Genomic DNA, 57,671 nt, shown 5'->3' on the forward strand with positions numbered 1-57,671 from the left:
TACCACTTGTTATATTGGCACTTGCAACCGCTACCGGTAATTCGTTGGCACTGTTGCCTATTATTTCTATCGCCGAAAGCTTAGGCTCGTTCACACCGTCAGATCCCTGTGCATCAAAGTTCATGTTCAATACACCATCGGTGATGGTCACAGGGAACGTTCTTGTCGTTACCGTCTGTGTACCTACCGTTGCGTTTATATCAAAATCGTCAAGCACGGTCGCCCCTTCTATAACAACGTCGAATACACGTCTGTTGGCCCCACCAAGGGTACTGCCGCCAGTGGCGCCCCAATAGATCTCGGCAAAATGTAACGTTATCTCATAATTACCGTTGGCCAATGGAATAGTATAACCAAAGGTCGGTGGAGATGCACTGCGCTCCGTCCTATATAAAGGCGGTACCTGAGCAGACGCGTTCGTGAACGACTTACCGCCGACCGAATACTGGTCAGCAACATAGTCCTCGCCCTGGTACACCAAGGCAGGTCCACCCGCATTGATACGTAGAGCGAAATTATTGACAATTGGTTCCTTAGCCTCTATTTCACTTGATACACTATTCGTTAAACTTTCTGAATCAGTAACGGTTAATTTTACGGTAAAGAAACCAGGTGCATCATAAGTGTGATTTACAATCTCCTCCGTTGATGTTGTACCATCTCCAAAATCCCACAAATAGCTAATACTACCTTCCAAATCACTTGAATCACTGGCGCTAAAGTTAAACTCCAATGAATTAACACCGGCAACAGGCGTAATTGTAGCCGATGCAATTGGTGCTGTATTTAGTGGCGCCGATACCGTAATGGTTTTCGTAGCACTATCGAATAAACCTTCAGTGTCTGTAACTGTTAATACAACAGTATATTGACCTGCCGAAGTGAAAGTATAACTTGGGTTAATTTCTGTTGATGTTCCTAATCCGTCACCGAAATTCCAATTATAATTTAGACTTCCCGGATTCTCATCACTAGAATTAGCTCCAGTAAATTCAACGAACAATGCTGCCTGACCTGATTCTATAGTAGACTCTAAAACTGCAACTGGTGCTTGATTTTCTGCCGCAATCGTTAAACTAACAGTAGCTGTTGCGGTTAATCCTGATTCGTCTTCTATAATATACATAAAACTATCGGCACCTACATAATCTAAATTTGGTGTATATAGTACCGCCAAACCACCTTCTTGAATTACAGCTTGCCCATTTAAAGGAGTGTCTATTGAAGTAATTGTAAAGGCTTGATCGTTTGGTTCAGAATCATTAGTTAACAATTCATCCAATAGTGTCTCCACATTTTGAAAAAGTGTTACTTCATCATCTTGTGCAACTGGAGGTAAATTGATAAGTATATTCAAAGATGTAGTGGTCTGTAAACCATTTAAATCTATTGCAGAAACAACAACCTCAACGCTTACAGGTGCATCTATAGCTGGTGTTCCAGAAAGAATTCCGCTCAGGGCATCAATTTTCACCCAACTAGGCAAGTTACCTTGTGCGTTAGACACTGAGTATGTTAAAATGTTACCTGGATAACCAGAATCAAAAGATTCAGAAATATCGAGTGAAAATTCTTCACCTACATTAACAAATAGATTTTCTATTGGCAATGAAGTAGGCACACCTTCAGGACGGATATTTATGAAATAGAACGTATTATCATTCCAATCACAATTTGCGGAGCCAGCTCCGCAACCATCTGCTATAAAGTCCATTACGGCTATATATTCATTAGGTATAACATCTCCGTTCTTATCAATCACCTTGTATAACCTAAGACCCAATAATTCTTGACCTGTAGAACTGGTTCTTCCAGATGTATTTTGACCTGAAACATCGATTCTAAAAGGCGTATCAATTAAGGTCGCAGTATCAAAATTAATAGTATTTCCTTTTTTAGGTAGTAAGGTTTGATACCAATTAGCATCGTGTGAGAAATTAATTCCTCCTACAACATTTCCATCATTCTCGCCAATAAACTTTGCCCCATTAGAACCAGGACCTCCATGTAAAGCGGATAACTGAATTCCAATTACCGGTTTAGTAGGATCTGCCTGAACAAAATTACTGGACAAAATCATATCACCCTCATAACCTGCATCAATATTCTCAGGATTTGGAAAATTCGAACTTGGATTTGTTGTGGGACTAGGTACTACATTACCATCGTCATTTACAAAACTCAACATACTAGTTTGAAAACCAAAGGCATCAAAAACTTGTTGCGCATTAATCTCATCACCCCCTTCTGGTTGAGGTGAATAGGCACCATGTAACGTAGCCATATTTTCTATGGCATTATCGGCATTGGAGACAATTTCAATATTCTCAACGAAAATTCCATTATTAGTAGTACTTGTACCTCCAATAAAAGTAACATCAACATCAACATAACTATCAACTGGTATTGAAAAATCAGGCCCAGCTATTTGCATACCGGTAGCATCAAACAATTCAAAGGAATAATCATTATCATCAGAGACGATAACTTCATCCACTATAAGTACACCTGTACCTGTATTGTTTAATCGCATGACATTTGAGTCATGAACCAATGCCGCACCAGGATTTCCTAGTCGATGAAAGGTATAATAATCATCTGCAGGGAATCCTCTGTCCGTTCCTGGTACTTTGGTCATATTTTCAATGGCCAACAATGCTCCCGTTGCAGGATCTATTGTAAATTCATAAGTTTTATCGGAGCTATTGGCGTTATTATCAATGGCCGTTACCAGTAACGTATGAACACCTTCACCAACTACGTTAATCGGTGTGGTATAATTTACCAGAGTGTTGCCATCTAAACTATATTCCAAGCTTGCAATACCACCACTGCCACTCTCGTCGGTTGCAGATAAAGAAACCTCAACAGACCCACGATATGTATTCGGCGCACTTGAATTACCTTCAAAGCTGGCTACAATTGTTGGTGGAAGAATAGAAATATCCACTGGTGCCAATCTTATATAGCTCACCTTGGCGTTATCCCCATTTGGATTGAGCCCTAAACGTAAGATGCCGTCGGTTACTTCAACCAGTGAAGTGGACTCAAAAGGTTGATAATCAACTTGAGCAATCACACCTTCATTATAGTCTACTAAAGTGATACCATTTACATCTAAAACATGATTACTATCTGTATAATCAGGATCACCCGCAACCATTATATTCACAGAATATGTTCCGTTCGGAATATTTAAAAGCCAATCACGAGTTGGGAAACTTGCCGGAGTGTTATGTCCAATTATAGTAAAGGTTTTTACTAATACATCATCATTTGCCCCTGTATTCCTGTTTCTTGCATTCGCACCTGCATCAGCCGGTGTTGAAGTACCCGGTAGTACCCAACCATAGGTTAGATCGCCCAAGCTTGTATTTTGAATACCGTACGATAACCCAATATCGTCTATATACCCTATCGGAGAAACCTCTAAATCATCTGGATCCTGAAAGTTAAATTGATAGGTATAAACCAATTCATTGGTAATATTCAAATTGATCAGTATACTAGCCTCTTCATAATTTGGAGCAGTCGCCGTAATCGTTGCTTGGTAAGTACCTCTACTTAAATTAGAGATATCAACGCCTATATCAAATGGTGAATTTATATCGAACGAATTTGGTAATACAACCCAATTTTCACTGCTAAGCATTGTTATTTCTTGTGCAGTAATACCTCCATTTCTTGAAATTGAAAGTTGTTGGGATTGAACATCCAATTGATTTAGTGAAGCTACAAAGTCAAGATTTGATTTGTTAAAATTCAATGCCAATATACCATCTTCATAAGGAATCACATTATCTATTATAAACATATAATCTTGATAATCGCCATTTGATGCATCTTCAAATGCAACTAGGTAACTGTTCTCAATTATAGCACCCGATCTATCTTTATTAGGATAAATTCTTGTTCTATGGGCAACTTCTGTATTTATTGCATCTTCCGTATAATTGGTTCTATTGAACACATTAGATTCTACATATATTCCAAATACTGATCCTAAAGGATCAAAAACTGAGGCGCCATCTGAAATATCAGGATACAAGGTTTGGGCCTCTGGTAGCGTTCCATCCAAAATTCCGACTTCATTGGTAAGGATGCTACCATCATTTGTATACCAGCCAAAGGGGATTGTCTCTGCTGGCGAATAACGGCCAACTGGAATTATATTAACAGGTGCATCAGATGCCTTTACCCATCTTTCCACCTCAACTTCATCACCAACCGGATTTGGGTTAGTTCCATTCGAAAGGTTTGTCCATCCTACGTTGATTCCAATACCCAACGCATTAACGACATCTTGTAGAGGTGGTTCGTTTCCTCCTTCAAATCCTGATTTCTTTAATCCAAAAAGACCAATAGAGAAACTAGGGTTGGTACTATCATCACTTTGTACAACTAAACTTGCATCTTGATACCCAAGATTATTTCCATTGATATCCGGTGCGTAAGTAACCGTATAGGTTATACTTTCCCCTACTTCAATGCTCGCTACACCAGATGGTTGTACCTCATTAAATTGATCGGCAAAAGCACCCTCAATAGCAACCGATGAAATATTAAGAACTTCTGTTCCCGTATTACTTACCACTACCGATTTAGTTTCAGTTGTTGGACTTTGACCATTAGTAGTTATCTCAAAGACCAATTCATTGGGATCGGCCGCAATTTTTGGTAAACCACCAAAGGGTCTAATATTTCTAGCTATAACAACAACATCTTGATAGTCAAAACCAGAAATATGTTCTTCGGTTGCGATAATATAGGCGTTACTTTCACCAGGTAATTCATATACCCTTACATGATGTGGTATGGCTCCAGTAAATGTATTAAGTACATCTTCGCTGTACAATTGTCTATTATTAAAAGCCGGCCATCTACTGTAGAAGCCAAAAGTTCCAAGACCAGGGTCAAATTCAGTTGATCCTGTTATAGGTGCATTTAACGTTTGCCCATTGCTAGTTGGTGAATTGGAAATTGTAAATAGCTCATTGGTATTTATAGCATTTCCGCTTTCGTAATATCCAAAGGCAACTACAGGGTTACTGGTAGTAGGACCGTACACACTTAATAACTCTAAAGTTATTGGCGCATCTGTAGCTCTTTCAAATTTCTGAGACGAAATCTCGTCTCCCAACAAATCGTTATAGGCAGTCCCATTTGGCAGATCAAGTACATTTGTTGCTGGGTTGGTATCACCTACATTAATGACTCCATTACCTAGTTGGGTATCTAATACCCATTGTAAAGAAGGTTCATTTGCTCCTCCTGTTCCAGCTTTTCCTAAACCGGTCAATGCAATAACTACAGCCTCTGCACCTGTCCCTGAAATAGTCAACTCCGCATACTTAGGACCATTAGATGTTGGAGTAAATAAGACATTGAAAGATCCCGAAGATTGGGTATCAATACTTGAGGGCAGACCTGTAAATGAAAACTGATTACTGTTTACTCCTGTTATTTCAGCGGTAATACCGGATAATACGGCATTTCCTAAATTTGATATGATGATTTCTTCATTATAGTTACTTGAATTTGAAATCGCATCTCCAATTATTTCCTCCGTATTCAATACAATCAATGGTGTAGGAATGGCTTGATTACTTGGTTTCAATAGCACAATTTCATTACGAGCAAAGTCAGACACATAAATATTTCCGTTAGTAACATCCTCAACTAAATCTAAAGGGTCAGAAAAGCCACTAAAGCCAGGTATTCCTGTTTTAGCAGTTAGAATATCACCATTAGGCCCGTCTGGAACCAAGGCAATGATATCACTACCTCCACTGTACCGTACAACCAATATTGCTCCTTTTAAATTACCATTTTCTGCATTACTCTTATACTCAATAACACCATTTGGTGATTTGTTCAATTCAAAATCGAATGCTGCACCACGATAATTAATATCTGCTTGAACTCCATCATATACACCATTGTTAACATCAGCATCTCCACGGTTCAATACAAATTGACCAAGTAAAGGGTTGGGATGTCCATAAAAACCTAAATCTGTATTAGGGTCTATTCGGAACAACCAATCTTTTTGAACATTATTACTGTTTGAAGCCTGTATTACAGGAAATAATGATGGATTACTATGATCGTAAAAAGTACCGTCGGGTCTTCTAGTTCCATTAATCGATGCTGGGGCATTACTACCACCTGCTGTACCGTTGGTTGGAATATATAACTGTCCATTACTATGCCATACCAAATCATATGCATTACGAATACCTGTGGCAAATAAAGTTAATGGGGCATTTACATAAAAAGGATTATAGGTTCCATCGTCTGTGAATGTTTGACCATCTTCAATATACGTACCTACAGTAGAAGTTAAAGTCGGCGAATTTAAATTCACTGAATTTATTGCCGCTGGATCCATTGTTGTTTTCACATTCAATGGCCAATTTTGTTCTGGCAATTTGTCTAAATCAAGTCTAAGGTTGGCCGCTGATAAAAGTCTTTCCCTTCTATTTCCCCAAGCATTATCTGGTGCTCCTGCAGCACTATTACTTCCTTGGTTAAAATAGATTACTCTTGGCTCACCTGGCTTGAACGCCATACTATTGGTTAAATGATCCTTTTTAGATCTTGGCAATTGGGTCAATATCAAATCATGATTTTCAAGATTAGGACCTGTAAGCCTAGATAGATTACCGTCCCATGCAGGTGCTCCATTCAAGCCACCCGAATCATGGGTTAGGTACGCTATTAAATTAGATGCGGTAGCATTAGGGTCAAAAACTAGCCCAACCGAGGTTCTATTTGCATAATTACCTTGAGACGGACTCTTCCAATTATTCAGCGTTTCCTTGTTACTTAAAGTACCGTCTGTTTCAATGGTCCACCTATGGATATCACCACTGATGACCAAGCCATATAATTTATTATCTGGACCTATTGTAAGTGTAGAGTATTGAGCCCCATTGGCAACAGCACCCGAATTGGTAAAGGATACATTGTCCAAATCCGTAGTTGGACCGCCCCCACCAGAACTGCCGGTTGTAAATGTAGATTCGTAATAGTCAAAAGCTACCCCGGTATTATCTAAAACTCCATCAATAATGAACGTATAGATTGTATTTGGCTCCAAGGGTAAATTTGGGTCCAAATTAATGGCATCACCCCCTCCTGTTCCGTTTACGCCGGCCGCCAATGGGGTTGAACTTCCATTTTTGATTAATTTTACCGTAGTATTTGTAATAGTAGCATTATCCACACCAGAATTACCTATACCGTCAAAGTTTGGAAGGAATAAATTATTGGCAGAAATGTTCACGCCGGTTGAAACATTAATTGACCCATTAGTTGGGGTTGAACTAACCACTCTTGGTATTTGACTGCCACCATTAGCAGAAACAATTCGAATAGAATTAATTTTTGTATTGAAACCTCCTGTTGCATCAACGGTTAATTTACCATCAGAAACCAAGACTGTCGCAAACCCAGAAGTAAATCTTGTTGAAGCGCCAGCAACCCCAGTTGGGACGTAATTACTTACAAGACTAGTTCCTTCAACGTTAATGGTATGCAAAGGCGTTGTACCTGGACTATCAACGTCAGGATCACCTACACCTACAGTAACATTATATTGGCCATTGGGCACTTCTATTTCCCAAATACCTTCTTCAGACTCACCATTTGCACCACCTACATCACCATATTGCATATGCATTAAAGTGAATACTCGTAAATCATCATCATTATTTACGATATAATTTCTAATTCTACCATTTCGGGTTAGGTCTAATTCTACTGTACCATCCGTATTCATCCAGCCATAAATAAGGCCATTTCCTTTATCCCCATAGCCTAGACCATAGTCACGAACATAACCCGTTGGAGGTGCCGTGGCCCCATCAGAGAAATTAACATTTACCGCAAAGTCATTGTTTTCTTCAGTTATCTCTAACGAAATAACCAACTCGCCGTTTATATATCCCGCATCTGGCTGGTCTATAGCATATAAAGTAGTACTATAAGAACCTATCGGTAAATTAGCAGCTATACCTATTTCTAATGAACCTAAAGTAGGGTTTGAAGGTAAGACTAACCAATTGGCATCAGGGTCAGGAGATAAAATAACTACAGGGTTTCCTGTATTGGTAGATAATGTCACTGTTTTTGAAGTAATTAGACTTCCCACTGCTCCATTAAAGTTCAAAGAACTAACATCAAAACTTAATTGAGGTAATTCAGGTTCTGCCGTTATTTCAAATCGTTTGAAAATAGTACTGTAAGATTGATCTTCAGCAGCATTTCTATGTGAAGCAAAAATACCTGCAAAACCTAACAATGCATTGGAATCTGCTAGATTATACGAAGTGCCTGAAAAATAATTTGTCGGCACAGCTAGCGAACTACCTCCACCATCTGAAACTAACACCTCGGTTGCATCATTAATGGCATAATATGCACTTACCGTATTACTTAATGGGTCTAGTTCTAAGCGCAGACTCAATTCATCACCTGGATTAGATGGAATATTTGCTGTGTTAATTTCCAAATAGGCCGTAGCTGCCGTGGTATTATCCATATTCTCTACCTGCAACTGAATCTTTCTAGAGGCATCACCGGTTTTGAATACAACAAGTTTAATGATATGGTCCTCATCCAGTCCATACCATAATCCCGATTGTTGAGCACTATTACCGGCGCTTAACGAAAAATCTGGAATTAATAAGGATGTTGAAATATTAAAAATTACCCCAGGTACGTCAATACCTATCCCTAATGCATTCATTTGAGAGTTTGTGTTGGCACTGTTTGGGGTACCCTGACTAGAAAGCTGACTATAAAATAATCCTTTTGTACTTGTTACAGTAAGGCCATCAATACTTTGAGAAATTAAACTAGCTGCATAACCAGGTACATTGACATCTGCAATAGCATCGTCACCAGCAAGTCTTGCACTAGGCTCCAAAACCATGGTGAAACCTGACTTTGAAAGATTACCGTTATCCGAAGAGAAATCAATAGCCAATGGAATGCTTTGCTCAATCTGATCACAGTCTAAAGTACTTAAAGGACTACAGAATAACTCTGTTTCATTAATTTCTTCTGTTACTACCTGAGTATAATCTGTACTTAAACGAACAGGACCAATCTTACCGTTATTCGCCGTACTGGTAGAGCTGATAAATATTCTTGCCAACTTTGGTGTACCTGATGCCGTTTGAGAAGCGGAAGCATCTATCCAAGTATTATCTCCTTCGGCTAAAGTTGGTGTAATAGTGTACTGATAACTAATAGTGCTGGCACCATCCCATACCCCTTTTACAACAAATTGCAATAATTGGTCGGGGGCTATGGCTGTTTGTCCCATATTGGACCCTGAACCTGCGAGGCCTAAACGTGCAACAAAACCACCGTAATTCCCAATAATTTGTCGAACCCATCCGGCGCCGGCTACTCCCCCGTCATCATCAACACGAATAGCTACCCGAATTCTATTTCCATCACTTGCACCTAATTGTGTTACTTTAAAATAAGTCCCATAATAAAACGGCACATTAGCTTCTAAAGAAACAGGAGCGTCTATTAGTTTTTGGAAATCATGTACTGCAATAGCACTCGCACTGTTTATTTCCAAAGAATGTGTTGTATTTGGAGTAAGTCCTTCTTCAAGTACTGGTATTCCTGCCAATCCCTCATCTCCAGATTGCTTAAGCCAGTCTCCATTTGATAGGGCAACTAAGTCTCCTGTGGAAGGAGTAAAGACATCAAAGTCTTCGATAAAGGCGAAATCTACTATAGGCGGAACAACTATATCTTCTTCCACGTTTATCGTCATATCCGCACTGGTCGCATCTATCCCGTCGCTTACCTCTACCGTAAGCGTATATTGTGGCGTTACCGCATAATCTAGTAAGCTCACTGTGGTAATCTCTCCGGAATCCGGATCAATCGCGAAGTCCCCGTTCCCTGCGGTAATGGCATAGGTAAGGTCGGCTACATCCGTATCCGCATCCGTAGCTACAACCGTACCTACTGCATCCCCGATCGCAGCTAACTCTGAAACCTCAAAAGTTTGCGCCGATACTACCGGGGGTTGTGCGACAGTCGAAGCTGCTTCTACACTAAAGTCTTCAAAGGTTGCGGTAAACTGGCTACCTGCTCTATGTGTTGCAAAAATACCTGCAAAGGAAACATTGTCCTGACCCCCAGCCACATTGATATCACGTCCGATAAAATAATTAGCTGGAAGCGATAAAGTTCCTAAAGAAGTTCTGGCTCCAGTTCCTATAGTATAAAAAGCCTCTACCGTAAAGGCTGTTGGATCGATCACCATCTCCAAAACAACATCCGCTCCAGAGGCGCCTACATTGGCATCTTGAAGCTGATCCGTTGTATTGTTTTCCGAAATACCGGCTCGTTCCGCACGGAGTTCTACATTATCGTTGTTGACATTTAGCTTGACAAAGTTATCCTCATCAAAACCATACCAGATACCGGCTTGAGCAGAATTTGCACCGGTAGTTATACCTAAGAGGGTAGTTTTTATGGTAATAGTCTCCGATAAATTATCCAAACCAACTCCTAGTGTATTGATTTGATTGTTATTGTTATTACTAGCCGGAGGATTTAAATATGCAATCCCTCCTTGTGATAAAATTGCCAATGTTCCTCCACCTAAAGTAAGTAAGGATGGCTCATACCCATTTAGTCGTGCATCAGAAATAGCAATATCTCCAGCTCTTCTCGCCTCCGAATTTTCTAAAACCGCCGTGAAGCCTGTCCCGGAAGTGTTCGTATCAAATATCGTATTGGGTACCGCTGTAGAAAAATCTAAGTTTACCGGTAAAGTCACCACTACTTCTTCACATGGAAGAATACTTAAAGGATTACATACATCGGTAAGATCTATGGTCATATCCGCACTGGTCGCATCTATCCCGTCGCTTACCTCTACCGTAAGCGTATATTGTGGCGTTACCGCATAATCTAGTAAGCTCACTGTGGTAATCTCTCCGGAATCCGGATCAATCGCGAAGTCCCCGTTCCCTGAGGTAATAGCATAGGTAAGGTCGGCCACATCCGTATCCGCATCCGTAGCCACAACCGTACCTACTACATCCCCGATCGCAGCTAACTCTGAAACCTCAAAAGTTTGCGCCAATACTACTGGGGGTTGTGCGGCTATAACTTCTTCCGTAATGGTTACAGTCCATTCTTGTTCTGTAGTTTCATCTTCTGCCGTTACCGTGTAGGTAGCCAATCCATCGTCTAAATCAGCATTAGTCCCAGAAACTGGATCTATGGTTGCACCATCGGATAGGTTAATCGTGGGAGATAGCGTGGTTAAAACAGTGCCATTGGCTACTTCTATGCTTATTTCATGGTTTGTGGCATCGATAATCGCGTCACCTGTTTGTTCTACCAATACAAAAGACAGTATGTCCGTTTGATCACTCTGAGCAACTTGAAGTATCTCAATAGCCTGTACTATACCATTGTTTATAGATGCTAAAAAGTCGATATTAAGTTCCTCATCGGTAACTTCCACATCAAAACTCAATATGGCCAGTCCACCTTTTCCATAAGTAGCAAACAAATCCAAATTATCAATTAAAACATCGCCTTCAAAGGAAACGTCAAATATTCTGGTGTTTGCCGCTGTTTGGAAATTCTCTACCATATGTACGGCCACCGTATAGGTGCCATTGGCGATAGGAAAATTATAACTAAACTCGGGACCATATCTTCTAGGATAATACAAATCCTCATGTCCTCCCGGAACAGTATATGGCATATAAGATGTATTAGATACCGTTGTAGGCTGTGTTTCTACCAAGTAAGAAACATCTTCTGCCTGATACAAGTCTGCATCCTTTGTATATTCTGCACCAGCCACGTTCATTCGGAAAGGAGATGCTATAGGTACAATTGGCGCTTCTATCACCGTAAGATCGGCATCCAGGATAGCAGGAGTAAATCCTGCTGCTGTGGCTATTATTCTGGTATTTCTGGTATCTGCTGCAGCTAAGGTACTGGCATCAATCCCAAAGTTAAATTCTCCAGGAATATTTGTCGCTGGAAGACTTAACCAGTCGTTGAAGTTATCGGCAGTCGTGTTAACCGGATCATCTTCTATATTTAAAGCAATTGCCGTGGCTCCATCTCCAGAAAGGTTACTTAAAAAAGTAGCTGCTTCTCCGGCTGCTAAACTAGGACTGGCAGAATTGGGTGTAAAAGCCAATACCCCGTTTACGGGAGTTCCTGTACTTTCTGTTACTTCTATATGCGTGATCTTTGAATTAAAACCTCCTAAACCATTCATGGTTAAAGTACCATCGGTAACCTGTACAATCATAGTGGCTACTCTGGTCTCTGTACTATTGGGACGGAAGGCTGGTATAATTGTATAGCCTTCCAAGGTAGCGGTATGACGACTGTCTACATTCCCAGACCCCTTATCTCCCAAGCCTAAAGTAACCTCATAAATACCATTAGGAATTTCCAATTCCCAAAACAATTCGTTCTTTCTAGGTTGAGTATCTCCCCATCCAGCAATATTATCTCCTTGAAAATGCACCAGGGTACCTTCCAGTTTTTCTTGATTGGAAGCGGCGGCATATCCACCCCCTAAACGGTTTCTTCCAACTCCCCCATCACCCGAAACGTCTATCGGAGTTCCGTTGGATAATAATTTCCAGCCATAGCTCCCTTCCACAGGAGAAGCTGGAAAAGCCAGACCATAATCTACCAGATAACCCGCCGGTGCTTCTGTGCTGGCATCCTGGAAGTTTACATGCGCTTCAAAACCAATGGTAGGTACTACACTTTCTGCTATCCCAAAACTATCATAGGCAATTACCATAGAACCGCCTGTAGCCCTTCTTGTAGAAGTCATGATCCCAGCATAGGTTAATTCATCCGTTGCTCCATTAGCATCATGATCCACTCCTACTAAGAATTTAGCCGGCGCCGTAAGGAAATCTGTTGCGCCAGTTACCTGTATTTCTGCAGCTCCATCTAGAGAATAATACCCTGTAACGGAATTATCCGAAGGGTCTACGGAAATTCTAAAACTAATTGAAGTCACGCCACTAGTATTAAAATTGCTCGTATTAAGTTCGGCAATAGATAAATTAGTCGTGTTCCCTGTACCATCCCCTTGCTCTATGGCTAGCTGTATTTTTTGTTGGGTTGCATTACTTTTAACCAATACCAACTTAGCAAAATTATTCTCATTCAGACCAAACCAAATCCCCGTTTGCTGCGAACCACTATCAGGTGTCGTACCTGCAAAATTAGGTTGTGCTATAGTCGCTGTAATATCAATAACATTGGTGGAGGTGACAAAACCTACTCCTAAGGCATTCATTTGTGAATTAGTAAATGTACTTTGAGGTGATCCCGAAAGCTGACTAAAATTAATTCCATTGGTTGCTGTTACATTTAAAGCACCCCCAGAGAAATCCAAATTCGCGCTAATAAGTCCTAGAACATTGTCATCGTTTATTGCCTCGTCTGCCGTTAAAGGGGATGAAGGTGGATCTACCATGGTAAATCCCGTATTTAGTATGCCGCCATCCGTTCCATTAAAATTTAGCTGAATTGGAAGTGAGGTTACTATTTCATCGCAATCTACAGAACTAATTGGTGAACAAGGTGATTGGCCAATGCTAGTTAGATAGGAAAAAGCAAAAACAATCAGTAGGGTAATTTTTCTCATAGTACTTTAAATTTATGGATTGGTAGATAAGCTTTTATTTGGTTTTTGTTTGAAACAAGAAAACCTTGAAAATAGCAAAATCGCCTACTTTCAAGGTTTAGATATAAGTGATAAAAATGAACTACAGGTAAAAAAAATAATTTAAAAACCTGAGCCTTATATTGGTAAATTTTAATCATTCAGTAATATGGTTTTTACAAACCATAACTTACATAGGTTAATTTAAATTCGTAAGTGGGGTACGAAATAAATAACATCTTTGAAGGGGGAAATTTTAAACTTGAAAATCTAAAATCACAAAAAATATATTAATGACAAGGGTATGCATATAAGTTCGAAAAAAGGTGTCATGGTTTTTTATTACGGTAAAACGATTTTATTGATCGACAAAGGGTAGAATTTTATTGATCGATTAATTAAATCTTAATTGTAAACGATTAAATAGTATAATTCCAGTAAGAATTAAAATATTAAACTTGCCTTATTGTATTAGAAAAAAAGATGGAATTCCAAAATTATAAACAACCGATAAACCTTTGTTTTAAAATCAATAAAAAAATTAAATCGATCATCTTAACCTATTAATTAAATGACTTTGTATTTCCTCTTTATGAGAGGATGTTCTAGGTTTTATTTTTAATGATAAACAAAAAGTACTTCTAATCGATATAAAAAAAATTAATACTATAAAGGTAGAGACAAAGTAAACCTAATAAAGTTGAGGATTTTATTATTCAAGCAGCATTTATAAGTGCTTCCCTTCTACCCCTTCGTAAAAATCATGGTATTTTTTAAAATCTGCTTCTTGATCACCTGTAGGAATTAAAGGTTCAGAAATCTTTACTTCTTTTTTTCCATAATCAAATGCCACAAGCACAATAGGAACATTTGCCGTTTTCGCAATAAAATAAAAACCAGTCTTCCATCGCTCTACTTTTTTTCTTGTGCCTTCGGGAGATAATGCCAATCTAAACTTTTTCCGTTCGTTAAAAATTTGAGCTGTTGCCTTTACCGTATCATTGGTTTTTGTGCGATCTATGGGCGCACCACCTGTCCACCTAAAGAACCAACCGAAGGGTGAATCAAATAAACTTTTCTTACCGATATAGTTTATTTCTTCATTCCATACTTCTCGTACTAACAATCCTAAAAGAAAATCCCACCAACTCGTATGTGGCACTACTATAGCCACAAATTTATTCAAATGTGAAGGAAATTCTCCATTAAGTTTCCAACCAAGGATTTTGAAATAAATAAATTTTGCTATTTTCTGCATGATATGAATGTTCCGAATATATAGTAAGCTAATTGGGTAAATCTATTTAAGCTAGACTAAATTAAATCTTTTGATAAATAGCTTTTAGCTTTTTGACCGTTACTAACGACTTCCAATTTTTTCCTAAGGCATTTTCCCATAATGGTTCCATACCCATGGCGACAGATATCATTGTATCCATTTCAGATTCTGACAATTTAGTACAAACGCCTGTTGGTAATACAATTTGATGCTTTGAAAGCATTTTATTAAATAATACAACACCCTGAGGATAAAACTCTTCGAGATATTGAAAAACAAGGCAATTACCCAAACCGTGCTTAATTCCTAATACATATCCTAAACCATAACTCATTGCATGGGCCACACCTACTTGAGAATAGGCTATACTCATACCGCCATGCCAAGATGCCATCATAAGTTTTTCTCTACTATCAGACTCTGATATATCCTCAAGAAATACTTCTTTACAGAGCTCTAAAGATTTCTCCCCATAACTTTTACTGAAGGCATTTAAAAATGTTCCATTAAGTGATTCAATACAATGAATAAAACAATCCATACCTGTATAAAACCACTGTTCTTTTGGCACTCCTTTTGTTAATTCTGGGTCTAAAACAACTTGGTCAAATGTGGTAAAATCTGAATTTATACCTAATTTTTTTTCTGGACCCAAAAGCACCGTTGTTCTAGAAACTTCAGCACCCGTGCCACTAATTGTAGGTATACCGACATGGTAAATTGATTGCTTATGTACCAAGTCCCAACCTTGATATTCTGAAGCACTCCCCTTATTAGTTAACATGATAGCAACCGCTTTGGACAAGTCTAATAAAGTACCGCCCCCTATACCAATAATACCTGAAGGCAATTCAGTAAACTTCTCTCGGATCATACTGACCAAAGCATCTACTTGATTTGTTTTTGGCTCTTCCTCCGCTGAAATTAAAATGATTTGATCACAGAATATACTTGGAATTCGATTAATAAGCTCATTTCCTTCAAAAACATCATCTACCAAATATATCATGGGAGCTTCTGAATGCTTCCGTTTTGGCATTAAAATATCTCCGAGGGTATTGAAACTACCCTTACCATAGACCACTCTAGGTACCATCGGAAAATTTCGATATTCCTGCGAAGCTTTAGTTGGTATATTCTTCAATGCTATTTCTTTTTTTACTTCCATTAGTATTAAACATATTCCAGAATATCGGTCAAGGTAGAAATTGTCATGTAACCGTTATTCTCAATTGGTTCTTTTACTTCTTCATGTTCCCAAGTAGTATGAAAAGGTACATGTATGGCACGTGCTCCTATTTCTACCAAAGGCAACACATCAGATTTTAAAGAATTACCAATCATTAAAAACTCACTTGGCGATATCTGCAAATGCTCAAGTAAATCACTATAATTTTTCTCCTTTTTATCACTCAACACTTCAACATGATGAAAATACTCAGAAAGTCCGGATCTTTCTAATTTACGTTCTTGATCTAACAGGTCTCCTTTGGTTAAAACTATTAGTCGATATTTATCTTTCAAACTCTTCAAAACCTCTTCAACGCCATTTAATAACTCTACAGGCTTTGAAATCATCTCCTTTCCTAAATCTAACAAAGCGCCTATTGTTTTAGAAGAAACCTCATTATTTGATAGATCTAGGGCACATTCTATCATAGATAACATAAAACCCTTTATTCCATAGCCATACAAATCAAGATTTTTTATCTCTGTCCTAAATAACTCTTGGTCAATTTTATTCTTGGTCTCGTATTTTTCCAATAAATCTGCAAACTTATTCTCGGTGTCCCGAAAATAAGTTTCATTCACCCATAACGTATCATCGGCATCGAAACCAATAACATGTATTCCTTCAAAATTTATTTCCATGCGGCCTGTGCTTTTTTTAAATCTTCTGGTGTATCTATTTCAATTCCTTGAACATTAGTTTCTACCATTTTAATCTTCTTCCCATATTCTAAATAACGTATGGCTTCAATTTTTTCGGTTGCTTCTAATTGTAGCATTGGTAATCGTTGAAAATCCATCAAAGCACTTTTTCTAAATGCATATATTCCTTTATGCTTAAAATAGGTTGTGTTTGCGTTTTTGGCTCTGGGATAAGGTATTGGTGACCTCGAAAAATATAACGCGAAATTTCTATTATCAACTATAACTTTTACCGTATTTGGATTATTAATCTCTTCTTCATCGGTAATCTTAACCATTAGAGAGGCTAAATCGATTTCTTTATGAACATCACTTTCGAATACCTTTAATACACCTTCTAAACTTTCACGATCTGTAAAAGGTTCATCACCCTGTACATTTACAATAATATCAACATCCATTTGAATTACCGCCTCGGCAATACGATCACTACCACAATCATGTTCTGTTTTACTCATTATGGCCAAACCACCTTCTTTAACTATAGTATCATATATGATTTCACTATCGGTTACTACATAAACCTCATCGAATAATTTGGTTTGTATTGCAGCTTGATAGGTTCGTAAAATGACCGGTTTACCAGCCAAATCTTGCATTAATTTTGCAGGAAATCTCGACGCCGCATATCGGGCAGGAATCATTGCTATTATTTTCAACTAAATCTATTTTATGTTTTTGTTCTTGGACGAATGCTTCTATAAATCCTGAAAATTATTACCAAGATAATGATGACCAGTATCGCAGCCAATATCGGCGCAAAAATAGATGCTGCTGTTACTACCATCGCTGTACCTGTTTCGATAGTTGCATAGACAGGATTTGCCAAACCACCGGTTGTAGCGGTTGACGCCAATCTACCGGTTGCTCCTGCTCCTTTTATTGCGGTTGCCGTTCCACCACCAGCAATTATTGCTAATGACCATGTTATTACGGGATCTAAATCGGCAACAGTTGATACCATTACAGCAGTACCTGCTATGGCAGCTAAGGGTACTGCAATACTGTCTAATAAATTATCGAACCAAGGAATAAAATAAGCGAATATTTCTAATAAAGTGGCTAGACCTAAAGTTAGTACTGCCACCAAACTTCCTATCCACTGCCAATTTTCGTTTAAGTCCCAAACTCCAAAATAGGATGCTAAGCTCAATGCAAATAAGGGTAAAAAAACCCTAAATCCTACTGAAGCGGCTAATCCTATTCCTAAAAAAATACTTAAAATTGTTTCGGTTGCCATGCTATGATCTAAGTATAGATACAATAATTTCTTATATCCATAATCACTAAAATAATCTTTTATTAATCAACAAAAAAATCGTCTTTAAAGCCGATAAGATACAATTTGTTCTTTGCTCTGGTTACAGCTGTATATAACCATCGCAAATATTCTTTATCAATACCATTTGGCAGGTAGGGCTGTTCAACGAAAACCGTATTCCATTGACCTCCTTGCGATTTATGACAGGTGATAGCATATGAAAATTTAACTTGAAGTCCGTTAAAATATTTATTGTTCTTTACACCTAAGAATTTTTTATACTTAGAACTCTCATGAGCAAAGTCTTTCATAACTTCTTGGTAAAGCCTATTACCATCTTCATAAGATAATGAAGGTGACTCTGCCGCAATAGTATCTAATAATAAAACAGTTTCGAAAGGAGCCATATTTGGATAATCTACCATTTTAACTTTTACCTCTGCGAATTTAAAAGTGTAGATTTCTTTAATATCAAAAATTTCTAAAACTTCAATAATATCCCCATTGGCAATAAAGCCAGCTTCAGAACTTGGCTTAAGCCAATAATAATTATTCTTGACAACCATCATGAAATCGCCTACAGCTATATCATTTTCCAAGAATAATATTCTTTCTCGTATGTTCTGATTATATAGATTCGCTCTTTTATTAGACCTTACTATAAAAGCTGTTTCTTCTTTACCGTTCTCTGAATAAGAACTATCGATGGCTTCCTGTATCTCATTTCCATCAATTAATCTAACAATGTCTGTAAATGGGCTTACATCAAACTTAAAGTCATCGAAGAAATCTCCTTGCAATTGTTCTCTTAATAAAGTTGCATTGGCTAAAATCCCTGAATCGCCAGCTTGCCTTACTACCTCATTTAATTCTAATTGAATTACTTCCTTATTATAATTCAATGAAAGCTTATCAGCATCTAATGCCGGACTCAATACTAAATGTACAGGTGGTAATTGTGCTGTATCACCTATCAATAACAACTTACATTTATGGCCAGAATAAACGAACATCATTAAATCATCTAATAATGACCCATTTTCAAACAGTTTGGAATCGGCTGCTGTATCTGGTATCATTGATGCTTCATCTACAATAAACAAAGTATCTCTATGTTTGTTCGGCGCTAATACGAATTGTACTCCGCCTCCACTTTGCTTTTTTGGAAAATATATTTTTCGGTGGATGGTAAATGCTTGGGTATTTGAGTAATTAGACATTACTTTAGCTGCTCTACCAGTAGGAGCCATTAACACAGCTTTCTTCTGAACTTTCCAAAGACTATTCACCAAAGTACCTATTAATGTAGTCTTTCCTGTACCAGCATAACCTTTTAACAAAAAAACTTCATCTTTTATTGAAGACAATGTAAACTCTGCTAATTTTTGCAAAGCGACTGATTGTGTGGCAGTTGGCGTATGTGGAAATTTAGTTTCCAGTAAACTATAAAATGATGCGGGAGTTGTTGATTTCATGAGCCCTCAAAGATAAAGATGATTTTTAGGTCAAAAACTTTTACGATTAAAAAAAAATTGTAGATTTGTGAAGACCACTAAATTAAAATAACACATACAAAATGAAGACCATTATACAAATTGTACTTTGGGTTGGGTGTATCGCTTTAGGATACCTAATTTATAACTCCATCACTGGACCAATTAAGTTTAAAGAAGTAAAACAAGAGCGTTATTCTCAAGTAATAGCTAAATTAAAAGACATTCGAAATTCTCAAGATGCCTACAAAACTGTGAATGGCAAATACGCAAATGACTTTAATAGTCTTATTCGTTTTATCGATACCGGTAAATATGTAATTACCCAACAAAGAGATTCTTCTTTCATGGAATTCGATAAAGCATATGGTATCGATTTATTAAAAGAAGTAAAAATCATTGACACATTAGGATTCGTTTCTGTAAAAGATTCTCTATTCAAAAAAGATTCTAGATATAAAACTCTAATGGATGTACCTACTGCTCCAAATGGCGAAAAGTTCGAAATGAAAGCTGCTTTTGTTGATAAAAGTGGTTATAGAGCTCCTGTATTTGAAGCTAAGGTTGATAAAAATGTAATACTTTATGATCAGCCAAAAGATTTATTGGCACGTGAAAACGCAGCTTTAAGTGTTGAAGAAGTTAATGGACCATCGATTAGAGTTGGTTCTTTAGACGAAGTAAGTACCAGTGGTAACTGGCCTCCTATCTATGACAAGAAAAACGATCAATAACGCTTTAGATATAGCGGATAAAAATTTTAAGAAATTGTCCATTCAGGTTAGCTTGAATGGACTTTCTTTTTGTGTAACAGATACTGTTTTACAAAAATTACTATTTTCCGATAGTGTCGATTTCATAGAAGAAAAAAATCCCATGGTGGTTTTAGATGAATTGAAAAAAAAATTTCAAGAACATCAGCTTAACACAATGAAATTTGATGAAGTAGTTATTGTTCATCGAAATACTCTATTTGGTTTAGTGCCAAAATCATTATTCAACGCAGATCATCTTTTAGAATATCTTAAATTCAATGCTAAGGTTTTAGCTACAGATGTACTTTCTTACGATATTGTTGAAAACCATGAATTGGTTAATGTCTATGTACCTTACATGAACATTAATAATTATATCTATGAGCTTTTTGGAGAGTTTACCTATATGCACAACGGCACAGTTCTTTTGCAGTCATTAATGAATAACCAGACGCAAAATAATGAAACTATATGTTATGTTTACGTAAATAAGAATCAGTTAGATATTACTGTTCTTGACCAACGTAAATTACTACTTTACAATAGCTTTCTCTATGACACAAAGGAAGACTTTGCTTATTATCTTCTATTTGTTTTGGAACAGCTTGAATTAGACCCAAAAACCGCAGTGGTTAAACTTTTTGGATCTATTGAAGAAGATGACCCTATATTTCAATTATGTTTTTCCTATATTAAGAATATTAGCATCTTCGCGCCGTCTTCACCTCAACTAATAAAATTAGGTGAACCTGAATCGAAATCGATAGATTTCACCTTAATCAATACCATATAATGCGCATCATTTCAGGAAAACATAAAGGACGTAATTTACAAGCTCCAAAGAAATTACCCGTTAGGCCCACAAAAGATATGGCCAAAGAAAGCTTATTTAACATATTGAATAACAGTTATTATTTCCCAGATTTAAAAGTGTTAGACCTTTTTGCAGGCACGGGTAATATCAGTTATGAATTCGCATCCAGAGGCGTAAATGATATTCTAGCTATTGATGCTCACGCAGGCTGTATCGAGTTCATCGATAAGACAGTTTCGCTTTTAGATATGAACATTCGTACTTTAAAAAGCGATGTTTTCACCTTTTTGGAACGTAATAAAGAACAATTCGATATCATATTCGCTGACCCATTCTATGATATGGAACTTTCGGATTTTAAAATAATACCGCAATTAGTTTTTGAAAACGGAGTCTTATCAGAAGACGGAGTATTAATTATTGAGCATTCTAATCGTACTAGTTTGGCCGACTTACCTCATTACAAAAATTCTCGAAAATACGGTGGTAGTGTATTTAGCTTTTTTGAAAAATAATTTCAAATCAAAATTATAAAAAAGCAGGCCATAAGCCGGATTCTGTATACTGAAAAAATTCAGAATTCCTTATCATTTATCTAGGCCAGGGGTTACCCCAAGGCTCTAACCGCCTACCCTTCGGCTTGAGCGTGCAGCCCTTAAACACCGATTTACATGACGTTTCACCGTATAGAGTTTACCTGATTTCACTACAGCCGAACTGTACTTGCTTTCTGTTGCACTTGTCCTCACTTTTCAGCGGACGGGCGTTACCCGCTATACTGCACTATGGTGTCCGGACTTTCCTCGTTTTCTACTCGAAGCTTCGAGAGAATCCGCGATAAGGTGGCCTGCTTTGCGCAAAAGTACTATAATTGTTGATAACTAAGGATGATCTCTATTCTTAATTCACTTTAGAATTCACTGCTATATTTATATTTGTAAAAGCTTAAAACGTAGTAGTATTTTGGAACCATTTATCGTATCGGCACGTAAGTATAGACCACAGACCTTTAAGGATGTTGTGGGACAACAAGCGATAACCAATACGCTACAAAATGCAATTGACCAAAATCATTTGGCACAAGCACTACTTTTCTGCGGCCCAAGAGGTGTTGGTAAAACTACTTGTGCCCGTATTTTGGCAAAACAGATAAATTCTGATGGTACCGAACGTGAAGATGAAGATTTTGCATTCAATATTTTTGAATTGGATGCCGCATCAAATAACTCTGTTGACGACATACGAAATCTTATAGATCAAGTACGTATACCACCACAAGTAGGTAAATACAAAGTTTACATAATAGATGAGGTACATATGCTATCTCAATCTGCATTTAACGCTTTTCTTAAAACATTAGAAGAACCACCTAAACATGCCATTTTTATTCTTGCTACTACAGAAAAGCATAAGATAATACCAACCATACTTTCTAGATGTCAAATATTTGATTTCAAGAGAATTACCGTTAAAGACGCTGCTGAATATCTAAAGTATATAGCAGAAAATCAAGGTATTAACGCTGAAGAAGATGCTTTACACATTATAGCCCAAAAGGCCGATGGAGCAATGCGAGATGCTTTATCTATTTTCGATAGAGTAGTTAGCTTTTCTGGTGCTGAACTTACACGAAAAGCAGTTACCGAAAATCTTAATGTTCTAGATTATGATACATATTTTGAAGCTACAGATTTAATACTGGAACATAATATTCCAAATTTGCTTTTGCTTTTCAATAAGACTTTATCGCTGGGGTTTGACGGACACCATTTCATATCTGGACTTGCCTCGCATTTTAGGGATTTAATGGTATGCCAACATCCAGACACTATAATTTTACTAGAAGTAGGTGAAGCGGCTCAACAATTATATAGAGACCAAAGTAAAAGAACGTCTCCTTCCTTTTTACTTCAAGGTCTGGAAATTGCTAATGACTGTGATTTAAAATACAAAACAAGTAAAAATCAACGCTTGTTAGTTGAACTAACTCTTATGAAACTTGCCTCTATCGATTTTGATGGAGAAAAAAAAAATCCTGAATCAGTAGCGCTTCATAATAAAACCATAGATTTTATTGCCCCCGCTTCCTTTTACAAGCAGTTACCGAAACCATTACAAAAAGAACCGGCAGCAAAAACTGCTATTCAGAGCCCTACACCTATTGAGAAAACGAGTTCAGAAATTTCTAAACCCGTCTCAACTCCAGTCATTGAATCTTCTGTAAATAAAACTAAGACTGAAGAAATTCCTCTGGTTGTAGAAAAAACAAAAGAAATCACCGAAGAACCTGCACAGAATAAAATTAAAATAAATTTACCCCATAAACGTGTTTCAGGTCTATCCATTTCAAGTCTTAATGCGAAAAAACAGCATGAGCTAAACAAAATCGAAGTTGTTATTGACGAAAACAACTTACCAAAAGACGCTTTCACACAAGAAGAATTACGTAAACATTGGGCCGAATTTGTTGAAAGCATAGACCAAAAAGGACAAAAAATTCTAGCTTCGAACTTAAATACCGACATTCCTAAGTTAAAAGAAGATTTTAAGATTCATATTGAGCTTCCTAACGGAACTATGAAAAAGGAAATTGAGCGCGAACAGTTTGAGCTTATGGAGTATTTACGCGCTAAACTGAACAATCATTTTATTCAATTAGATATTAGCGTAAATGAAGCAACTGCCAAAAAATTTGCTTTTACCCCCGAAGAAAAATATGAAAAACTTAGAGAGAAAAATCCAGTAATCGATTTGCTTAGAACAGAATTCGATTTAGATTTATAACTTTCTTTTTATACGAAAACCAAAGACGAGCATCACTATTGAAATTATCAATAGACCGAATGCTTCCCTGCCCAATTCCACTATTTCTATATCCCCATCATTTAAATCAAATCCTTGAAAGTCTGAAGGGTATAGATATAAAAACCCAATTAAAGCTAGAACTCCTAGCACTAAAGGAAGTATATATCCTATTTTGTTTAATGCAAACAAGAAAGAAATAGTAGCGGCAATTCCGTAGATAATAATCCAATATAAAGAATCTGGATCATTGTATTGCAAAGCCGCACCCACGGTAAAAAGAATGGCAAATAAGTACCCCAGTATCTTAAATAATAGATTCATTAGAATTTAGTTTAACAAGTGATCTTCAATAAGATCACGTACCTGAATAGCAGTAATCGTGTTCTCATTAATCGCATCTGTATAGTTGCTAATAAAAATAGGATAATCCTCCTTATCCTCTGTCAAACGACCATGCGAGCCTTTTATTAATGAGGCATCAATAGGAATTATATTCATCACTGTTCTAAAGCCAAGTTTCTTCTTCAACAGCTTACCAACCACCTTAGCCATCACTAATTTATCTTTTGGGTCAGTCAACATTTCAACAGGATCATAACCCGGTTTCTTATGTATGTCTACCATTCTAGCATAATCAGGCGCTTTGGCATCGTCTAACCAGAAATAATATGTGAACCAAGAATCTTTATCAGCCATCACCACAATATCACCACATCTCTCATGGTTAATATGGTGCTTTTTCAAGTCTTCACCAAAAAGTACTTTTTCCACACCTTCAATAGGTTTAAGCAACCTTACAAGTTTTTTAATAGTACCGGAATCTTTGCAATATATATGAGCGATTTGATGGTCTGCTACTGCAAAAGCATCACTTTCACCAGCATCTAAAAGCTCTAGACCACGTTCTTCCCGTATGGCGATATACCCTTCTTTTCGTAATATTCTATTCAGATGAATAGGCTTATTTACATTTGTAATTCCGTATTCAGAAAGCAGTATTATCCGAGCATCTAAAGCTTCATAATGGTTTACCAAACCTTTTACAACATTATCTATCTCTAACAGATCTTTAGAAATAATGGTAAAATCAAGACCATACCGTTGCAAATTATAATCTAAATGCGGTAAATAAATAAGCGTAAGATCCGGATTATGTTTTTTATCAGTCAAAAGTGCAGCATCTGCAATCCATTTTGAAGAATTTATGGTTGTTTTAGGACCCCAAAATTCAAATAATGGAAAAGTACCTAAGGCATCTTGCATTTCGTCTCGTAAATTGGCAGGATACGAATAGACATCAGGAATCTTTCTTCCATCGGCTAAATAGTTTGGTCTTGGGGTAATACTGTAATCAACATTAGAATACATATTGTACCACCAAAAATGATTTGCACACGTAAAATTCGGATGTTTCTCTTTTAAATCATCCCAAAGTTTTGGCTGTTGCACCAATTTGTTAGATTGCCGCCAAAATTTAACTTCGCATTCATCTTTAAAATACCACCCATTACCAACAATACCATGTTCTGAAGGCCACTTACCTGTTACATAAGTAGACTGAACAGCACATGTGACAGCTGGCAAAATAGGCTCTATATATGACGTTTTGCCTTTCTCTAAAAATGATTTTATAAACGGAGTATGCTCTCCTATTAATCGTTTGGTCAACCCCACAACATTAATAACAACTGTCTTTTTCATATTACAAGCGTGATTTTAACCATTCAATTTCGCGGATAATAGATACAGATAAATCTTGTTTTAAATCTGCTGGAAGCACATCCCACGTATATGTTTCAATCTCTAAGTGTTCAGAGACAGGATTTGATTTTATATACTTAATCGTTTTTAAAATATGGTCTTGGGTAGAAAATAAAGCCCCATACTTTTCTAAAAAAATGGGTACATGATAATGAGCGCGAAGTTCTTGACGAGCTGCCTTACCCTCTAAAACTATAGGTAAATCACTAAACGTTTTAACCACTCCGTTTATCTTTTCAGTAACCTGATGTAGATATGTTGGTTCATTAAATTTAGACAGCTCGTTCCATATAAGTTCATCATCTTTACCTTTGAATACAATCTTCAATGCTGCGCTAACTTGAATTTTACCTACTCGAATATTTTGCTCTTTAAACTTTACAAACGTATCATTAGGTTCTTCAAAGGCCAGTGAAAAATGGCAAATATCATAACAAACGGTTATATATTTTTTGATAAGTGCTTCAGCTTCTAAAGCACCCAAGCCCAATCTACTCTCAAAAAAATTAATTCCTAATGGCACTAAGTATTTTGAAAAAAAATGTAAAACCTCATCACTATTCTCTAAAAGCCCATCTGGTTCCGGTTCAATATCCAAATGCATGTATTTTCCGGTAGTATTCTCTAATTCAAACAAATGTTCAGCAACTTGAAGCATATGCTTTGCACCTACTTCAAATGCTTTTTTAACTTCCTCTTCTGTTTTATGCCAATGTTTATATGTTATAGGGGATGTTGAAATACCGCCATTTAATCCTTTTGGCAACAATTCTGAAAGTTGCTGAAATAAACGTTTGGTATATGTAAGCCTATCATTAGTAGTCCAATCTGGCGCATGCACCATATCTTTAACTCGTTCATCATGAAAATTTCCATAAGGAAATCCGTTCATGGTAAACACATAAAGATTATTATCTGCCAACCAGCATTTAAAATCGGACATATTTGAGCCTTGTTCCAATTCTTCGCTTGCTTTATTGGACAAGCGAAGACCAAGACCAAAAGACTGATTCGATGAGACCTCTTTTTTTATACCCGGAACGTGTTTTTGAATACTTTCGAACGTACTTTTCCAATCTTGACCAGGATGAATATTGGTACAATATGTTAAGTGTAACTTCTCTTTTAATTGCATCGACTTTAGTTTAACGCAAATTGATGATTCAACTTACCAATAGCCTCAGCCATAACCTTCATATCAATTGTATGTACGTCATGTTTGACTCCTAGTCCAGAAATAAGGGTAATTGTCAATTGACCACCCAAATGCTCTCTAAACTCCTCTATTCCATTCATTAAAGTCTCAATTTCACTACTAGTGTTTACAGGAAGCGAAAGATCAAAACCAATTTCAACCATTACATTTAATATATGATGCAAATCGCTTTCTGTAATTAAACCAATTAATTGAGCATAGGTTACATCAAGAGCAATACCTTTCGCTACCGCTTCACCATGTCTTAATTCATAATTAGTCATGAACTCCATTTTATGGGCTGCCCAATGGCCAAAATCTAAAGGTCTAGAAGAACCTGACTCGAAAGGGTCTCCACCTTGAGCGATATGGTGCATATGCATTTCCGCACACTTATAAATCACATATTGCATTGGCTCCATTTCCCTATTCTTCAAGGCACTGGCATGATTCGCTATATATTGAAAAAACTCTTCATCCTTTATCAAGGCTACTTTAATCGCTTCTGAAATACCAGAAATCCAATCGCGTTGCTCTAACGTTTCTAAGAAATCACTATCGTTAATTATAGCATATGGAGGAGCAAAAGTTCCTAAGAAATTCTTTTTCTTAAACGCATTAACACTATTCTTGACCCCAACTGCTGAATCATTTTGTGATAAAACCGTCGTTGGAATTCGTATTAACTTAACCCCTCTATGTGCAATAGCGGCAGCATAACCAACCATATCAATTACTGCACCACCACCAATGACCACAACAAATGAATGTCTACAAATTTTATTCTCATTTATGGCTTTCAAAACAGTTTCAATAGCCGTATCACTATTTTTAACTTGCTCACCGCCCTGAACTACTATAGTATCTGTATACTTTAAGTTATCCTTATTGCTATCACAATATGACTTTATTTGATGAATTAATTTCGGATGATGATTTTTTACACCATCATCTAAAACAAACAGTAGTTTTACTGGTTCGAATTCTTTATAGTCGGAAATTAATTTTGCGAATAGCGGATTCTCTAAAGCAAAAAGCCCAGAAGTAAAATACAATTGATAATCATATTGAACTTTAAATGATTGTTTTATAGGTTGTAATTGCATATAAATTTAGGTTACGGCAAATAATTTAGACAACAGTATAGATAAGGGTAATAACAAAAGTACTGCCAATGCTAAGTACCAACTAGAAAAGCCAGCTACCCAACACGCGTTCATAACCACAAGTGATAATACACCAGAAATAACAGCCTTCTTTATATTTTTCGGCGAATTATCTTTGTAGGCTTTAAACAAGGGTGAAAAAATTAAAAAGCCAAACAAAAGTAAAAATGGAGTTAACAATAAAATTTTATCTGTCTGTTGCATTACTATAAACGTAATTGTTGTGATAACTATTGCATATAAAACACTAGCCCAAACAATATGTTTTTTATTGTCACCATGTACTTCTCCCCTGCTAATTAATGTAATTGCAAAAATGTAGATTACAGGCACAAGTGCTATATACCAATTTGAAAGTTCTGAGACTATCGACATTCCTAAAAGAAGATTCAAACCCCTGCAGATGCCCATATTCAAAGGCCCCGAAAATGCGAATTGTTTAAAATAAGCGTCATAAGTCAAAATCGTTATAGTTAGTATAATGGAAATTATACCTGCTAACCAATTACAATTAAATGCCAAGCTAATTCCTAGCACCATCAAAATGATTCCAAAATATACCGCTTCACGTTTGGGAACCAAACCACTTGGTATAGCTCTTTCTGGACGTTCAATAGCATCCAACTCTGCATCAAAGACATCATTAAATACAACTCCGCCAGCGTATAAGGCTATTGATGAAAAAACCAATAATACTACACTAATCGAATTTTCCCTTAAAAAACTAATAACCTCAATATTCTCAAGAAAAAGAGTAATTGCAACGCCAGCCAAAATATCTGAAGCAGCAGTTGGCAAATTTGCGGGTCTTGCCAAACGAGCAAAACCCATTAACTTTTCTTTCATTTTAAGTAATTTGATCCTCGTCGATTCTTGGAGTCTGCCCTCTTAAAACACTATTATCATTAAATAGCTGTGATTGATTTATACTATCTGGCTGTAACCAATGCGCCTCTTTCATCTTACCATTCTTACTAAATGCATCTAAAGCGTTTTGGTAGCAAGTCTTTCTAACATCTTCCATAGAAATACCTCTTTTCAACATTAAAGAAGCAGTTTTAGGAACTGCCAATGGATCACTTACACCCCAGTCTGCAGAACTATCAACTATGATATTTGAGCTACCAAATTTTCTAACAACCTCTACCATACGTTCATTACCCATTTTTGTTTTAGGGTAAATTGTAAATGCTGCAATGAAACCACGATCAAGAACATCCTTTACGGTTTCTTCATTGTTATGATCAATAATTACATTAGCTGGATCTAAACCATGCTCCAAACAAACCTCCATGCTTTTAATCGTACCTGCTCTCTTATCGCGGTGCGGCGTGTGAACTTGTACGGTCATATCTAACGCTTTAGCCATTTCCAATTGTATTCTAAAGAACTTGTCTTCAGCTGGCGTTTGATCGTCATATCCTATCTCCCCAATGGCAACAACATTCTCTTTATGAACATACAAAGGCAATAATTCAATTACTTGTTCTGCAAGTGCTTCATTATTTGCCTCTTTTGAATTAAGACCGATTGTACAATAATGTTTAATGCCGAATTGACTAGCTCTAAATGGCTCCCAACCAACAAGGCTACTGTAATAATCTTGAAAAGAACCTACCTGGGTTCTAGGTTGGCCTAACCAAAAAGAAGGCTCTATAATAGCCACTACACCCGCAGCAGCCATTGCTTCATAATCATCTGTTGTTCTTGACGACATGTGTACATGCGGGTCAATAATCATCATTTTTTCATCCATACTATTATTGTTTAAGCGTATTCCAATTTATTTGCCCATCAGCAATCTTGTGTCGTAATTCTGGGAAGCTATTCAAAAGGGCATTTGCTTTTTCATTACCTGAGTGATAACAACACAATGCACCTGCTTTATTTTCAATTGAATCTTCACTAGTCAGTAGCCTATTCATATCCTTCAAAAGTTCTTCGTTAAGAAACTTTGATACGGGCCTCCAAAAAACAGGATCTATTTTTCTTGATGCCGCCCATCGTTCATGGGCATAATCTGAAATAATTCTCGTTAAGTCTGCATTGGCTCGTTCATCTACAGATTCTATTAGTGTAAGATTACGCTCCATAAATGCCGCCTTTAAATACATTTGATTCCACTGTTGATCATTAAAATATCTTGCAGGATAAGGATTATTTAACGATATGGCATCAAAAATAATTGCAATATTAGTACGTAGGGCTTCAACAGCAGTTTGCTTATATGCCTCAGGGTTAGGTAATAAAACTAAATATTTTAAAAAAGTTTCTAGCTCACCAGTATCGGCCACTTGAATAATATTGGCAACCTTAGGTGTATAGAATTCTTCATCTTGTCCAAGAATTTCGGACAAAAGATATATTCTTGCTACTTGAAGCAAATTTGCCCTATGAGCCTTGAAATAGATGGAACAATCATCAACTACATTTTCAAACGAAATAGGCTTCAAAGAATCAAATTTCATATTCAAGAGACTGTAGGTCATAAACAAATCTTTAGAAGATTTGTTTTCTGCCATCTTACTGATTTTATCTCTTAACCAAGCCACACTTTCTGGAGCTCCATATTTGAGTAGGATATTTTGAATTTGTTCTTGATTGTTCATTTTATGATCTAAGATTGACTTTACTTCAAAAATAATTATTATTAATTAGTTAGTTGTCAAAGCTGGTTGTTAATAATTGGTGAAGTCTATAAAATCTTTCTAATTTTGAATAAAAGATTATTATGTTAGGCTTAAAACTTCCTACTGACCCAAGATGGGTAAATATTGTAGAAAAGAATATTGATGAAATATTAACTGATCATGCGTATTGTGAGCAAAAAGCTGCAAGTACTGCAATATCACTAATTGTATCTTTTCCAGAATATACCGAATTAATAGAAGAAATGGTCGCTTTGTCTAGGGAAGAAATGGGCCACTTTAAAATGGTGCATGACCTTATTTTAAAAAGGGGTAATACCTTAGGTAGAGATAGGAAAGATGAATATGTAGTTGAACTATTGAAGTTCTTCCCAAAAGGAGGTAGCCGAACCACTCAACTAGTTCATAGGTTGTTATATGCCGCACTTATAGAAGCTCGTAGCTGTGAGCGTTTTAGACTTTTATCTGAAGAATTGGAAGATAAAAAATTAGCCGACTTCTATCATAAATTAATGATTAGTGAAGCCGGCCATTATACCATGTTTTTAAAATTCGCCCGTAAATATGGAGAACTAGAAGAAGTCAACGAAAAATGGAATAACCTGTTGGAATATGAAGCTAAAATCATGAAAGACCTTAGTAAAAAAGAGTCAATCCACGGGTAATAGCTAAGTTATTTTTTCTTTACATCTTTTGCATAATATTCATAAGTGGCAAATTGTGACCTTATTCTAGGCACAGTAGTTTTTCTGTAAGCATTATCTTGTTTTTCATTAAAAACACGAGCCTTCATATTATCTTTCCAGCATATTTCGAAGGTATCCATTAATTCTTTTTTAATATCCTCATCATAGATAGGACATCCTACTTCGACCCTATAATCTAAATTTCGAGTCATCCAATCTGCAGAGGATATATATATTTTAGGATTGCCCCCATTAGCGAACGCAAATAACCTAGTATGCTCCAAAAATTTGTCTACAATGCTTATCGCTTCAATGTTTTCGCTCATGCCCTTAATTCCTGGAACTAAGCAACATATCCCTCTTATGATCAACTGGATCTTCACCCCTGCTCTGCTCGCTTCATAAAGTTTATCAACCATCTTATACGATGTGAAACTGTTCATCTTTATCTTAATATAAGCTTCTTTCCCTAAAATGGCATTTGCTATCTCTACATCTATTAATTTCATAAATGCATTCTTGGTATAATGCGGTGAAACGATAAGATGTTTGTATTTATTTATTTTATATGTAGTTTCAAAAAAGTCGAACACCTTGTTCAACTCCTTTAAAATTGGATCATATGCTGTAAATAAAGTATAATCCGTATAAATTCTTGCTGTAGATTCATTGAAGTTGCCTGTGCTAATGAATCCGTAGCGTTTTATTTCATGACCTTCTTCTCTTTCTATCAAACAAATTTTACTGTGTACCTTAAGACCAGGTACACCAAAAATTAACTTAACACCTTCTGCTTGAAGTTGTTCTGCATACTCAATATTCGCCTGTTCATCAAACCGAGCTTGGAGCTCTATCTGTACGGTAACTTGTTTACCATTCTTAACCGCATTAATCAGTGATGCTGCCACTTGAGAATTACTTGCTAGTCTATATACCGTTATTTTGATGGTACGTACTTTAGGGTCAAGAGCTGCTTCTCGTAAAAACTTTAATATATAAGTGAAGGTATGGTAAGGGGTATATTGCATGTAATCTTTTTTTGCAATACTTTCTAATATACTACCTTCTACACTAAGACCTTTTACTGGTAAGGGGGTTATTTTATCATATAATAAATCTTTTCTGCCAAGACTAGGAAAGCCCATGTAATCTCTACGATTATGATACCTACCGCCAGGTATAACACTATCGGTATCTTCGATGTTCATTTTTTCCTTAAGAAAAGCCAAGGTATCTCTACCTATACTTTTATCATACACAAAACGAACTGGATCACCAATTTTTCGGTGCTCTACACTCGAAGATATCTTCTCGATAAAACTCTTACTTAAATCATTATCCATGTCAAGCTCTGCATCTCTTGTAATCTTGATCATATGAGCCGAAATCGATTCATACTCGAACATAGTAAAAATGTTATCTAAACAATATCTTATTAAATCATCTAGAATGATTATAAAACTTTTATCACCTTCATCTGGCAACACTACAAAACGATCAATACCTTTAGGAATTTCAATTAATGCATATCGTTTTTCCTTTTTGCTATGGTCACTTTTAATAACCATTTTAACTGCTAAATAGGCTGCGGTATCTTTTAAGGTTGGAAAACGAGTAAGCTCATTTAGGATTATTGTCATTAGCTGCGGACTTACCTCATTTAAGAAATAATCTTTCGCAAATTCTTTCTGACTATCGTTTAATTCAGTTTCCTTTAAAATAAAAATATTCTTGCCCTCTAGTTCATGCTCTATTTTCTTAAGAATAGCTAAACTCTTTGTTTGTTGCTCAATTACAATATTTGTGATTTCCTCTAGTAAATCTTTAGCTTTCTCTCCACCTAAAACACTCTTACCATTTCGACCGGCTTCAACAATACGTTTTACAGTAGCATATCGAACTTTAAAGAATTCATCTAAATTATTAGAGAAAATCCCTAAAAAACGAAGTCTTTCAATTAACGGTACGTTCTTATCAGCGCTTTCTTGCAATACGCGTTCGTTGAACCAAAGCCAACTAATTTCTCTATTTACGTACTGGTTATTATTTTTTACCATGCTTTTAATTCCTTTGGAAAAATGGTTAGTATTGTTGAGCCCTGTGTAATACTGGACCATGAATTTTCTTTAAACTGTAATTGCACGAAACCACTAGTAGGTACATTGTCAATATGCTTGTTTCCTAATGCGTTCGCAATATATGTGAAAGCATGATTATGCCCAAAAATGAGGGCATTATCTAAAGAATCATCTAAGCTCTTTATAAAATCGACAACCTTATCGCCTGAAAAATCATATAAATCTGAATCCACAGAAAAGCGTTTCAATGGATAGTTTAATGTCCTTAAAAAAATCATACTCGTATGAAATGCTCTATTTGCAGGACTTGAAAATACATAATCTATTTTCAAATTTTTACTAGCAAATTCGGTAGCTACTAATTGGGCATCAGTAATGCCTCTCTGCAACAAAGCTCTATCTTGATCACTAACATTTAGTTCCCAAGAGGATTTACCATGGCGCATTAAAAATAAATTCTTCATATAGACTTTATAAAATTAAGGTGCCAAACGCTCCATTTTCCAATCAAAATCATCTGTTAACGTATACCGTATTCGATCATGCAACCTATTAGGTCTTCCTTGCCAAAACTCTATAGACACGGGTCTAACAAGGTAACCACCCCAATGATTTGGTCGTTCTATCTCCTTACCTCTATATTCCTTCTCTAGCTGAGCTAGTTTAGATTCTAATACTGTTCTACTCTCAATTACAGAACTTTGGTCAGACACCAATGCTCCCAATTTGCTACCGTCTGGGCGTGATTCGAAATAGCCATCAGAAAGGTTTTTGGCTAATTTCTCTGCTGTACCTTTTATAATAATTTGTCGCTCTAAATTCGACCAAAAAAAGGAAATACATATTTTAGGATTTTCTGCAATTGCCAAACCCTTCTCACTATTATAATTTGTATAAAAAATAAAACCTTCGTGAGTATATTTTTTAAGAAGTACCACTCTACTTTTCGGAAAACCATCTAGACCCACTGTGGAAACTGTCATAGCATTAGGTTCATCAACACTATCCGACTTTTCAACTTCATAAAACCAAGTTTGAAAGAGCTGTAGAGGATTGTCAGAAATACTATCTTCCATCAAAGCACTTTTCTCGTACGATTTTCTATAATTACTTAAATCTTTCTGCATCATTTTCACGTTAAAAACAAGATAAACAAAGTTCTAAAAAGAAAGGAAAATATGTTCCATTAAATCAGATTAAAAAGCACTAAAAATCAAATGCACGACCATCGTCAGCAAGCAAAACGTTAGAAAAAATAGTGGTGGCTTCTTCCTTGAAAAGCTCAATAGATTTATAGCGAGTAGAATAATGCCCTAACACTAAGGTTTTTACATTTGCAGCTTTAGCTGTTTTAGCAGCTTGTAATGCAGTAGAATGTTTTGTTTTCGTAGCCAATTCTGATTCTGATTCTAAAAAAGTAGATTCATGATAAAGAACATCTACTCCTTTTAATTGTTCTGATAAATTGGTGTCATATACCGTATCACTACAAAATGCATATGATTTTGGTTTAGGAGGATCAAAAGTCAATTCTTTGTTCCGTATCGTTTCACCGTTATCTAAAGTAATATCCTTTCCATTTTTAATATTCTGATAATAGGCTTTATCAATTCCGTAGTTCTGAGCAGCATCAATATTCAGTTTTCTTTTACCCTCTTTCTCCTTGAACAAAAAACCATTTGTATAAATTCGATGATTTAAAGGAATAGTAGTTACAGAAATTTTTTTGTCCTCAAATACTAGTTCTGGTTCTTTACTTATTAGTTCATGAAATAATAAAGGATAATTGGTCCAAGAATCTCCTAATTTCAAAAGAAGGGTTATCACTTCTTTAATTCCTTTTGGCCCGTAAACATGTAATTCTTTTTCCCGCCCTAACAAGCGCATGGTTGATATTAACCCTGGTAGTCCGAAAAAATGATCTCCGTGAAGGTGGGAAATAAAAATATAATTTATTCTTGAAAATTTTACTTTACGCCTTCGCAACTCTACTTGAGTACCTTCACCACAATCGATAAGAATAATATGATTATTAATTTCTAATACTTGGGCCGTTGGGTTAGTTAAGGTTCTTGGAGTTGCCGCGTAACAGCCTAGTATGGTAAGGCGCATAAATCAGTATGATAATAAATTCTATTAAATATTTAAGCTAGTTATATTACAATCCTAAATCACGTTCTATTTCTTCCATTTCAACAATATCTCTTGCTTCTTGTATAGAAGGAACTATATTAATTTCATCTGGAACATCGTCATATGAAACTTTGTCGGAAACTATAACAAATGATTTCCCGTTTTTTTTATGCCTTTTAGCTAATTCTAAGAACGAAATAACATTATATGGAGACAGTTTTGAAAAGCCTAATAAATCTAAGACCAAATTATCATTCTTCAATTTAGCATACTCCTTTTCTAAATTTTCCAAAAACAATTCAATAGAAATTTTCTCCTGAGAGATTACAATCAACGATTCTTCTGTATTAAAAATCATATCACTTTATTTTAGATGCCAATAAATATATAACCGCCATTCGAATGGCCACACCATTTTCAACTTGATTCAAAATTATGGATTGTTTTGAATCTGCAACATCACTAGTAATTTCCACACCCCTATTAATTGGGCCTGGGTGCATAATTACAATTTCTTTATCTAGACTATCCAGCAATTTTTTGTTTACTCCAAACTGTTGAGTATACTCTCGTGTTGTTGGAAAATAGCTGATATCGAGCCTCTCGTTCTGTATGCGTAACATATTAGCTACGTCGCACCACTCCAGGGCTTTTCTTAAATTAGTTTCTACACCTACACCTAAAGAATCTATATACTTCGGCAATAGGGTTTTAGGACCACACACTTTAACATTTGCTCCTTGTAACTTCAAGGCGAAAATATTTGAAAGTGCAACTCTAGAATGAAGAATATCACCCACGATAACTACATTTTTACCAGCAACATCTCCTAATTTTTCTCGAATTGAATATGAATCCAATAAGGCTTGAGTTGGATGCTCATGTGCACCATCACCAGCATTTACAATGGAAGCTTTAACATGTTTTGATAGAAATATACCGGCTCCAGGATTGGGATGTCGCATTACTACCATATCTACTTTCATAGATAGAATATTGTTAACGGTATCAATTAGTGTTTCCCCTTTCGTTACCGAAGATTGACTTGCAGAAAAATTTAGCACATCTGCTGACAATCTCTTCTCAGCAAGTTCAAATGATAACTTTGTTCTAGTACTATTCTCAAAAAAAATGTTAGCTATAGTAATATCGCGAAGTGAAGGAACCTTTTTAATTGACCGATTAATAACTTCTTTAAAATGATCGGCTGTCTCAAAAATAAGTTGAATATCAGCTTCCTTTAGATATTTGATTCCTAGTAAGTGTTTGACACTCAGTTCGCTCATTTTCTTATCTATTTACTAAATATATGATATCTTCTCCATCATTTTCTTTCCACATTACCTTTACCTTTTCGTCATTAATAGCATCTACCTGGCGACCTCTATAGTTGGGCTGAATAGGTAAATGTCTACTAAACCTTCGGTCAATTAAGCATAATAACTCAACATCTTTAGGTCTACCAAATGACTGCAGAGCAGTTAAAGCAGCATTAATACTTCTACCAGTATAAAGTACATCGTCAATTAGTACTACATTTTTATCCTCAACCAAAAAATCTATATTGGTTTTGGTCGCTTCAAGAGTTTTATCCCCTCTTCTAAAATCATCGCGATAAAAGGTAATATCTAAAAAACCTAAGTCGATATGTTTTACCTTATACTCTTCCTTTAAAATCTTCGTTAACCGCTCTGCCAAAAATTTACCTCTAGGTTGAATACCTATAAGTACTGTGTTTTCAAATGTTAAATGGTTTTCAAGAAGCTGACAAGCCAATCGATGCAGGATAATATTGATTTCTTTTGAAGAGAGTAAAACTTTTTGACTCATAATAGGTATCCGTGCATTTAGCTAAACAAAAATAGATAATTCTATTTGAAAATCAATTATAGAATTATGGCATTAAAGAAAGTGCTAGCAAAAAAAATAATTAAAGCAAAATCAGCATAGAATCAAGAATATTTATGTTCTAAATTTTATTAAAAGAAAAAAACTATATGTTTTAAATATAATCACCTTCTCTTGATTGTCAATAAAAAATGGATGGAATGATAAAAATTTAAAAAAAAAGCCCGGATTTGTATCCGGGCTTTTACTTATAATCCTTTTTCAGGATTTATATTATGAAATTACTTCTTCTTTTTAGAATCAGCAGCTTCCATTTTATCCTTCAACGCTTGTAAAGCATCGTTAGCATCACCTAAAGTAGGCTTAGCCTCATCTGCGCTAGCCGCTTGTCTTTTGACAGCTGCTTTCACATTACGTTGCTCTTCTTCACGGAAAATAGCAGTATGACTAGCTACTACACGTTTGAAGTCTTTATTGAACTCAATAATCTTGAATTCTGCTTCATCGCCTTTACCTAGTTTTTTACCATCTTCTTTTTCTAAGTGACGTTGTGGTATAAATGCAGTAATATCCTCGTTAAATTCAATTGTTGCACCTTTATCAACGACATCAGATATTGTTGCTTTATGAACAGTACCTAACGCAAACTCAGTTTCGTATTTATCCCAAGGGTTTTCAGTAGTCTGTTTATGACCTAAGCTCAACTTACGACCATCAACATCTAATTCTAACACCTCAACCTCTAAAGTATCACCTACATTAGTAAATTCAGATGGATGTTTGATTTTCTTAGTCCATGAAAGATCAGAGATATAAATTAAACCGTCAATACCTTCTTCTAGTTCAACGAAAACACCAAAGTTTGTAAAGTTTCTTACGATACCTTTATGTTTAGAACCTACAGGGTATTTAGTGGTAATATCAGTCCAAGGATCTGGAGTCAATTGCTTGATACCAAGAGACATTTTACGATCTTCACGATCCAATGTCAATACAATAGCTTCAACCTCATCACCTACTTTTACGAAATCCTGAGCGGAACGTAAATGTGTAGACCATGACATTTCAGATACGTGAATAAGACCTTCAACACCTTCAACAACTTCGATAAATGCACCGTAATCAGCTATAACGACTACTTTACCTTTTACTTTGTCTCCAATTTTAATCTCATCACTTAAAGCTTCCCAAGGATGCTTCTCTAATTGCTTAAGACCTAATTGAATTCTAGATTTGTTTTCATCAAAATCAAGAATTACAACATTTAATTTTTGATCTAGCTCAACAACCTCGTTCGGGTGATTGATTCTACTCCAAGAAAGGTCAGTAATGTGAACTAAACCATCAACACCACCAAGATCAATAAAGACACCGTAAGAAGTAATGTTTTTAACAACACCTTCTAATACTTGTCCTTTTTCAAGTTGGCTTATGATTTCTTTTTTCTGCTCTTCAATATCCGCTTCAATAAGCGCTTTATGAGAAACAACAACGTTTTTAAATTCGTGGTTGATTTTCACAACTTTGAATTCCATTGTTTTGTTTACATACTGATCGTAATCACGAATAGGCTTTACATCGATTTGTGAACCTGGTAAGAATGCCTCAATTCCAAAAACATCAACGATCATACCACCTTTAGTTCTGCATTTAACAAAACCACTAACGATTTCTTCTTTGTCATGAGCCGCGTTAACACGATCCCAAGCCATAATAGTTCTTGCTTTTCTGTGAGACAATACTAATTGACCACTTTTATCCTCACGGATATCAATCAAGACCTCTACCTTGTCACCAACTTTTAAACCTGGGTTATAACGAAATTCGTTTAACGAAATAACACCTTCAGATTTTGCGTTGATATCAATAATAGCTTCTCTATCTGTAATATAAACTACCTTTCCCTCAACCACTTCTGCATCTGCAGTGTCAACGAAATTTTCAGCCACTAATTTTTCAAATTCTTTCAATTTAGAATCATCAACACGCTCAATTCCTTGTTCGTATTTTTCCCAATTGAAATTCTCTAAAAATTCTTGTGGATCTTGCTGTGGAGTTTGTACAGCAGCTTGTTGTGTTGCTTCCGTAGTTTCAGCTACCTCTGCGTTTGTTTTTTCTTCAGCCATTTGCTGATTATTAATTTGTATTCCATAACCTTATCAAGACTTAGGCAACGACTATGAAAGTAGTTATATTGATTTTTTTTATTCCTTTTTCTCTTGACTTCCTTGCAAAAAAGGTGTGCAAAAATAATCATTTTATTTAAAATAGACAAGACAACCTCTTATGTTTCATTCATTAATCGATTATGGAACGATTTTAAAAAAAAATATTATAAATATGCGTATATTGGAAACATTAAATTAACCATTAAAAAGTAGAATTATGAGTGTTAAAGCGAAGTACCAAGGTGTTTTAGATCTTGGTGAGCAATTAGGTATTAAGGACGGTAATGTAACCGTTGAAGGCGATGTTCTAAAAGTAAAAGGACAAGCAAAAACTCCTTATGAAAAAGACCTGATTTGGGATAAAATTAAGCAACTCGGTGGAGAAAGTCCAACTGATATAAAAGCAAATATTACAGTTGAAGATGATTCAGTATATCACAGACATGTAGTACAAAGTGGTGAGTCTTTAAGTAAAATAGCAAAACACTATTATGGTGACGCTATGAAATATAAAGCAATTTTTGAGGCCAATACTAATATTTTGAAAAACCCGGATGTAATTCATCCTGATCAAGTTTTGGTCATACCGAACAAATAGAAATTATATTGAAGTAAAAAGGGGTTAGCAATGCTAACCCCTTTTTTTATACTTACTTATTTATAATGCGAAGCGCATGCTCATAAATTCTTTGAAACTGATCTTCTAAGCCCAAATCGCTATTATCGAATTCAATAGCATCTTCTGCCTTTTTTAAAGGTGAAATTACTCGATTACTATCAATATAATCTCGCTTTTGAACATTCTCTAAAATATCATCATATTTCACGTCTTCTCCTCTATCTAACAATTCTTTATAACGCCTAACCGCTCTTTTCTCTGGAGAAGCTGTCATAAAAATTTTGAGCTCAGCATCAGGAAATACAACGGTACCAATATCTCTACCATCCATAACCACAGCCTTATCAGCTCCCATTATCTGTTGCATGGCCACCAGCTTTTTCCGAACTAATTCTAGCTCTGCAATCTGACTTACATTCTTTGAAACGGGCATTGTTCTAATTTCCTTCTCAACATTTTCTCCATTCAAATACATTTCAGCATATCCTAAATCAGCATTAAAAACAAATTTCAAATCAATAGTATCCAAAGACTCAAATAAAGGATTCTTATCAATTTTGCCATTCCTAATAAAACCTACTCTCATAGCATATAAGGTTACTGCACGGTACATAGCACCTGTGTCTACATATATATAATGTAACTTTTGCGCCAATTGCTTGGCCAAAGTACTCTTACCTGTGGAAGAATATCCATCAATAGCTATGGTGATCTTTTTCATTATTCCAAAAGTATAAATAAAAGGATGGCTAAAGCTCTTTTGCGTTTTTTACTTTTTCGTCCGTTAGCGCAATATCAATTACTTCAGACATTTCTTTTACGTAATGAAATGTCAATCCTTTTAAATAAGATTCTTTTATTTCTTTAATATCTCGTTCATTATCTGCACATAGAATGATTTCTTTTATACGTGCTCTTTTAGCTGCAAGAATCTTCTCTTTAATTCCACCCACAGGTAATACTTTTCCTCGCAAAGTAATTTCACCTGTCATGGCCAAACTCTTCTTGATTCGCTTTTGGGTGAACAATGATACTAATGATGTCAACATTGTAATTCCTGCACTTGGGCCATCTTTGGGTGTTGCACCTTCAGGAACATGAATATGTACATTGTACTTTTCAAAGATTTCTGGATCAATACCAAACCTATCTGCATTCGATTTAATATACTCCATCGCAATAGTTGCAGACTCCTTCATTACCTTACCAAGATTACCAGTAATAGTCATTGCCCCTTTACCTTTTGAAAGTATAGACTCTATAAATAGAATATCCCCGCCAACACTTGTCCATGCTAAACCAGTAACAACACCTGCAACTTCATTATTCTCATATTTATCACGCTCCATTTTGGGTGCACCTAATACTTTTATAATATCTTCATTACTAACTTTAATGTCGTATTCTTCTTCAATTGCAATAGATTTCGCCGCATAGCGAACCATTTTAGCAATTTGCTTCTCTAAAGAACGTACTCCAGATTCTCGAGTATATCCTTCAACTATTCTCTCTAACTGGGGTTTTCCGATTTTCAAATGGCTTGCGTTTAAACCGTGTTCTGTCAATTGTTTTGGCAACAAGTGTTTTTTGGCTATTTCTACCTTTTCCTCAATGGTATAACCACTAACATGTATGATTTCCATACGGTCCCTTAGCGCAGGTTGAATATCACCCAGATTATTGGCAGTTGCGACAAACATAACCTTGGATAAGTCATATCCCATTTCCAAAAAGTTATCATGAAAATCGCTGTTCTGTTCTGGATCTAAGACCTCCAACATTGCAGATGATGGATCTCCCTGATTACTGTTCGACAATTTGTCTATTTCGTCCAAAATAAAAACTGGATTGGACGTACCCGCTTTCTTAAGACTTTGAATAATTCTACCCGGCATGGCACCAATGTAAGTTTTGCGATGCCCTCTAATCTCAGCTTCATCACGAAGCCCGCCAAGTGACATTCTTACATATTCCCTTCCTAATGCCTCTGCTACAGATTTACCTAATGAAGTTTTACCAACACCCGGTGGACCATACAGACATAAAATTGGCGACTTCATGTCTTTCCTTAATTTTAAAACTGCCAAATATTCAATAATACGGCGTTTTACATCTTCAAGCCCATAATGATCACGATCCAAAATACGTTGGGCACGTTTCAAATCAAATTTATCTTTGGAGTATTCATTCCATGGCAAATCCAATATCAGATCCAAATAGTTGCGTTGTATGGAATACTCAGCTACTTGCGGATTCATACGTTGCATTTTAGACAACTCTTTAGTAAAATGTTCTTTTACCTTTTTTCCCCATTTTTTCTTTTTGGCCCTGATTTTCATCTCCTCCAACTCCTCATCATAGGAAACTCCACCCAATTCTTCTTGAATGGTTTTCATCTGCTGGTGTAAAAAATATTCACGTTGTTGTTGATCTAAGTCATTTCTAACTTTCGACTGTATATCGTTTTTAAGCTCCAATTTCTGCATCTCAACATTCATATATTTTAATGTTGCCAATGCTCTTTTTTGTAAGCTTCCAATCTCCAATAATTCTTGTTTAGCCTTTACATCCAAATTCAGATTAGAGGATACAAAATTTATAAGGAAAGAATCGCTTTGAATGTTTTTTATAGCAAATGAAGCTTCACTAGGAATATTCGGATTATCCCTAATTATCTTTAACGCCAATTCCTTTATAGATTCTATTATTGCTATAAACTCCTTATCATTTTTCTTTGGTCTTATTTCTTTAGTTTCTCTTACAGTAGCCGTTATATAAGGTTTCTTCGTTAAAACTTCAGCAATCTCGAATCGTTTTTTACCTTGAATAATAACTGTAGTATTACCATCTGGCATTTGAAGAACACGCAATATTCTCGCAACCGTACCCAAGGTATTTATATCTTGGACATCAGGATTTTCAGTTTCTTCATCCTTCTGTGATACAACGCCTATTACTTTAGAACCATTATTAGCATCTTTAATTAATCGGATGCTCTTATCTCTTCCAGCGGTTATAGGTATGACTACCCCTGGAAACAATACTGTATTACGTAGAGGTAAAATAGGCAATGTCTCTGGTAATGTCTCACCATTCATCTGCTCTTCATCTTCAGGGGTCAATAATGGTATTAACTCAGAATCCTGATCGATCCCCTGTAAGGACATATTGTCAAAATTTGAAAATTTAGAATCTTTCATACTTATATATCGGTCATTCTGTCATTAAACCAACAGAATTTTATTTTTATAATTAATACAATAATGCTGTGAAGCTAATAAATACATGTAAACCACTACTATTTATGCTCCATATTATAAGGACTAATTCAATTCTTGTGCCAACCGAAACAATTACTGTTAAAATTATAACCACCAACTTAGATAGAAAACTTCAAGAATTAATTCATGGAACTGTAACAAATAGTAAATTGATACATCATTACATAAACCAATCACTTTTTGAGCCAACAAAGAGAACATATTGATGAGCTTTTGCAATGTTGCATGGCCGGTAAACAAAGTGCACAGCTAGAAGTGTACAATAGGTATTACAAGGCCATGTTCAATACAGCATTAAGAATCGTAAAAGACACTGCCCAAGCAGAAGACATTATGCAAGAATCGTTTTTAAGCGCTTTTACAAAACTGCATACGTTTAAAGGGGAAGTAACTTTTGGATCTTGGCTGAAACGCATTGTAATCAATAACAGCATTCATCAATACAGAAAGCAACAAAAAAAGAATGAAGTTGCTTTAGATGATGTATTGTACAAGGTCGAAGATAATGACGGAATTGCATCTGACCATGTGTTTACAGAACTAAAGGCTCAAAAAGTGATGGAAACCATGAAAGATTTGAAAGACAATTACAGAATTTCTTTGACCTTACATTTAATAGAAGGGTTTGATTATGAAGAAATAAGTGAAATAATGAATATAAGCTACGCAAATTGTAGAACTACAGTTTCACGAGCAAAAGAAAGTCTTAGAAAAAAATTAATACTCGCAGTCTAATGAAGAAAGATAATTTACAAGTGCTTTTTGATAAGCTACAGAACGATTTGGATTTCGCGGAACCAGCCAATGGTCATCAACAACGCTTCTTGGATATATTGAACAAATCTAAAGGAGTTGCATCCATTGCGCCTGAAAAGAAGCAATCTTGGCTACGTATATTATCCATAGCCGCCACCATAGCTATTCTGTTATCAATAGGTATAGCACAATTCAATACCTCAAGTAGTATTAAGGAAAAGGTTGCACAAATTTCTCCGGAAGCTTCTAAAACCCAATTTTATTTCACCAGTTTAATTGAAGAACAAGTCAAAGAATTAAATTCTGAGAAATCTCCTGAGAATGAAAGAATTATTAACGATGCTATGATTCAATTGAAAAAACTTGAAACGAATTACAGCGAAATGGAACAAGACCTTTTAAATGGCGGTAATAGTAAATTAATACTAAGTGCGATGATTACAAATTTTCAAACTAGAATAGAACTTCTAAATGAAGTAATGACACAAATAGAGAATATTAAAAACATAAAAAATACAAATGATGCGAACTATACTATTTAAATATACCTGGTTACTGGTTTTCGCCTTTACTACAGTTGTCAATGCTCATGATAAAAGTTTTGACGGCAAACACACCAAAGAAAAAACCATAAAAAAAGAATTTAACGTAAGTTCTAACGCACTTTTAAAAGTTAGCAATTCTTATGGAAATCTAAATATTACGTCTTGGAACGAGAACCGTGTTGTAATAGAGGTACATATAAAGACCAACGGCAACAATGAAGAAAAAGTTCAAAAAAAATTAGATGAAATATCAGTTGATTTTGAAGCAAGTAACGATAGGGTTTCGGCTGAAACTATTTTTAAAAAAAATAGTAATGGCTGGGGATGGAGTTGGGGCAATAACAATAATGTTAACATGCAAATCAATTACACCATTAAGGTTCCTGTTAAAAATAATGTAGATTTAAATAACGACTATGGTAATATCATTTTAGATAGAATCGATGGTCATGCCAAAATAAATTGTGACTATGGCAGACTCGAGATAGGAGAACTAAGAGGTAGAAATAATAGTTTAAATTTTGACTATACTTCTAAGTCTACCATTGAATATATTAATAGTGGCGAAATTAGAGCAGATTATTCTGGCTTCACTATAGAAAAAGCAGGTAATCTTAGCATAAATGCCGACTATACAAATGCTAATATTGGTATAATGGAAAATTTGGAATATACCAGTGACTACGGTAACATGGATATAAAAGAATTGAAAAGTATTGACGGTAATGGCGATTATATAACAGTTAAACTAGGTGTTGTTCATGGTGATGTTTCTATTGTTGCAGATTATGGATCAATAAGAATAGATGAACTCGCTGCTGATGCAGGCAATGTAAATATTAGAACAGATTATACAGGAATTAAAATTGGTTACAATAATGACTACCATTTTGATTTTGATATTTCAACAAGTTATGCAGGTGTGATTGGAAAAGATGATTTCACCATTAATATCAGTACAGAAAAATCTTCCGATAAACACTATGAAGGTTTTTATGGCTCTAAAGCAAGTGGAAACAAAGTAACAATATCAAGTGATTACGGCGGAATAAGTTTTACTAAAAAATAATCAATCAAATTAAAACGAAAAACATGAAAAATTTAAGCGTATTACTATTAACAGGTTTAATCACCCTATCCTGTTCTGCTCAATGGGGAAAAACCATTAAAGGAAATGGAAACAATGTTACCATAGAAAGAAGTACTGGAGATTATGACGGAATTGCAGTATCAGGTTGGTTCGATGTAGATTTAGTTTCTGGAAACGAAGGTGAAATTACGCTACAGGGCGAAGAAAACCTTTTGGAGTATATTATCACGGAGGTTAAAGATGGGAAATTGGTCATTAAAACGGAAAAGGGTGTTAACCTCAAAAGCAGCAATTGGAAATCTGAAATACGAATAACAGTTCCGGTTGAATCAATAAGCTCAGTCTCTATGTCTGGCTCGGGAGACATCGTTGGCAAAACAAAAATTAAATCTGATAAATTTAGCACGGCAATGTCGGGTTCTGGAGATATCACTTTAGACATTGACTCAAATTTGATATCCGCTAGCATGTCTGGTTCTGGTGACATAACCTTAAGTGGCAAAACTACCGATTTTGACGCCACTGTTTCTGGTAGTGGTGATATTGAAGCATATAATCTTGAAGCAGACAATGTAAGTGCCACTGTATCTGGATCTGCAGATATTCAAGTAACTGCCAAAAAATCAATTAAGGCAAGAGTTTCTGGCTCAGGCGATATTTCATATAGAGGCAATCCTGAGAAAGTAGACACTAAAACTTCTGGTTCCGGTGATATTTCTAGAGGATAATTTATAAAATCAAAATAACGAATGATCAATTAAAAAAAGCCCCTTTTAAAGGGGTTTTTTTGATTCCTTTACTCGCAACAGTAAAAACATCCCAATTAAAAAGAAAAGCCCTAAAAATATAATTGAACTTCTCATACTACCAGTCAATTGAGCTACAACACCATAAAGTAAAGTACCGATAATGATTCCTATTTTTTCAGCAACATCATAAAAACTAAAAAAGGAGGTCGTATCCTTAGTCTGTGGCAGAAATTTGGAATAGGTTGATCTAGACAATGCCTGAATACCCCCCATTACTAAACCAACACAACCTGCTGCAATATAAAAATCTATTGGTGTGATAACGAAATATGCATAAATACATATACAAACCCAAAGTGCATTAACCACAATCAATGTTTTTATATTACCATATTTCTCTGAGGCTTTTGCAGTAACGGTAGCACCTAAAATTGCAACTAACTGTATAACTAAAATACTAACAATAAGCCCGGTTGTGCGTTCCGAGTCTGTACCCCATGCTATTTCTTCTTCCCCGAAATATGTAGCTATCAACATTACGGTTTGTACCGCCATGCTATAAACGAAAAATGCTCCTAGATATCTTTTGAGCTTTACTTGCTCCCCAAGTTGATGCCATACCAATTTAAGCTCCTTAAATCCGTTTAAAACTATATTGGTTCTTTCCCCTTCCTTCTTGTAGCCTTGTGGTAAATAGTAAAAACTATATTGCGCAAAAAGTATCCACCAAATACCTACGGTCACGAATGAATATTTCATTGCTTTTATTTCCGCTGCACCGGCTTCATCAGTAGTTATACCAAAGAAGTCTGGTTTCATGACCATTGCCAAATTAAATATTAAAAGAATTACACTACCGACATATCCCAAAGAAAATCCCTTTGCACTTATCGCGTCTTGTTGTTTTGGAAACGCAACATCTGGCAAATAAGAATTATTGATCGCAAAACTTACCCAAAAGCCTACTAATCCAAAGAAATAACATGCTAATCCTACGTAAATATTTTCCAAGGAAAACCAATAAAGCCCTATACATGAAATTCCGCCTAAATAGCAGAAAAACTTCATGAACACTTTTTTGTTTCCTAAATAATCTGCTATCCCAGAAACTAATGGGGTTACTATAGCGATAAAAACAAATGCTAATGAGGTGACATAACTAATTAATGGTGCTCTTGCTATCTCACCTCCAAAAACTATAACCTTCTGGATTCCTGCAACCCTAAATAAAGCGCCATAAAATATAGGGAATACTGCTGATGAAATTACTAAGCTATATACCGAATTGGCCCAATCATAAAAGGCCCATGCGTTCAATAATTTTTTACTTCCTTTTAAAATTAGTGTTTTCCCCATACATAAAAATAAAAGCCGCTCATTTCTGAACGGCTTCAATATACAATAATGCTTTAAGTTTTATTTAAATTTGGTCACTCCAAATTTTGCAGCTTCGGCGGCAGCATCTGGTGCCCAAGCAGTAAGGTTATTTATTCTTGTATCGTTAGATGGATGGGTACTCATAAATACTGGTGGTGCTGTTCCTCCACTATTTGCTTTCATTCGCTTCCAAAGTTCTGCAGCTTCGTAAGGGTCATAACCAGCTATCGCCATAATCTGCAAACCAATAAGATCCGCTTCCGTTTCATGACCTCTACTAAAGGGTAACATTACCCCAACTTGAGACCCTATACCGTATGCTTGGTTAAATATATTACGTTTCTGCTCATCTTGAATTGCAATGTTGCCTGCAACTGCCCCTAATTGTTGAAGTGTACCTGCACTCATTCTTTGCGCTCCATGATCCGCCAATGCATGAGCTACTTCGTGACCCATTACTACAGCCACACCTGTTTCTGACTGGGTAATTGGTAAAATACCTGTATAAAATACAATTTTACCACCTGGCATACACCAAGCATTTACAGTTTCATCATTCACTAAATTATATTCCCACTTATAGTCCTTTAAATAACCTGGGTGACCATTGGCAGTTAACCAACGTTCTGCGGCAGAGGAAATTCGTTGTCCTACTCTAGTTATCATTTGAGCATCGGCGGTACCGGTGACAACCTTATTCTCTGTTAAAAATTGGTCATACTGCGCAAATGCAGAAGGAAACACTTGACTATTTGGGTAAAAATTCAAAGTTTTCTGCCCCGTAAATGGATTTACCTTACAAGCAGATACCCCTACAAATACTAGGGCTATTAATACTATTTTTTTCATATTTAGTTTTTAAGTTAATGGTAATAAAATGCAAAGTTATTCTTTTCCTGACAGATGTAATGACGTAAAGTTTTTGTCAATCCGTAAAATGTTACCTCCACTAAGAATTAAGCTCTCTAATTCTATTTCTTCATTATCTACCATTACGCTTTCAATTTGAAAGGGTAAACCATGAAGATTAAGTTTAATGGTTTCATATTCCGTTTCAAAACTTCCATCTTTAAATAATTGTATTGTCAACGAATTTTCTTTCCCTGTTAATTTATAATTACTTAAAGCATATCTTCCCTTTTTATAATCATACCCATTATTCGCATCTTCATATACTTCTGATGCTTCTACACCCATTTTGTAATAAACCTCTAACAACAGTTCTTCAATTTTCTTTTCACCTACATATTGTTGAATTGGATATTTAGGAATTATAGCTCCTGCCTTTATAAAAATCGGTAATTTATCTAAGCCCGCTGCAACCCATTTTTCTTTACCTCCTATTACCGACTCGTGAGTCCAAAAATCATACCATTCTCCTTTAGGGATATACATTCTACGTCCTTGAGCATTTGGTTCTTGTATCGGACATACTAATATTTTCTCACCAAAAATAAATTCATCTGTTCTAAAGTGTGTTTGGGTATCTTCTTGATCATAATATACCAATGACTGAATCATTGGCCTATTTTCTTTGGTATACTTATAAAACATAGTATACAAATAAGGTAAAAGTTGATATCTTAATTCTATAAACTTTCGAACAATATCTGTAATTTCTACACCAAAAGACCAAGGTTCTTGGTCACCGTGATCCCCACTTGAATGAACTCTACAAAATGGATGAAAAATTCCTAATTGAATCCATCTCACAAACAATTCACCGTCTGGTTGTTCTGCAAATCCACCAATATCAGAACCTACAAAAGAGTATCCGCTTAAACACATTCGCTGCATTTGTACATTTGCAATCCATAAATGCTCCCAAGTGGCAACATTATCGCCTGTCCATGTAGACGCGTATCTTTGTGTACCTGCAAATGCCGCCCTTGTTATCACAAAAGGCCTTTTTGGATATACGTATTTTTTAACACCTTCATAAGTTGCCCTAACCATTTGCATCCCATAAACATTATGGGCTTTTCTATGCGTGCATGGGTAACCATCATAATTATGCCTAGTATCCAATGGTGCTGTTTTAGTAGGTACTTCCATTACAGCTGGCTCGTTCATATCGTTCCACACTGCATGAACACCTAATTCAGACATAAATTCTTTATACAATTCGGCCCACCATTCTCGTACTGCAGGATTTGTAAAATCAGGGAAATTACATTCTCCTGGCCATACCTTACCATGCATTAAAGGACCATCACCCCTTTTACAGAAATAGTCATTTTCTAAGGCTTCATTATATACCCAATAATCACGATCCACCTTTATACCTGGATCAATCATTATCACAGTTTTAAATCCGTCTTGCTCAAGTTCCTGTATCATTCTCTTTGGATCAGGAAAATGATTCTTGTCCCAAGTAAAACACCTAAAACCATCCATATAATCTATATCGAGATATATGGCATCACAAGGTATTTTACGATTTCGAAATTCGCTCGCAACTTCTTTTACATTACTCTCTGGGTAATAGCTCCATTTAGATTGATGAAAACCTAGGGCCCACATTGGTGGCAATTCTGGTGTACCGGTCAGATTAGAATAAGAACTAACAACCCTCGACATATCTGGGCCAAAAATAAAATAGTAATTTAGTTCACCCCCGTCAGCCCAAAAACTAGTAATATTTCTACGTTCTTGTGAAAAATCAAAACTCGTTTTAAAACTATTATCAAAAAAGATACCATAAGCTTTACCCTTATTCAACCCAATATAAAAAGGTATCGCCTTATATAATGGATCTTGCTCTTTTGCAAATGCAAATTGGTCGGTCACCCAATTCTCTACTTTTTTACCTTTAAGATTACTGTGCATGGCTTTATCACCCATGCCGAAAAAGCTTTCCCCTATTTGAGAAATCTTACTCATTTTAACAGTATTTCCCCCGTACTCATAGTTCTCTTCCCAATGAAAACCTAGCTCATCTTCATTTATTATATTCCCTTCTATATCTGAAATTTGAGTTCTAAGGGTTTTCTTATCAACTAAAATACTTAACCTCGCAGTAGATATAATATACTCTGAATTGTTCTCTACAACATCTAACTTGCTATAACCCATTGTACTATCGGGATCAATGGCATAAGAGAAATCCGGCTCGAAATTGTAGTTTGTAGCATATCTAAAACGAACTAAACTACCTCTAAGAATTGTTATTTGTAGAACGACACCGTTCTCTGTTGTGAAATACAACTTATCGGTGTCTTGTGTAAACTCGACTATATGGTTAGGGTATAAATTACCTTTATATTCAAGCTCTGTATTTGTTATCATGAAAATGTTATTAAATGGATGTCAAATAAACACCAAAAAGTAATCATAAAATGTTTACGGTGAACTGTATAGATTAAAATTACTACCCTAAAATTATAATACCTAAAGGTGGAATTGTAATTTCTATTGATTTTTTGTATCCATGAGAGGCCTTAGTTGAAACTTTGATAACCTTATTCAAATTACCGCCACCACCATATTTAACATCATCACTATTTAAAATCTCTTTAATCTTACCTTTTTTAGGCATGCCTATTCGATAATTTTCACGTGGAATTGGTGTGAAATTGCAAACTACTATTAAATCATTTTCTTCATTATGACCTTTACGTATATATGTTAAAACTGAATTATCATGATCGCTGTAGTCTATCCATTGAAAACCTTCAGGGCTAAATTGCTTTTCATACATCGCAGGAGAACTTTTGTACAGATGATTCAAATCTTTAACAAAATCCTGAATTCCAGCATGACCTTCATATTGTAACAAATGCCAATCTAAACTTTGTTCAAAATTCCATTCTGAGGTTTGCCCAAACTCACCCCCCATAAATGTAAGTTTTGTACCTGGGTGTGTAAACATGTACCCAAAAAGAAGCCTTAAGTTAGCAAAGCGCTGCCATTCATCGCCTGGCATTCTATATACCAGTGATTGCTTACCATAAACTACCTCATCATGTGAAAATGGCAGCATAAAACGTTCTGTAAAAGCATAGGTCATACTAAAGGTAAGATCATTTTGATGATGTCTTCTGTATATAGTTTCTTTTTGAAAAAACTGTAATGTATCATGCATCCAACCCATCATCCATTTCATTCCAAAGCCTAAACCGCCATGTTCTACCGATTTTGTGACACCCGAAAATGCAGTAGATTCTTCGGCTATTGTCTGTACACCATCAAAATTCGAATATACCGCTTCATTAAATTCACGTATAAATGATATGGCATCTAAATTTTCGTTATTGCCATATATATTTGGTTCCCATTCCCCATCTTCCCTAGAATAGTCAAGGTATAGCATAGAGGCAACAGCATCTACACGTAATCCATCTACATGGTATTGATCCAACCAAAATAGGGCATTACTAATAAGAAAGGCCCTTACCTCGTTTCTGCCATAATTAAAAATCAAACTCTTCCAATCTGTGTGATATCCTTTTCGCCTATCTGGATGCTCATATAAATTCGAACCATCAAAGAAACCAAGGCCATGCGCATCTTCGGGAAAATGAGAAGGAACCCAATCTAAAATCACTCCAATATCGTTTTGATGAAAGGTATCTACCAACATTTTAAACTCTTCTGGTGTTCCAAATCTTGAAGTAGGCGCAAAATAACCTGTTAATTGATATCCCCATGATGGATCATAAGGGTACTCCATTATCGGCATAAACTCTATATGGGTATACCCCATTTCTTTAACATAAGAAACAAGATCTTCAGCCAACTCTTTGTAGGTTAAAAACTTATTATCCGCATTCTTTTTCCAAGAGCCTAAATGAACCTCATAAACAGAATAAGGCTTATCTAAACCGTTTTTCTCTTTTCTATAGCTCATCCAATCCTTATCATTCCACTTATGATCAGCGGTCCATATTATCGAAGCGGTATTAGGTGGATGCTCGCAAAATCTTGCAAAAGGATCTGCCTTTTCTGTCCAAATATCATTATTATTAGATTGAATCTTATATTTATAAACTTCTCCCTTTCCTACATTTGGAATAAACCCTTCCCATATACCACTAGCGTCCCAACGAACATTTAACTTATGCTCATCTGCATTCCAAGCATTAAAATTTCCGATAACAGATACAGATTTGGCACTAGGTGCCCAAACTGAAAAATATGTACCTTTTACACCATCTATCTCAATTAAGTGAGAACCAAGCTTTTCATAAAGGCGAAAATGTTTGCCGCTTTTAAAAAGGTTAATATCAAATTCAGTAAATAATGAGTGAACTTTTACGTTAGGCATATTATCGTTTAATTATTTGAGTAAAGCTAATCATCTAAGAAAGATGGTCAACAATGAATGTTTTTCGTTAAAATTAATGCAGTTAATATCCGATTTATATATTGATTTACCAAAAATGGAACACTTTTTGAAATAACAATAAAACAATTATATAAAATCTGAATAATAAAAGTATTATGAAAAAACTGAACTTATTTTTAGGAGCACTCGTTACTATATTTTTTATTTCATGCGAAGGACCACAAGGACCTCCAGGTTATGATGGTTTCGACGGGATTGATGGTGCAGATGGGCAGGATGGAATTAACATCTTGGGAAAAGTGATGGATATTGAAGGCTCTTTTACACTAGAAAATGATTATTCAATTTTTTATGAATTCCCCCAAACTGTGGAAGTTTTTGAGACTGATGTAGTTTTGGTGTATTTGTTATGGGATGAAACCGTTGATGGTAATGGCGACTTAGTTGATATTTGGAGATTAATGCCGCAAACAAGAATACTAGACCAAGGTTTATTACAATACAACTTTGATTATACTTTCTTTGATGTAAATATTTTCTTAGAATCCGATTTTGATTTAAGAACTTTACCGGCAGGAGACACCGATAATCAAGTATTTCGAATTGCGGTTTTGCCTGCAAAATCAACAACAGGCAAATTAGATACCTCAGATATTAATTCGGTAATGGCACATTTGGGAGTGAAAGAAGAGAATATTCAAAAAATAAAACTATATTAAGTCTAGAAACTAAGTATACAGCATCTAAAGTCTTTAGGTTTACCCAAAGACTTTTTTATTTCTATATATTTTTTTAAAAACCTTTACTTAATAGATTACGTAAATACAATAACTTGAAAGGAATATAAAAGAATAACGACAGAATAATAAAATTGAAAATGAAAATGAGAATTGGAGTAGCGCTTTTAGTACTTTTTGCTAGCTGTAAGGGTACATCGCAAGAAAAAGAAATGGCCACAGATACAAATGTGGAAAACACAAAAGAATTTTCAGTTCAGAAAACAAATGCTGAATGGAAAAAAGAATTGACTGATGCTGAATACTACGTTCTACGTGAATCTGCCACGGAAAACCCATTTTCCAGTGAATTATTGAAGATTAAAAAGAAAGGTACTTATGTTTGCGCCGCCTGTGCTACTCCCCTTTTTAAAAGTCAAACCAAATTTGATTCTGGTACGGGTTGGCCAAGTTTTTATCAAGAAATTGAAGGTAATGTAGGCTACGAAATTGATAACACTTACGGCGTAAGGACAGAGGAACACTGCGCTACCTGTGGCGGACATTTAGGCCATGTTTTTGAAGATGGCCCAGAACCTACGGGTTTACGCCATTGCATTAACGGGGTTGCATTAAAATTTGTACCTGCTGAATAATCCACGCTTAAATAAAGAGGCCCAAAAAGGCCTCTTTATCGTTTATTAAGTAATTACGATACCTCGTTATTAGAAAATTGAATTTTTAAAAAATCACAATAAGAAATTAAAGGTCATATTTTAAAATCCTATTCTCAATTTCGATTTGGTTTTGTACTTTTGCACCTCATTTAAAACATCAAAAAAAACAAAATATGAGCAGTTTCGACATTATTGTTTTAGGTAGTGGTCCAGGAGGATATGTAACCGCTATCAGGGCTTCACAATTAGGTTTTAAGACCGCTATTATTGAAAAAGAAAGTCTTGGAGGCGTTTGTTTAAATTGGGGCTGTATCCCAACTAAAGCTTTGTTAAAATCTGCGCAAGTATTTGAATACCTCAAACATGCAGATGATTATGGAATAAAGGTTGAAGGTGTTGACAAAGATTTTGATGCTGTTGTAAAAAGAAGCCGTGGTGTTGCAGACGGTATGAGCAAAGGTGTTCAGTTCTTGATGAAGAAGAACAAAATCGAAGTAATAAAAGGCTATGGTATACTAAAAACTGACAAGAAAGTTTCGGTTAAGGCTGAAGATGGTACTGTTACAGAATATAGCGCTAACAATATTATTATTGCAACTGGTGCTCGAAGTCGTGAATTACCAAGTTTACCACAAGATGGCAAGAAAATTATAGGATACCGTGAAGCAATGACCTTAGACAAGCAACCTAAGAGCATGATTGTTGTAGGTAGTGGAGCTATCGGCATTGAATTCGCTTACTTTTATAATTCTATGGGTACTGATGTAACTGTAGTTGAGTATTTACCGAATATAGTGCCTGTTGAAGATGAAGATGTTTCTAAACAATTAGAGAGAAGCTTTAAAAAAGCAGGAGTTAAAATTATGACCTCCGCAGAGGTTACTTCTGTTGATACATCTGGTGATGGAGTTAAAGCAACCGTAAAAACTGCTAAAGGAGAACAAGTTCTAGAAGCTGATATAGTATTATCTGCAGTTGGTATAAAGACCAACATTGAAAATATAGGTTTAGAAGATGTAGGTATTGCTACTGATCGTGACAAAATTTTGGTAAATGATTTTTACCAAACAAATATACCGGGCTATTATGCTATTGGTGATGTAACACCTGGGCAAGCTCTTGCTCATGTAGCTTCAGCAGAAGGTATTCTTTGTGTTGAAAAATTAGCAGGTATGCATGTAGAGCCCTTAGATTATGGTAATATACCTGGTTGTACATATTGCTCTCCTGAAATTGCCTCTGTTGGATTAACAGAAAAGCAAGCAAGAGATAAAGGTATTGACATTAAGGTTGGTAAATTCCCATTCTCTGCAAGCGGTAAAGCAAAAGCATCTGGAGCTTCTGATGGGTTCGTTAAAGTTATATTCGATGCAAAATATGGCGAATGGTTAGGTTGCCATATGATAGGCGCTGGTGTAACTGATATGATTGCTGAGGCAGTTTTAGGACGTAAACTAGAAACTACAGGCCATGAAGTACTGAAAGCAGTTCATCCGCACCCAACCATGAGTGAGGCAGTTATGGAAGCGGTTGCAGCGGCATACGACGAAGTGATTCATTTATAAACCATTTTCAATAAGCATCAGTATGTTAAAATTATTTCGAGCAACGGCAATTTTAGAAGGAATCTCCTATTTGGCGTTGTTCGGAGTAACTATGCCATTAAAATATTGGGCAGAGATACCCGGACCGAATAAATTAGTCGGCTATGCTCATGGCGCACTATTTATTGCTTTTATAGCACTTACGATTTTGGTTGGCTATCAGAAAAAATGGGGCATCAAGAAATTTCTTATTTTTGGGGCAGCTTCTCTTCTACCCTTTGCCACTTTCTATGTTGAGGAAAAATATTTAAGGTCAGAAAAAGTAGATTAATCTTAATCTATCGTAGTGAGCTTATAAATTTTACCGTCAAAACTACAGAGGTATAACTCATTATTTTCATCTATTCCGAAAGAAGATATACTTAAGCCAGTTTCTAATAGTAATTTATTATTTCCGGCTTGATCTAAAGCCCAAATTCTACCTGAAATAAAATCACCATAGATGTAATACCCTTTTAAAGTAGGTAATTCATTTCCGCGGTAAACATATCCACCAGTAACCGATTTATCATTATTGCTATGGCCATAATCATAAAAAGGAGCTACTAAATCTGTTACATCACATTCTGTTGCTTGGTAGCAAGAAGTACCTTCAAGAATACTCCACGCATAATTACCACCTTTTACTATAAGGTCTATTTCCTCTAACTCATCTTGACCTACATCGGCCGCCCATATCGTATTGGTTTGAACGTCAAAACTAAATCGCCATGGATTTCTTAGTCCGTACGCATAAATTTCACCTCTAGCATTTTCATTCTCCACAAACGGATTGTCAGAAGGTATGGCATAATTTAAACCTACATCTTGATTGTTTACATCAATCCGTAAAATTTTACCTAAAAGTGTTTCTAGATTTTGGGCATTCCCGTCAGGGTCACCCGCACCGCCCCCATCACCTGAAGCTATGTATAAATATCCATCAGGACCAAAAGCCAATTGACCTCCATTATGGTTTGTATTGGGTTGGGCTATTTCTAATAAAATAGTTTCGGTTGATTCATCTACCAAATTAGCATCCGTTTCGGATACTTTAAAGCGAGAAATAACCGCCAAGCTCTCACTCGGTGTATAGGTAACATAAAGAAAACCATTGATATTGAAATCTGGATGAAAGGCAAAACCTAATAATCCCAATTCACTTGCCGTAGCTGTTTTATTTGAAATATCTAAAAATGTAGAAACCACCTCTGCAGAGTCTATATTTTCAAAAAACTTTATAACACCTCCTTTTTCTGCAACG

At 35.8% G+C, this 57,671-nt stretch carries 43 protein-coding genes and 1 other RNA gene (1 of these 44 running past the window's edge); 14 read left to right on the forward strand and 30 right to left on the reverse strand.

Translation table 11 applies throughout. The features are described from left to right. The 7 genes from BMY56_RS14900 to BMY56_RS14930 all read right to left on the reverse strand — a co-directional run. On the reverse strand, positions 1 to 13,687 hold a 13,687-nt coding region (locus tag BMY56_RS14900; RefSeq protein ID WP_143057830.1), incomplete at its 3' end, for a malectin domain-containing carbohydrate-binding protein. A 745-nt stretch (positions 13,688 to 14,432) separates the two neighbouring features. Continuing rightward, entirely contained in the window at positions 14,433 to 14,963 is a 531-nt protein-coding gene (locus tag BMY56_RS14905) for a 1-acyl-sn-glycerol-3-phosphate acyltransferase (RefSeq protein WP_091625984.1), read from the reverse strand. Positions 14,964 to 15,024: 61 nt separating this feature from the next. Next, positions 15,025 to 16,152 carry an iron-containing alcohol dehydrogenase family protein gene (locus BMY56_RS14910; RefSeq protein WP_091625987.1) on the reverse strand — a complete coding sequence of 376 codons (1,128 nt, stop codon included), beginning with the start codon at positions 16,150 to 16,152 and terminating at the stop codon, positions 15,025 to 15,027. Between the two features lie 5 nt (positions 16,153 to 16,157). After that, positions 16,158 to 16,856 carry an HAD family hydrolase gene (locus tag BMY56_RS14915; RefSeq protein ID WP_091625990.1) on the reverse strand — a complete coding sequence of 233 codons (699 nt, stop codon included), beginning with the start codon at positions 16,854 to 16,856 and terminating at the stop codon, positions 16,158 to 16,160. Continuing rightward, positions 16,847 to 17,560, reverse strand: a complete 714-nt coding sequence (gene kdsB, locus BMY56_RS14920) for a 3-deoxy-manno-octulosonate cytidylyltransferase (protein WP_177170987.1) — start codon at positions 17,558 to 17,560, stop codon at positions 16,847 to 16,849. The genes BMY56_RS14915 and kdsB overlap by 10 nt, the downstream gene beginning before the upstream one ends. Positions 17,561 to 17,586: 26 nt before the next feature. Then, positions 17,587 to 18,156 carry a DUF4126 domain-containing protein gene (locus tag BMY56_RS14925; protein ID WP_091625995.1) on the reverse strand — a complete coding sequence of 190 codons (570 nt, stop codon included), beginning with the start codon at positions 18,154 to 18,156 and terminating at the stop codon, positions 17,587 to 17,589. Positions 18,157 to 18,218: 62 nt separating this feature from the next. Next, complete coding sequence (locus BMY56_RS14930; RefSeq protein WP_091625997.1) at positions 18,219 to 19,652, reverse strand: ATP-dependent DNA helicase; 1,434 nt, start codon at positions 19,650 to 19,652, stop codon at positions 18,219 to 18,221. A 101-nt stretch (positions 19,653 to 19,753) separates the two neighbouring features. On the opposite strand from BMY56_RS14930, the gene BMY56_RS14935 reads away from it, so the two are divergent. From BMY56_RS14935 to BMY56_RS14945, 3 genes are read left to right on the forward strand one after another with little or no spacing between them, the layout of a single operon-like run. Beyond that, positions 19,754 to 20,404 (forward strand): hypothetical protein, encoded by a 651-nt coding sequence (locus BMY56_RS14935; protein ID WP_091626000.1) that lies wholly within the window; start codon positions 19,754 to 19,756, stop codon positions 20,402 to 20,404. Continuing rightward, positions 20,382 to 21,218 carry a DUF3822 family protein gene (locus tag BMY56_RS14940; protein WP_091626003.1) on the forward strand — a complete coding sequence of 279 codons (837 nt, stop codon included), beginning with the start codon at positions 20,382 to 20,384 and terminating at the stop codon, positions 21,216 to 21,218. Before BMY56_RS14935 ends, BMY56_RS14940 begins: the two co-directional genes overlap by 23 nt. Then, the gene (locus BMY56_RS14945; RefSeq protein ID WP_091626005.1) at positions 21,218 to 21,754 is read left to right on the forward strand and encodes an RsmD family RNA methyltransferase; all 537 of its coding nucleotides are present in this window, start codon (positions 21,218 to 21,220) and stop codon (positions 21,752 to 21,754) included. Before BMY56_RS14940 ends, BMY56_RS14945 begins: the two co-directional genes overlap by 1 nt. Before the next feature lie 16 nt (positions 21,755 to 21,770). Here the strand turns inward: BMY56_RS14945 and rnpB are convergent. After that, positions 21,771 to 22,093: RNase P RNA component class A (gene rnpB / locus BMY56_RS14950), an RNA gene on the reverse strand. Between the two features lie 109 nt (positions 22,094 to 22,202). Between rnpB and BMY56_RS14955 the strand changes: the two genes are divergently transcribed. Next, positions 22,203 to 24,023 carry a DNA polymerase III subunit gamma/tau gene (locus tag BMY56_RS14955; RefSeq protein WP_091626008.1) on the forward strand — a complete coding sequence of 607 codons (1,821 nt, stop codon included), beginning with the start codon at positions 22,203 to 22,205 and terminating at the stop codon, positions 24,021 to 24,023. On the opposite strand, the gene BMY56_RS14960 is transcribed toward BMY56_RS14955, so the two are convergent. The 7 genes from BMY56_RS14960 to BMY56_RS14990 are packed head-to-tail and all read right to left on the reverse strand — an operon-like array spanning position 24,018 to position 30,775. After that, positions 24,018 to 24,365, reverse strand: a complete 348-nt coding sequence (locus tag BMY56_RS14960) for a transmembrane 220 family protein (protein WP_091626011.1) — start codon at positions 24,363 to 24,365, stop codon at positions 24,018 to 24,020. The two genes, BMY56_RS14955 and BMY56_RS14960, sit on opposite strands and share 6 nt — an antisense overlap. A 6-nt stretch (positions 24,366 to 24,371) precedes the next feature. Further along, positions 24,372 to 25,745 (reverse strand): alkaline phosphatase family protein, encoded by a 1,374-nt coding sequence (locus tag BMY56_RS14965; RefSeq protein ID WP_091626013.1) that lies wholly within the window; start codon positions 25,743 to 25,745, stop codon positions 24,372 to 24,374. Between the two features lies 1 nt (position 25,746). Further along, positions 25,747 to 26,940: a metabolite traffic protein EboE gene (eboE, locus tag BMY56_RS14970; protein ID WP_091626016.1), complete on the reverse strand. Its 1,194-nt coding sequence runs from the start codon at positions 26,938 to 26,940 to the stop codon at positions 25,747 to 25,749. A 5-nt stretch (positions 26,941 to 26,945) separates the two neighbouring features. Further along, positions 26,946 to 28,106 (reverse strand): 3-dehydroquinate synthase, encoded by a 1,161-nt coding sequence (locus BMY56_RS14975; RefSeq protein ID WP_091626019.1) that lies wholly within the window; start codon positions 28,104 to 28,106, stop codon positions 26,946 to 26,948. 6 nt (positions 28,107 to 28,112) lie between these two features. Continuing rightward, entirely contained in the window at positions 28,113 to 29,012 is a 900-nt protein-coding gene (eboC, locus tag BMY56_RS14980; protein WP_091626021.1) for a UbiA-like protein EboC, read from the reverse strand. A gap of 1 nt (position 29,013) precedes the next feature. After that, the gene (locus BMY56_RS14985) at positions 29,014 to 29,922 is read right to left on the reverse strand and encodes a TatD family hydrolase (RefSeq protein ID WP_091626023.1); all 909 of its coding nucleotides are present in this window, start codon (positions 29,920 to 29,922) and stop codon (positions 29,014 to 29,016) included. A gap of 4 nt (positions 29,923 to 29,926) precedes the next feature. Then, positions 29,927 to 30,775 carry an EboA domain-containing protein gene (locus BMY56_RS14990; protein ID WP_091626026.1) on the reverse strand — a complete coding sequence of 283 codons (849 nt, stop codon included), beginning with the start codon at positions 30,773 to 30,775 and terminating at the stop codon, positions 29,927 to 29,929. Between the two features lie 122 nt (positions 30,776 to 30,897). On the opposite strand from BMY56_RS14990, the gene miaE reads away from it, so the two are divergent. Continuing rightward, the gene (gene miaE, locus BMY56_RS14995; RefSeq protein ID WP_091626028.1) at positions 30,898 to 31,479 is read left to right on the forward strand and encodes a MiaE family protein; all 582 of its coding nucleotides are present in this window, start codon (positions 30,898 to 30,900) and stop codon (positions 31,477 to 31,479) included. Between the two features lie 8 nt (positions 31,480 to 31,487). Here the strand turns inward: miaE and ppk1 are convergent, their stop codons facing one another. The 8 genes from ppk1 to rpsA all read right to left on the reverse strand — a co-directional run bounded on the left by ppk1 (position 31,488) and on the right by rpsA (position 39,685). Then, entirely contained in the window at positions 31,488 to 33,557 is a 2,070-nt protein-coding gene (gene ppk1, locus BMY56_RS15000) for a polyphosphate kinase 1 (protein ID WP_091626030.1), read from the reverse strand. Next, positions 33,551 to 34,042, reverse strand: a complete 492-nt coding sequence (locus BMY56_RS15005; RefSeq protein WP_091626033.1) for a SixA phosphatase family protein — start codon at positions 34,040 to 34,042, stop codon at positions 33,551 to 33,553. The genes ppk1 and BMY56_RS15005 overlap by 7 nt, the downstream gene beginning before the upstream one ends. Positions 34,043 to 34,057: 15 nt before the next feature. After that, complete coding sequence (gene pdxH, locus BMY56_RS15010; protein WP_091626313.1) at positions 34,058 to 34,705, reverse strand: pyridoxamine 5'-phosphate oxidase; 648 nt, start codon at positions 34,703 to 34,705, stop codon at positions 34,058 to 34,060. A 79-nt stretch (positions 34,706 to 34,784) separates the two neighbouring features. Further along, entirely contained in the window at positions 34,785 to 35,690 is a 906-nt protein-coding gene (locus tag BMY56_RS15015) for a ribonuclease Z (RefSeq protein WP_091626036.1), read from the reverse strand. 46 nt (positions 35,691 to 35,736) lie between these two features. Then, positions 35,737 to 36,069, reverse strand: a complete 333-nt coding sequence (locus BMY56_RS15020) for a ribonuclease Z (protein ID WP_091626039.1) — start codon at positions 36,067 to 36,069, stop codon at positions 35,737 to 35,739. A 1-nt stretch (position 36,070) separates the two neighbouring features. Next, a complete protein-coding gene (locus BMY56_RS15025) occupies positions 36,071 to 36,997 on the reverse strand; it encodes an aspartate carbamoyltransferase catalytic subunit (RefSeq protein ID WP_091626041.1) in 927 nt (308 codons plus the stop codon). A gap of 4 nt (positions 36,998 to 37,001) precedes the next feature. Continuing rightward, entirely contained in the window at positions 37,002 to 37,541 is a 540-nt protein-coding gene (gene pyrR / locus BMY56_RS15030) for a bifunctional pyr operon transcriptional regulator/uracil phosphoribosyltransferase PyrR (protein WP_091626044.1), read from the reverse strand. A gap of 299 nt (positions 37,542 to 37,840) precedes the next feature. Further along, positions 37,841 to 39,685, reverse strand: coding sequence for a 30S ribosomal protein S1 (gene rpsA, locus BMY56_RS15035; RefSeq protein WP_091626046.1), 1,845 nt, complete (start codon positions 39,683 to 39,685; stop codon positions 37,841 to 37,843). A 259-nt stretch (positions 39,686 to 39,944) separates the two neighbouring features. Between rpsA and BMY56_RS15040 the strand changes: the two genes are divergently transcribed. After that, positions 39,945 to 40,325 carry a LysM peptidoglycan-binding domain-containing protein gene (locus BMY56_RS15040; RefSeq protein ID WP_091626049.1) on the forward strand — a complete coding sequence of 127 codons (381 nt, stop codon included), beginning with the start codon at positions 39,945 to 39,947 and terminating at the stop codon, positions 40,323 to 40,325. Between the two features lie 52 nt (positions 40,326 to 40,377). Here the strand turns inward: BMY56_RS15040 and cmk are convergent, their stop codons facing one another. Beyond that, complete coding sequence (gene cmk, locus BMY56_RS15045) at positions 40,378 to 41,067, reverse strand: (d)CMP kinase (RefSeq protein WP_091626052.1); 690 nt, start codon at positions 41,065 to 41,067, stop codon at positions 40,378 to 40,380. A 28-nt stretch (positions 41,068 to 41,095) separates the two neighbouring features. Beyond that, positions 41,096 to 43,546 carry an endopeptidase La gene (lon, locus tag BMY56_RS15050; RefSeq protein WP_091626056.1) on the reverse strand — a complete coding sequence of 817 codons (2,451 nt, stop codon included), beginning with the start codon at positions 43,544 to 43,546 and terminating at the stop codon, positions 41,096 to 41,098. 261 nt (positions 43,547 to 43,807) lie between these two features. Between lon and BMY56_RS15055 the strand changes: the two genes are divergently transcribed. Genes BMY56_RS15055 through BMY56_RS15070 form a run of 4 tightly spaced genes read left to right on the forward strand, consistent with a single transcriptional unit; the run spans position 43,808 to position 46,746 of the window. Further along, on the forward strand, positions 43,808 to 44,362 hold the full coding sequence (locus tag BMY56_RS15055) for an RNA polymerase sigma factor (RefSeq protein WP_091626059.1): 555 nt from the start codon (positions 43,808 to 43,810) through the stop codon (positions 44,360 to 44,362). Continuing rightward, positions 44,362 to 44,925, forward strand: coding sequence for a hypothetical protein (locus BMY56_RS15060; protein ID WP_091626061.1), 564 nt, complete (start codon positions 44,362 to 44,364; stop codon positions 44,923 to 44,925). The genes BMY56_RS15055 and BMY56_RS15060 overlap by 1 nt, the downstream gene beginning before the upstream one ends. Further along, the gene (locus tag BMY56_RS15065; RefSeq protein WP_091626315.1) at positions 44,906 to 45,997 is read left to right on the forward strand and encodes a DUF4097 family beta strand repeat-containing protein; all 1,092 of its coding nucleotides are present in this window, start codon (positions 44,906 to 44,908) and stop codon (positions 45,995 to 45,997) included. Before BMY56_RS15060 ends, BMY56_RS15065 begins: the two co-directional genes overlap by 20 nt. Before the next feature lie 23 nt (positions 45,998 to 46,020). Next, the gene (locus tag BMY56_RS15070) at positions 46,021 to 46,746 is read left to right on the forward strand and encodes a head GIN domain-containing protein (RefSeq protein ID WP_091626064.1); all 726 of its coding nucleotides are present in this window, start codon (positions 46,021 to 46,023) and stop codon (positions 46,744 to 46,746) included. A gap of 45 nt (positions 46,747 to 46,791) precedes the next feature. On the opposite strand, the gene BMY56_RS15075 is transcribed toward BMY56_RS15070, so the two are convergent. The 4 genes from BMY56_RS15075 to glgB form a co-directional block, all read right to left on the reverse strand. Beyond that, a complete protein-coding gene (locus tag BMY56_RS15075) occupies positions 46,792 to 48,123 on the reverse strand; it encodes an MFS transporter (protein ID WP_091626066.1) in 1,332 nt (443 codons plus the stop codon). Between the two features lie 60 nt (positions 48,124 to 48,183). Continuing rightward, a complete protein-coding gene (locus BMY56_RS15080; RefSeq protein ID WP_091626069.1) occupies positions 48,184 to 48,993 on the reverse strand; it encodes a M48 family metallopeptidase in 810 nt (269 codons plus the stop codon). Positions 48,994 to 49,029: 36 nt separating this feature from the next. After that, positions 49,030 to 51,432 carry a glycoside hydrolase family 31 protein gene (locus BMY56_RS15085; RefSeq protein WP_091626072.1) on the reverse strand — a complete coding sequence of 801 codons (2,403 nt, stop codon included), beginning with the start codon at positions 51,430 to 51,432 and terminating at the stop codon, positions 49,030 to 49,032. An 82-nt stretch (positions 51,433 to 51,514) separates the two neighbouring features. Beyond that, a complete protein-coding gene (gene glgB, locus BMY56_RS15090; protein ID WP_091626074.1) occupies positions 51,515 to 53,410 on the reverse strand; it encodes a 1,4-alpha-glucan branching protein GlgB in 1,896 nt (631 codons plus the stop codon). Positions 53,411 to 53,586: 176 nt separating this feature from the next. Here glgB and BMY56_RS15095 point away from each other — a divergent pair, with 176 nt between their 5' ends. The 4 genes from BMY56_RS15095 (at position 53,587) to BMY56_RS15110 (ending at position 56,699) form a co-directional block, all read left to right on the forward strand. Next, positions 53,587 to 54,150, forward strand: a complete 564-nt coding sequence (locus tag BMY56_RS15095) for a collagen-like triple helix repeat-containing protein (RefSeq protein ID WP_091626077.1) — start codon at positions 53,587 to 53,589, stop codon at positions 54,148 to 54,150. Between the two features lie 158 nt (positions 54,151 to 54,308). Then, entirely contained in the window at positions 54,309 to 54,803 is a 495-nt protein-coding gene (gene msrB, locus BMY56_RS15100; RefSeq protein ID WP_091626080.1) for a peptide-methionine (R)-S-oxide reductase MsrB, read from the forward strand. 194 nt (positions 54,804 to 54,997) lie between these two features. Next, complete coding sequence (gene lpdA, locus BMY56_RS15105) at positions 54,998 to 56,389, forward strand: dihydrolipoyl dehydrogenase (protein ID WP_091626083.1); 1,392 nt, start codon at positions 54,998 to 55,000, stop codon at positions 56,387 to 56,389. 22 nt (positions 56,390 to 56,411) lie between these two features. After that, complete coding sequence (locus BMY56_RS15110) at positions 56,412 to 56,699, forward strand: DUF3817 domain-containing protein (protein ID WP_091626086.1); 288 nt, start codon at positions 56,412 to 56,414, stop codon at positions 56,697 to 56,699. Positions 56,700 to 56,701: 2 nt separating this feature from the next. On the opposite strand, the gene BMY56_RS15115 is transcribed toward BMY56_RS15110, so the two are convergent. After that, positions 56,702 to 57,671, reverse strand: the 3' portion of a protein-coding gene (locus BMY56_RS15115; RefSeq protein ID WP_091626088.1) for a PQQ-dependent sugar dehydrogenase. 188 nt of this gene lie beyond the right edge of the window; 970 of the gene's 1,158 nt are visible here — the last part of the coding sequence; its start codon lies beyond the right edge, outside the window; it ends in the stop codon at positions 56,702 to 56,704.

Origin of the sequence: Maribacter orientalis, from assembly GCF_900109345.1 — a bacterium.
Classification (GTDB): domain Bacteria; phylum Bacteroidota; class Bacteroidia; order Flavobacteriales; family Flavobacteriaceae; genus Maribacter; species Maribacter orientalis.

What these genes read in the sequence shown, in the direction of transcription:
- rpsA (WP_091626046.1), bottom strand. Translation starts at nt 39,685, where the DNA reads ATGGCTGAAGAAAAAACAAACGCAGAGGTAGCTGAAACTACGGAAGCA.
- BMY56_RS15095 (WP_091626077.1), top strand. Translation starts at nt 53,587, where the DNA reads ATGAAAAAACTGAACTTATTTTTAGGAGCACTCGTTACTATATTTTTT.
- ppk1 (WP_091626030.1), bottom strand. Translation starts at nt 33,557, where the DNA reads ATGGTAAAAAATAATAACCAGTACGTAAATAGAGAAATTAGTTGGCTT.
- BMY56_RS15025 (WP_091626041.1), bottom strand. Translation starts at nt 36,997, where the DNA reads ATGAGCGAACTGAGTGTCAAACACTTACTAGGAATCAAATATCTAAAG.
- BMY56_RS15065 (WP_091626315.1), top strand. Translation starts at nt 44,906, where the DNA reads ATGCGAACTATACTATTTAAATATACCTGGTTACTGGTTTTCGCCTTT.
- BMY56_RS14975 (WP_091626019.1), bottom strand. Translation starts at nt 28,106, where the DNA reads ATGCAATTACAACCTATAAAACAATCATTTAAAGTTCAATATGATTAT.
- cmk (WP_091626052.1), bottom strand. Translation starts at nt 41,067, where the DNA reads ATGAAAAAGATCACCATAGCTATTGATGGATATTCTTCCACAGGTAAG.
- BMY56_RS15075 (WP_091626066.1), bottom strand. Translation starts at nt 48,123, where the DNA reads ATGGGGAAAACACTAATTTTAAAAGGAAGTAAAAAATTATTGAACGCA.
- kdsB (WP_177170987.1), bottom strand. Translation starts at nt 17,560, where the DNA reads ATGATTCCTGCCCGATATGCGGCGTCGAGATTTCCTGCAAAATTAATG.
- BMY56_RS15020 (WP_091626039.1), bottom strand. Translation starts at nt 36,069, where the DNA reads ATGATTTTTAATACAGAAGAATCGTTGATTGTAATCTCTCAGGAGAAA.
- BMY56_RS14985 (WP_091626023.1), bottom strand. Translation starts at nt 29,922, where the DNA reads ATGGATGAAAAAATGATGATTATTGACCCGCATGTACACATGTCGTCA.
- BMY56_RS14935 (WP_091626000.1), top strand. Translation starts at nt 19,754, where the DNA reads ATGAAGACCATTATACAAATTGTACTTTGGGTTGGGTGTATCGCTTTA.
- pyrR (WP_091626044.1), bottom strand. Translation starts at nt 37,541, where the DNA reads ATGAGTCAAAAAGTTTTACTCTCTTCAAAAGAAATCAATATTATCCTG.
- BMY56_RS15040 (WP_091626049.1), top strand. Translation starts at nt 39,945, where the DNA reads ATGAGTGTTAAAGCGAAGTACCAAGGTGTTTTAGATCTTGGTGAGCAA.
- BMY56_RS14965 (WP_091626013.1), bottom strand. Translation starts at nt 25,745, where the DNA reads ATGAAAAAGACAGTTGTTATTAATGTTGTGGGGTTGACCAAACGATTA.
- BMY56_RS14940 (WP_091626003.1), top strand. Translation starts at nt 20,382, where the DNA reads ATGACAAGAAAAACGATCAATAACGCTTTAGATATAGCGGATAAAAAT.
- BMY56_RS15070 (WP_091626064.1), top strand. Translation starts at nt 46,021, where the DNA reads ATGAAAAATTTAAGCGTATTACTATTAACAGGTTTAATCACCCTATCC.
- BMY56_RS15110 (WP_091626086.1), top strand. Translation starts at nt 56,412, where the DNA reads ATGTTAAAATTATTTCGAGCAACGGCAATTTTAGAAGGAATCTCCTAT.
- glgB (WP_091626074.1), bottom strand. Translation starts at nt 53,410, where the DNA reads ATGCCTAACGTAAAAGTTCACTCATTATTTACTGAATTTGATATTAAC.
- BMY56_RS15080 (WP_091626069.1), bottom strand. Translation starts at nt 48,993, where the DNA reads ATGAAAAAAATAGTATTAATAGCCCTAGTATTTGTAGGGGTATCTGCT.
- eboC (WP_091626021.1), bottom strand. Translation starts at nt 29,012, where the DNA reads ATGAAAGAAAAGTTAATGGGTTTTGCTCGTTTGGCAAGACCCGCAAAT.
- BMY56_RS15015 (WP_091626036.1), bottom strand. Translation starts at nt 35,690, where the DNA reads ATGCGCCTTACCATACTAGGCTGTTACGCGGCAACTCCAAGAACCTTA.
- msrB (WP_091626080.1), top strand. Translation starts at nt 54,309, where the DNA reads ATGAAAATGAGAATTGGAGTAGCGCTTTTAGTACTTTTTGCTAGCTGT.
- miaE (WP_091626028.1), top strand. Translation starts at nt 30,898, where the DNA reads ATGTTAGGCTTAAAACTTCCTACTGACCCAAGATGGGTAAATATTGTA.
- BMY56_RS14915 (WP_091625990.1), bottom strand. Translation starts at nt 16,856, where the DNA reads ATGGAAATAAATTTTGAAGGAATACATGTTATTGGTTTCGATGCCGAT.
- BMY56_RS14925 (WP_091625995.1), bottom strand. Translation starts at nt 18,156, where the DNA reads ATGGCAACCGAAACAATTTTAAGTATTTTTTTAGGAATAGGATTAGCC.
- BMY56_RS14945 (WP_091626005.1), top strand. Translation starts at nt 21,218, where the DNA reads ATGCGCATCATTTCAGGAAAACATAAAGGACGTAATTTACAAGCTCCA.
- BMY56_RS14910 (WP_091625987.1), bottom strand. Translation starts at nt 16,152, where the DNA reads ATGGAAGTAAAAAAAGAAATAGCATTGAAGAATATACCAACTAAAGCT.
- BMY56_RS14960 (WP_091626011.1), bottom strand. Translation starts at nt 24,365, where the DNA reads ATGAATCTATTATTTAAGATACTGGGGTACTTATTTGCCATTCTTTTT.
- BMY56_RS15085 (WP_091626072.1), bottom strand. Translation starts at nt 51,432, where the DNA reads ATGATAACAAATACAGAGCTTGAATATAAAGGTAATTTATACCCTAAC.
- eboE (WP_091626016.1), bottom strand. Translation starts at nt 26,940, where the DNA reads ATGCAATTAAAAGAGAAGTTACACTTAACATATTGTACCAATATTCAT.
- BMY56_RS15060 (WP_091626061.1), top strand. Translation starts at nt 44,362, where the DNA reads ATGAAGAAAGATAATTTACAAGTGCTTTTTGATAAGCTACAGAACGAT.
- BMY56_RS14990 (WP_091626026.1), bottom strand. Translation starts at nt 30,775, where the DNA reads ATGAACAATCAAGAACAAATTCAAAATATCCTACTCAAATATGGAGCT.
- lon (WP_091626056.1), bottom strand. Translation starts at nt 43,546, where the DNA reads ATGAAAGATTCTAAATTTTCAAATTTTGACAATATGTCCTTACAGGGG.
- BMY56_RS14905 (WP_091625984.1), bottom strand. Translation starts at nt 14,963, where the DNA reads ATGCAGAAAATAGCAAAATTTATTTATTTCAAAATCCTTGGTTGGAAA.
- lpdA (WP_091626083.1), top strand. Translation starts at nt 54,998, where the DNA reads ATGAGCAGTTTCGACATTATTGTTTTAGGTAGTGGTCCAGGAGGATAT.
- BMY56_RS15005 (WP_091626033.1), bottom strand. Translation starts at nt 34,042, where the DNA reads ATGAAGAATTTATTTTTAATGCGCCATGGTAAATCCTCTTGGGAACTA.
- pdxH (WP_091626313.1), bottom strand. Translation starts at nt 34,705, where the DNA reads ATGCAGAAAGATTTAAGTAATTATAGAAAATCGTACGAGAAAAGTGCT.
- BMY56_RS14930 (WP_091625997.1), bottom strand. Translation starts at nt 19,652, where the DNA reads ATGAAATCAACAACTCCCGCATCATTTTATAGTTTACTGGAAACTAAA.